The sequence below is a fragment of the Natrarchaeobius halalkaliphilus genome, from assembly GCF_003841485.1.
GTDB lineage: Archaea > Halobacteriota > Halobacteria > Halobacteriales > Natrialbaceae > Natrarchaeobius > Natrarchaeobius halalkaliphilus.
Genome location: NZ_REFY01000001.1, coordinates 229,308 through 285,051 on the forward strand (window position 1 = coordinate 229,308; position 55,744 = coordinate 285,051).

56 protein-coding genes, 2 tRNA genes and 1 pseudogene (1 of these 59 running past the window's edge) are annotated in these 55,744 nt (G+C 61.9%); 35 read left to right on the plus strand and 24 right to left on the minus strand.

All coding sequences use genetic code 11. From position 1 onward, the window contains the following. Positions 1-25: 25 nt before the first annotated feature. The 7 genes from hpt to EA462_RS01130 are packed head-to-tail and all read left to right on the plus strand — an operon-like array spanning position 26 to position 7,395. Positions 26-595 carry a hypoxanthine/guanine phosphoribosyltransferase gene (gene hpt / locus EA462_RS01100; protein WP_124176731.1) on the plus strand — a complete coding sequence of 190 codons (570 nt, stop codon included), beginning with the start codon at positions 26-28 and terminating at the stop codon, positions 593-595. 60 nt (positions 596-655) lie between these two features. Beyond that, on the plus strand, positions 656-2,308 hold the full coding sequence (locus EA462_RS01105) for an ABC transporter substrate-binding protein (protein ID WP_124176732.1): 1,653 nt from the start codon (positions 656-658) through the stop codon (positions 2,306-2,308). A gap of 27 nt (positions 2,309-2,335) precedes the next feature. Continuing rightward, on the plus strand, positions 2,336-3,289 hold the full coding sequence (locus tag EA462_RS01110) for an ABC transporter permease (protein ID WP_124176733.1): 954 nt from the start codon (positions 2,336-2,338) through the stop codon (positions 3,287-3,289). Continuing rightward, positions 3,286-4,404, plus strand: a complete 1,119-nt coding sequence (locus EA462_RS01115) for an ABC transporter permease (protein WP_124176734.1) — start codon at positions 3,286-3,288, stop codon at positions 4,402-4,404. The genes EA462_RS01110 and EA462_RS01115 overlap by 4 nt, the downstream gene beginning before the upstream one ends. Next, positions 4,404-5,489, plus strand: coding sequence for an ABC transporter ATP-binding protein (locus tag EA462_RS01120; RefSeq protein WP_124176735.1), 1,086 nt, complete (start codon positions 4,404-4,406; stop codon positions 5,487-5,489). The genes EA462_RS01115 and EA462_RS01120 overlap by 1 nt, the downstream gene beginning before the upstream one ends. Further along, on the plus strand, positions 5,486-6,862 hold the full coding sequence (locus EA462_RS01125; RefSeq protein ID WP_124176736.1) for an ABC transporter ATP-binding protein: 1,377 nt from the start codon (positions 5,486-5,488) through the stop codon (positions 6,860-6,862). Before EA462_RS01120 ends, EA462_RS01125 begins: the two co-directional genes overlap by 4 nt. After that, the gene (locus EA462_RS01130) at positions 6,859-7,395 is read left to right on the plus strand and encodes a hypothetical protein (RefSeq protein ID WP_124176737.1); all 537 of its coding nucleotides are present in this window, start codon (positions 6,859-6,861) and stop codon (positions 7,393-7,395) included. The genes EA462_RS01125 and EA462_RS01130 overlap by 4 nt, the downstream gene beginning before the upstream one ends. Before the next feature lie 47 nt (positions 7,396-7,442). Here EA462_RS01130 and EA462_RS01135 read toward each other — a convergent pair whose 3' ends face one another. The 3 genes from EA462_RS01135 to EA462_RS01145 form a co-directional block, all read right to left on the minus strand. Further along, on the minus strand, positions 7,443-7,721 hold the full coding sequence (locus EA462_RS01135) for a hypothetical protein (protein ID WP_124176738.1): 279 nt from the start codon (positions 7,719-7,721) through the stop codon (positions 7,443-7,445). Between the two features lie 169 nt (positions 7,722-7,890). Next, positions 7,891-7,965, minus strand: a tRNA-Met gene (locus EA462_RS01140). A 65-nt stretch (positions 7,966-8,030) separates the two neighbouring features. After that, positions 8,031-8,477, minus strand: coding sequence for a GtrA family protein (locus EA462_RS01145; protein ID WP_124176739.1), 447 nt, complete (start codon positions 8,475-8,477; stop codon positions 8,031-8,033). A gap of 151 nt (positions 8,478-8,628) precedes the next feature. Here EA462_RS01145 and EA462_RS01150 point away from each other — a divergent pair, with 151 nt between their 5' ends. From EA462_RS01150 to EA462_RS01170, 5 genes are all read left to right on the plus strand, one after another. Continuing rightward, positions 8,629-9,459: a DUF7847 domain-containing protein gene (locus EA462_RS01150; protein ID WP_124176740.1), complete on the plus strand. Its 831-nt coding sequence runs from the start codon at positions 8,629-8,631 to the stop codon at positions 9,457-9,459. A 70-nt stretch (positions 9,460-9,529) separates the two neighbouring features. Beyond that, positions 9,530-11,224 carry an anthranilate synthase component I family protein gene (locus tag EA462_RS01155; RefSeq protein WP_124176741.1) on the plus strand — a complete coding sequence of 565 codons (1,695 nt, stop codon included), beginning with the start codon at positions 9,530-9,532 and terminating at the stop codon, positions 11,222-11,224. Further along, on the plus strand, positions 11,211-11,915 hold the full coding sequence (locus tag EA462_RS01160) for an anthranilate synthase component II (protein ID WP_124176742.1): 705 nt from the start codon (positions 11,211-11,213) through the stop codon (positions 11,913-11,915). Before EA462_RS01155 ends, EA462_RS01160 begins: the two co-directional genes overlap by 14 nt. Next, positions 11,912-12,805 (plus strand): aminotransferase class IV, encoded by an 894-nt coding sequence (locus EA462_RS01165; protein ID WP_124176743.1) that lies wholly within the window; start codon positions 11,912-11,914, stop codon positions 12,803-12,805. The genes EA462_RS01160 and EA462_RS01165 overlap by 4 nt, the downstream gene beginning before the upstream one ends. Before the next feature lie 120 nt (positions 12,806-12,925). Beyond that, positions 12,926-14,239, plus strand: a complete 1,314-nt coding sequence (locus tag EA462_RS01170) for an MATE family efflux transporter (RefSeq protein WP_124177173.1) — start codon at positions 12,926-12,928, stop codon at positions 14,237-14,239. 142 nt (positions 14,240-14,381) lie between these two features. Here the strand turns inward: EA462_RS01170 and EA462_RS01175 are convergent, their stop codons facing one another. The 3 genes from EA462_RS01175 to EA462_RS01185 all read right to left on the minus strand — a co-directional run bounded on the left by EA462_RS01175 (position 14,382) and on the right by EA462_RS01185 (position 16,469). Beyond that, a complete protein-coding gene (locus tag EA462_RS01175; protein WP_124176744.1) occupies positions 14,382-15,533 on the minus strand; it encodes a saccharopine dehydrogenase family protein in 1,152 nt (383 codons plus the stop codon). Between the two features lie 100 nt (positions 15,534-15,633). Next, the gene (locus EA462_RS01180) at positions 15,634-15,996 is read right to left on the minus strand and encodes a DUF7344 domain-containing protein (RefSeq protein ID WP_124176745.1); all 363 of its coding nucleotides are present in this window, start codon (positions 15,994-15,996) and stop codon (positions 15,634-15,636) included. 182 nt (positions 15,997-16,178) lie between these two features. After that, positions 16,179-16,469 (minus strand): transcriptional regulator, encoded by a 291-nt coding sequence (locus EA462_RS01185; RefSeq protein WP_124176746.1) that lies wholly within the window; start codon positions 16,467-16,469, stop codon positions 16,179-16,181. A 175-nt stretch (positions 16,470-16,644) separates the two neighbouring features. Here EA462_RS01185 and EA462_RS01190 point away from each other — a divergent pair, with 175 nt between their 5' ends. The 4 genes from EA462_RS01190 (at position 16,645) to EA462_RS01205 (ending at position 20,436) form a co-directional block, all read left to right on the plus strand. Then, complete coding sequence (locus EA462_RS01190) at positions 16,645-17,616, plus strand: sugar phosphate nucleotidyltransferase (RefSeq protein ID WP_124176747.1); 972 nt, start codon at positions 16,645-16,647, stop codon at positions 17,614-17,616. 197 nt (positions 17,617-17,813) lie between these two features. Then, on the plus strand, positions 17,814-18,467 hold the full coding sequence (locus tag EA462_RS01195) for an NfeD family protein (RefSeq protein WP_124176748.1): 654 nt from the start codon (positions 17,814-17,816) through the stop codon (positions 18,465-18,467). Between the two features lie 62 nt (positions 18,468-18,529). Next, a complete protein-coding gene (locus tag EA462_RS01200) occupies positions 18,530-19,708 on the plus strand; it encodes an SPFH domain-containing protein (RefSeq protein WP_124176749.1) in 1,179 nt (392 codons plus the stop codon). Positions 19,709-19,818: 110 nt separating this feature from the next. Continuing rightward, the gene (locus EA462_RS01205; RefSeq protein ID WP_124176750.1) at positions 19,819-20,436 is read left to right on the plus strand and encodes a winged helix-turn-helix transcriptional regulator; all 618 of its coding nucleotides are present in this window, start codon (positions 19,819-19,821) and stop codon (positions 20,434-20,436) included. Here the strand turns inward: EA462_RS01205 and EA462_RS01210 are convergent, their stop codons facing one another. Further along, entirely contained in the window at positions 20,437-21,651 is a 1,215-nt protein-coding gene (locus EA462_RS01210; protein ID WP_124176751.1) for a DHH family phosphoesterase, read from the minus strand. A gap of 151 nt (positions 21,652-21,802) precedes the next feature. Then, positions 21,803-22,258, minus strand: coding sequence for a universal stress protein (locus EA462_RS01215; protein WP_124176752.1), 456 nt, complete (start codon positions 22,256-22,258; stop codon positions 21,803-21,805). Positions 22,259-22,357: 99 nt separating this feature from the next. On the opposite strand from EA462_RS01215, the gene EA462_RS01220 reads away from it, so the two are divergent. Then, positions 22,358-22,819 carry a universal stress protein gene (locus EA462_RS01220; RefSeq protein ID WP_124176753.1) on the plus strand — a complete coding sequence of 154 codons (462 nt, stop codon included), beginning with the start codon at positions 22,358-22,360 and terminating at the stop codon, positions 22,817-22,819. 20 nt (positions 22,820-22,839) lie between these two features. Here the strand turns inward: EA462_RS01220 and EA462_RS01225 are convergent, their stop codons facing one another. Continuing rightward, positions 22,840-23,427, minus strand: a complete 588-nt coding sequence (locus EA462_RS01225; protein WP_124176754.1) for a GNAT family N-acetyltransferase — start codon at positions 23,425-23,427, stop codon at positions 22,840-22,842. 2 nt (positions 23,428-23,429) lie between these two features. Continuing rightward, complete coding sequence (locus tag EA462_RS01230; protein WP_124176755.1) at positions 23,430-23,798, minus strand: universal stress protein; 369 nt, start codon at positions 23,796-23,798, stop codon at positions 23,430-23,432. A gap of 113 nt (positions 23,799-23,911) precedes the next feature. Here EA462_RS01230 and EA462_RS01235 point away from each other — a divergent pair, with 113 nt between their 5' ends. The 4 genes from EA462_RS01235 (at position 23,912) to kdgK1 (ending at position 28,728) form a co-directional block, all read left to right on the plus strand. Next, a complete protein-coding gene (locus EA462_RS01235) occupies positions 23,912-25,366 on the plus strand; it encodes an ATP-binding protein (protein WP_124176756.1) in 1,455 nt (484 codons plus the stop codon). Positions 25,367-25,660: 294 nt separating this feature from the next. Next, entirely contained in the window at positions 25,661-26,485 is an 825-nt protein-coding gene (locus tag EA462_RS01240) for an MBL fold metallo-hydrolase (RefSeq protein WP_124176757.1), read from the plus strand. 5 nt (positions 26,486-26,490) lie between these two features. Further along, the gene (gene rtcA, locus EA462_RS01245) at positions 26,491-27,633 is read left to right on the plus strand and encodes an RNA 3'-terminal phosphate cyclase (RefSeq protein WP_124176758.1); all 1,143 of its coding nucleotides are present in this window, start codon (positions 26,491-26,493) and stop codon (positions 27,631-27,633) included. A 141-nt stretch (positions 27,634-27,774) separates the two neighbouring features. Beyond that, positions 27,775-28,728 carry a bifunctional 2-dehydro-3-deoxygluconokinase/2-dehydro-3-deoxygalactonokinase gene (gene kdgK1 / locus EA462_RS01250; RefSeq protein WP_124176759.1) on the plus strand — a complete coding sequence of 318 codons (954 nt, stop codon included), beginning with the start codon at positions 27,775-27,777 and terminating at the stop codon, positions 28,726-28,728. Positions 28,729-28,780: 52 nt separating this feature from the next. On the opposite strand, the gene EA462_RS01255 is transcribed toward kdgK1, so the two are convergent. After that, entirely contained in the window at positions 28,781-30,055 is a 1,275-nt protein-coding gene (locus EA462_RS01255) for an alanine--tRNA ligase-related protein (RefSeq protein WP_124176760.1), read from the minus strand. Positions 30,056-30,113: 58 nt separating this feature from the next. Then, complete coding sequence (locus EA462_RS01260; RefSeq protein WP_124176761.1) at positions 30,114-30,626, minus strand: helix-turn-helix domain-containing protein; 513 nt, start codon at positions 30,624-30,626, stop codon at positions 30,114-30,116. Positions 30,627-30,760: 134 nt separating this feature from the next. Between EA462_RS01260 and EA462_RS01265 the strand changes: the two genes are divergently transcribed. Together EA462_RS01265 and EA462_RS01270 are read left to right on the plus strand one after the other, a co-directional pair. Next, positions 30,761-30,845 (plus strand) — tRNA-Leu (locus tag EA462_RS01265). A gap of 218 nt (positions 30,846-31,063) precedes the next feature. Then, the gene (locus EA462_RS01270) at positions 31,064-31,630 is read left to right on the plus strand and encodes a DUF420 domain-containing protein (RefSeq protein WP_124176762.1); all 567 of its coding nucleotides are present in this window, start codon (positions 31,064-31,066) and stop codon (positions 31,628-31,630) included. Here the strand turns inward: EA462_RS01270 and EA462_RS01275 are convergent. Both EA462_RS01275 and EA462_RS01280 read right to left on the minus strand, forming a co-directional pair. Further along, positions 31,621-31,866 (minus strand): glutaredoxin family protein, encoded by a 246-nt coding sequence (locus EA462_RS01275; protein WP_124176763.1) that lies wholly within the window; start codon positions 31,864-31,866, stop codon positions 31,621-31,623. The genes EA462_RS01270 and EA462_RS01275 overlap by 10 nt on opposite strands. 101 nt (positions 31,867-31,967) lie before the next feature. Beyond that, positions 31,968-33,425, minus strand: coding sequence for an NCS2 family permease (locus tag EA462_RS01280; RefSeq protein WP_124176764.1), 1,458 nt, complete (start codon positions 33,423-33,425; stop codon positions 31,968-31,970). Between the two features lie 163 nt (positions 33,426-33,588). Between EA462_RS01280 and EA462_RS01285 the strand changes: the two genes are divergently transcribed. Beyond that, positions 33,589-34,251, plus strand: a complete 663-nt coding sequence (locus EA462_RS01285; protein ID WP_124176765.1) for a potassium channel family protein — start codon at positions 33,589-33,591, stop codon at positions 34,249-34,251. A 245-nt stretch (positions 34,252-34,496) separates the two neighbouring features. Here EA462_RS01285 and EA462_RS01290 read toward each other — a convergent pair whose 3' ends face one another. After that, positions 34,497-35,561, minus strand: a complete 1,065-nt coding sequence (locus EA462_RS01290; protein ID WP_124176766.1) for a DNA methyltransferase — start codon at positions 35,559-35,561, stop codon at positions 34,497-34,499. 139 nt (positions 35,562-35,700) lie between these two features. Between EA462_RS01290 and EA462_RS01295 the strand changes: the two genes are divergently transcribed. Then, positions 35,701-36,717 (plus strand): glutathione S-transferase family protein, encoded by a 1,017-nt coding sequence (locus EA462_RS01295; protein WP_124176767.1) that lies wholly within the window; start codon positions 35,701-35,703, stop codon positions 36,715-36,717. A gap of 364 nt (positions 36,718-37,081) precedes the next feature. Here EA462_RS01295 and EA462_RS01300 read toward each other — a convergent pair whose 3' ends face one another. Continuing rightward, positions 37,082-37,336 carry a HalOD1 output domain-containing protein gene (locus tag EA462_RS01300; RefSeq protein ID WP_243641336.1) on the minus strand — a complete coding sequence of 85 codons (255 nt, stop codon included), beginning with the start codon at positions 37,334-37,336 and terminating at the stop codon, positions 37,082-37,084. 78 nt (positions 37,337-37,414) lie between these two features. Next, positions 37,415-37,903 carry an Lrp/AsnC family transcriptional regulator gene (locus EA462_RS01305; RefSeq protein ID WP_124176768.1) on the minus strand — a complete coding sequence of 163 codons (489 nt, stop codon included), beginning with the start codon at positions 37,901-37,903 and terminating at the stop codon, positions 37,415-37,417. Between the two features lie 614 nt (positions 37,904-38,517). Between EA462_RS01305 and EA462_RS17855 the strand changes: the two are divergent. From EA462_RS17855 to EA462_RS01335, 4 genes and pseudogenes are all read left to right on the plus strand, one after another. Further along, positions 38,518-39,623, plus strand: a pseudogene (locus EA462_RS17855) (IS110 family transposase). A gap of 806 nt (positions 39,624-40,429) precedes the next feature. After that, entirely contained in the window at positions 40,430-41,542 is a 1,113-nt protein-coding gene (locus tag EA462_RS01320; protein WP_124176769.1) for a glutamate-cysteine ligase family protein, read from the plus strand. Positions 41,543-42,275: 733 nt separating this feature from the next. After that, positions 42,276-43,067 carry a succinylglutamate desuccinylase/aspartoacylase domain-containing protein gene (locus EA462_RS01325; RefSeq protein ID WP_243641337.1) on the plus strand — a complete coding sequence of 264 codons (792 nt, stop codon included), beginning with the start codon at positions 42,276-42,278 and terminating at the stop codon, positions 43,065-43,067. A 686-nt stretch (positions 43,068-43,753) separates the two neighbouring features. Beyond that, on the plus strand, positions 43,754-44,626 hold the full coding sequence (locus EA462_RS01335) for an NAD(P)-binding domain-containing protein (RefSeq protein WP_165872001.1): 873 nt from the start codon (positions 43,754-43,756) through the stop codon (positions 44,624-44,626). Positions 44,627-44,875: 249 nt separating this feature from the next. On the opposite strand, the gene EA462_RS01340 is transcribed toward EA462_RS01335, so the two are convergent. After that, positions 44,876-45,097 (minus strand): DUF7535 family protein, encoded by a 222-nt coding sequence (locus tag EA462_RS01340; RefSeq protein ID WP_124176773.1) that lies wholly within the window; start codon positions 45,095-45,097, stop codon positions 44,876-44,878. 210 nt (positions 45,098-45,307) lie between these two features. Beyond that, the gene (locus EA462_RS01345; RefSeq protein WP_124176774.1) at positions 45,308-45,601 is read right to left on the minus strand and encodes a UPF0175 family protein; all 294 of its coding nucleotides are present in this window, start codon (positions 45,599-45,601) and stop codon (positions 45,308-45,310) included. A gap of 339 nt (positions 45,602-45,940) precedes the next feature. Here EA462_RS01345 and EA462_RS01350 point away from each other — a divergent pair, with 339 nt between their 5' ends. After that, positions 45,941-46,717, plus strand: a complete 777-nt coding sequence (locus EA462_RS01350; protein ID WP_124176775.1) for a 23S rRNA (uridine(2552)-2'-O)-methyltransferase — start codon at positions 45,941-45,943, stop codon at positions 46,715-46,717. A gap of 18 nt (positions 46,718-46,735) precedes the next feature. On the opposite strand, the gene EA462_RS01355 is transcribed toward EA462_RS01350, so the two are convergent. Beyond that, the gene (locus tag EA462_RS01355; protein ID WP_124176776.1) at positions 46,736-46,912 is read right to left on the minus strand and encodes a ribbon-helix-helix domain-containing protein; all 177 of its coding nucleotides are present in this window, start codon (positions 46,910-46,912) and stop codon (positions 46,736-46,738) included. Between the two features lie 325 nt (positions 46,913-47,237). Between EA462_RS01355 and EA462_RS01360 the strand changes: the two genes are divergently transcribed. Together EA462_RS01360 and EA462_RS01365 are read left to right on the plus strand one after the other, a co-directional pair. Beyond that, complete coding sequence (locus EA462_RS01360) at positions 47,238-48,188, plus strand: ABC transporter ATP-binding protein (protein ID WP_124176777.1); 951 nt, start codon at positions 47,238-47,240, stop codon at positions 48,186-48,188. Then, positions 48,185-49,096 (plus strand): ABC transporter permease subunit, encoded by a 912-nt coding sequence (locus EA462_RS01365; RefSeq protein WP_124176778.1) that lies wholly within the window; start codon positions 48,185-48,187, stop codon positions 49,094-49,096. The genes EA462_RS01360 and EA462_RS01365 overlap by 4 nt, the downstream gene beginning before the upstream one ends. A gap of 193 nt (positions 49,097-49,289) precedes the next feature. On the opposite strand, the gene EA462_RS01370 is transcribed toward EA462_RS01365, so the two are convergent. Continuing rightward, on the minus strand, positions 49,290-51,626 hold the full coding sequence (locus tag EA462_RS01370) for a twin-arginine translocase subunit TatC (protein ID WP_124176779.1): 2,337 nt from the start codon (positions 51,624-51,626) through the stop codon (positions 49,290-49,292). Between the two features lie 151 nt (positions 51,627-51,777). On the opposite strand from EA462_RS01370, the gene EA462_RS01375 reads away from it, so the two are divergent. Then, entirely contained in the window at positions 51,778-52,764 is a 987-nt protein-coding gene (locus EA462_RS01375) for a twin-arginine translocase subunit TatC (protein WP_124176780.1), read from the plus strand. Positions 52,765-52,799: 35 nt separating this feature from the next. On the opposite strand, the gene EA462_RS01380 is transcribed toward EA462_RS01375, so the two are convergent. Further along, positions 52,800-53,156 carry a hypothetical protein gene (locus EA462_RS01380; protein WP_124176781.1) on the minus strand — a complete coding sequence of 119 codons (357 nt, stop codon included), beginning with the start codon at positions 53,154-53,156 and terminating at the stop codon, positions 52,800-52,802. A 298-nt stretch (positions 53,157-53,454) separates the two neighbouring features. Here EA462_RS01380 and EA462_RS01385 point away from each other — a divergent pair, with 298 nt between their 5' ends. Both EA462_RS01385 and EA462_RS01390 read left to right on the plus strand, forming a co-directional pair. After that, positions 53,455-54,021, plus strand: a complete 567-nt coding sequence (locus tag EA462_RS01385) for a DUF6789 family protein (protein ID WP_124176782.1) — start codon at positions 53,455-53,457, stop codon at positions 54,019-54,021. Between the two features lie 144 nt (positions 54,022-54,165). Further along, the gene (locus EA462_RS01390) at positions 54,166-54,957 is read left to right on the plus strand and encodes an ABC transporter permease (RefSeq protein WP_124176783.1); all 792 of its coding nucleotides are present in this window, start codon (positions 54,166-54,168) and stop codon (positions 54,955-54,957) included. Between the two features lie 24 nt (positions 54,958-54,981). Here the strand turns inward: EA462_RS01390 and EA462_RS01395 are convergent, their stop codons facing one another. After that, a complete protein-coding gene (locus EA462_RS01395) occupies positions 54,982-55,545 on the minus strand; it encodes a sensor histidine kinase (protein ID WP_243641353.1) in 564 nt (187 codons plus the stop codon). Continuing rightward, positions 55,542-55,744: the end of a PAS domain-containing protein gene (locus tag EA462_RS17505; RefSeq protein WP_243641338.1), read on the minus strand. The gene runs 235 nt beyond the window's last position; only the last 203 of its 438 coding nucleotides appear in the window; its start codon lies beyond the right edge, outside the window; the stop codon is at positions 55,542-55,544. The genes EA462_RS01395 and EA462_RS17505 overlap by 4 nt, the downstream gene beginning before the upstream one ends.

Sequence of the window (55,744 nt, forward strand, 5' to 3'; positions counted from 1 at the left end):
ACTCGGATAGCGCCCGACCCACGACATGGATCAGCTACAGCGTTCGCTTCTCGAGGCACCGATCGTCGAGAAAAACGGCTACCACTACTTCGTCCATCCGATCAGCGACGGCGTCCCGAAGCTCGACCCGGGACTCCTCCGGGAGATCGTTATTCGAATCATTCGGAAGGCAAAACTCGACGACGTCGACCGGATCGTGACGCCCGCAGCGATGGGTATTCACATCTCGACTGCGGTCTCGTTGATGACAGATATTCCGCTAACGGTGATCCGCAAGCGACAGTACGGTCTCGAGGGAGAGGTCGCGATCTCCCAGGAGACCGGCTACTCGGAGAACGAAATGTACATCAACGACGTCTACGAGGGTGAACGCGTGCTCGTACTCGACGACGTTCTCTCGACCGGCGGCACGCTTGCGTCCGTTCTCGAGGCGCTCGATGCGATCGGGGCGGAAGTCGTGGATACGATCGCGGTAATCAAGAAGGTCGGCGGCGAGAACAAGGTCGACGACGCGGGATACGACGTGAAGACGCTGGTCAACGTCGACGTCGTCGACGGCGAGGTCGTGATCGTGGACGAAAACGGAGATTCCTGAGTCGGACCGCCGTCCCTCAGTGCACAATACCTATATCGGGTCCGTCGGAAGGACTGTGGTATGGGCGAGCGAGAGGGAACTGCCGGCGCTTCCGGGCGACGATCGGTTCTTCGTGCGATCGCATCGACGGGAGCGCTCGGGGTTGCAGGCTGTCTCAGCGTCGACGGGACGGACCCCGTTGAGATAGGCTCGGACGCCGAACGGCTAATCTACGACGGGTTTGAAGAAGAAGGCGTCGAGCCTCCCGTGGAGACGACTATTTACGCGAACGCTGAGAACGACGAGCGGTCGCGCTGGGCACAACTGGTTCAACACGAACTGAACGAGACGGAACTGTTCGAGATCGATTTCCAGCAACTCGAGTGGACGAGTTACGAACAGCTGTGTCTCAACATGGCCGACAACGAGGAGAACTGTCTCATCACGATGGATATCAGCGGCGGCTGGGATCCCCACTCCTACGTCAACTTCCTCTTTCACTCCCAGCATCAGGCACCGGACGGGTTCAACTTCAACCACTTCGCGGACGACCGGGTGGACGAACTGATCGACGACGGTCGAACCGAGAGCGACCAGACGCGTCGAATCGAGCTCTATCAGGATCTCCAGGAGCGACTCGTCCAGCAGTTGCCGATCTCGGTGATCAGGTTCGGTGAGGAGGTGACGGTGTACAGAACCGAGTCCGTCGAGCGCTGGCGACAGTACCCGCTTCCGGGAAGCGAGTACGAAGCGGTCTACGCACCGTACGCGGGCGAGTACCTCGAGCTCTCGAAAGAAGACGGCAGTACAGAGCTCGTCGGCGACGCCGTCGCCACCGTGTCGAACTCCGACCCGACTCGAATGCTCGATACGACGTCGAACATGGCGACGACCCTCATCTACGAGGGGTTACTCACCGCCGATTTCGACGGACGACCGCGACCTCAGCTTGCGGCCGACTGGGAGCAACTCGACGCGACGACCTACCGGTTCGATTTGCGAGAGGGAGTCACGTTTCACAACGGCGAACGCTTCGTCGCCGATCACGTCCGCGCGTCGTTCGAGCGATACGAGGGGACGCCACGGGCCAACGACGTCTACGACTGGTACGACGGCGTGGACGTTATCAGTGACACCGAACTCGAGATCCATCTCGTCGGGGAGTACGGTCCGTTCGAATCCGGCGTCGGCGTCCCGATCGTTCCGCTCGCCGCGTCCGAGGACGGCGACCTCGATCTCTCGGTCGAACCCGTCGGTACCGGTCCCTATCAGTTCGACGAGTACGCAGACGGCGAATTCTGGCGGATCGAACGGTACGACGGCCACTGGTTCGACGGCGACGAGAACGTTCCCGCGACCCCGCCGGTCGAAACCGTCACGATGCGGATCATCACCGAGGCGGCGTCGAGACAAGCCGCCCTCGAGGCCGGCGAGATCGACGTCGCGACCGGTCTGCCGGCGACCAGCGTTACCGGCCTCGACGCGGCCGAGGAGTACGGCGTCGAGCGATCAGTCGCCGGCGCGATCGACTTCCTGGTGTACCCGCTCTACCTCGAGCCGTTCGGAAACCCCTCGGTTCGTCGCGGAATCGACCGACTGCTCCCGAGAGAACGGATTCTCGAGGAGGTGTATGCGGACAGCGGGACCGTCGGATACACGCCGGTTCCCTCGCTGCTTTCGGAGTACACCACTCCCGAGTTCGAAGCGTACATCGTCGACGAGTATCTCGAGTAAGCCACGAACGGTATGTGAATCGACACCATGTCGATCGGAAGATACGCACTCAGGCGGACGCTGATTTCGATCCCGGTACTGCTGGGTGCAACCGCGATCACCTTTTCGTTCGTCCACATCGCACCGGGGGATCCGGTCGACGTTCTCGTCGGCTTCGACGCCGTCGACGACGCCACCAGGGACGCCCTCAGAGCGGAGTTCGGCCTCGACCGACCGCTCTGGCAGCAGTACCTGCTCTGGCTCGCTGACGTGCTGGTCCTCGAGTTCGGTGAGTCGCCAATCACCGGCCGCGAGGTCGGTGCGACGATCGGTGACCGTCTTCCGGCGACGCTCCTGCTCGGACTCTCGGCCTGGGTTCTGTCGCTTTCGATCGGGATTCCTGCGGGGATCTTCGCGGCCACGAACCAGGGCGAAATCGAGGACGAGGTCGGCCGAATCGCCGCGCTCGCCGGCATCGCGACGCCGAACTTCTGGCTGGGTCTCGTCCTCCTGTTCGTCTTCGGCGTCCAACTGGGCTGGTTCCGGGTCACGCCGCCCGACGCGTCGTTACTGAGCCTCGAGATGCTGTGGTTCATGGTGCTCCCGGCGATCACGCTCGGGACGGCCGCTGCTGCGCTGGTGATGCGGTTGATGCGCGCGTCGATGCGTCAGGAGCTTCGCAAGGAGTACGTCATGGCCGCACGCGCGAGGGGGCTCTCCGAGCGGACGGTGGTTCTGAAACACGCGCTTCGAAACTCGTTGACAGCCGTCGTAACCGTCGCCGGCCTCCAGATCGCGTTTCTCGTCGACGGCGCGATCGTCGTCGAGCAGGTGTTCTCCTGGCCCGGAATGGGCCTCCTTCTGGTCGAATCGGTCGGCAGGCGGGACCTTCCGGTCGTCCAGGCCATCGTGTTGCTCATCGCCGTCTCGGTGGTCGTCGCCAACCTGCTCGTCGACATCGCCTACGCCGTTCTCGATCCCCGAATCCGATACGACCGATGACACGACCAGAACCCACGCGACGCGGCCGAATACGAATCGAGGGCTTCGATGAGCGCCGCACATCCGATCAGCTCGAGACGGACGAGCGAACCGCGACCGGTTCCTCCGACTCGGTCGAGCGGCTCCGTTCCGCTGGCTGGAACTCGACGGAGACCGACCGGAACCCACGCGTCGATTCGGCACGGAGTCGGTTACTGAATTTTCGTCGCGGACGGCGACTCGAGGACGTCTGGCGTCGGTTTCGCTCGAGCCGGACGGCGCTCCTGGGATTCGTGATCGTCGCGGGGTTGTCGCTGGTGACGATCTTCGCTCGGCCGATCGAACTCTCCGCCGTCGGCTACACGCTTACCGTCCAGCCGTTCTCGCTCGCCCCCTACGATCCGAGCGCCCAGTACGTCGGCCCGTCGAACGCGGGACCGTCGCTTGCCCACCCCTTCGGCACCGACTGGGCGGGCCGTGACGTGCTCTCGCGCGTTCTCGCCGGCGGCCGATTCAGCCTCAGCATCGGCGCGCTCGCCGTTGCCCTGGCGCTGTGCGTCGGCGTTCCCCTCGGCGCGATCGCGGGCTACTTCGGCGGCTGGGTCGACGAGACGATCATGCGGCTGGTCGATACGCTGTATGCGTTTCCGTTTCTCGTGCTCGCGATCGCGGTCGTCGCGATCTTCGGTCAGGGCTACTGGAACGTCGTCGCAGCACTCGCCGTCACCGGCTGGCTCTCTTACGCCCGCCTGCTGCGAGGCGAGGTCCTCTCGATCGTCGATCGCGAGTACGTCGACGCCTCGAAAGCCCTCGGCACGCCCCACCGAACGATTCTCGTCCGACACGTGATCCCGAACGCGATCGCGCCCGTGATCGTCCAGGCGACGCTGAACGTCGGGACGGTCGTCCTCGCGGCGGCGGCGCTGGGTTTTCTCGGACTCGGGCTCGAGGCCGGCACCGCCGAGTGGGGGACGATGCTCGCGGGCGGCCGGTCGTCGCTCCTTCAGGGCCACTGGCACATCACCGTCTTCCCCGGGCTCGCGATCTTCCTGTTCGTTCTCGGAACCAACCTCGTCGGTGACGGACTCTCCGACGCGCTCGATCCACAAAGCGAGTTCGAACGGAGGATTCGCTGATGGCGCTGCTCGAGGTCGAGAATCTCACGGTCCAGTTCTACACCGACGACGGCGTCGTTCGAGCCGTCGACGGACTCAGCTACGAGATCGAACGCGGCGAGACGTTCGGCCTCGTCGGGGAAAGCGGTGCGGGAAAAAGCGTCGCTTCACGTGCCCTGCTCCGGCTGATCGATTCGCCGGGAGAGATCGTCGACGGAACGATCCGAGTTGGCGGTCGAGACCTCCTCGAACACTCGGACGAGGAACTCCGGGCGCGTCGTGGGAACGACGTCGCGATGGTGTTTCAGGACCCGAACGCGACGCTCAACCCGGTCTATACCATCGGTGAGCAGATCACCGAGACGATCCGCGCCCACGGCGTTGCGACCGGTTCGGATGCGCGAACGCGGGCGCTCTCGCTGCTCGATCGCGTCGGGATCCCCGACCCGGCCGGCCGGTACAGCGCCTATCCACACGAGCTTTCCGGCGGCCTGGCACAGCGGGCCGTGATCGCGATGGCGCTGTCGTGCGACCCCGACCTGTTGATTCTCGACGAACCGACTACCGGCCTCGACGTCACGATTCAGGCCCAGATACTGGCGTTGCTCGACGAGCTTACCGAGACGTTCGGAACGGCGGTTCAACTCGTCACGCACGACCTCGGGGTCGTCGCGGAGTGCTGCGACGAGGTCCTGGTGTTGTACGCCGGCCAGGCGGTCGAACGGGCCTCCGTCGAGGAGCTGTTCTACGACCCGGCACACCCGTACACGGCCGGGCTGATGGCGTCGATCCCACGCATCGGGCAGGAAGTCGACCGCCTCTCGACCGTCCCCGGCGCGATGGCCGACCCCGTCCATCCGCCGACCGGCTGTCGCTTTCACCCGCGTTGTCCCTACGCCGAACCGATCTGTGAGACGCGCGGGACGGAGCTCGTCGGCACCGAAACGGGCGATCCGGTGTCGAGAACTCCCGAGAACGAACACGTCGCCGCCTGTCACGAATACACCGGCGAACTGGACGGTGGCCTCGAGTACGAGGTTCGGATCGACGACGGTCGACGGAACGAATCCGCCGGAGCCGAAAACGTAGAGTCGAAGGAGCCATGAGCGAACGCGACGACGCCCTGATCCGCGCTGAAGGGGTCGAAAAGCGGTATTCGACAGCGTCCGGCTTCCTCGAGCGACTGTTCCGCACCGGCGAGACGGTCCCCGCCGTCGACGGCGTCGATCTCGCGGTACGGTCCGGCGAGACGCTCGGGGTGGTCGGAGAGAGCGGCTGCGGAAAGACCACCCTCGGACAGGTGCTCGTGGGTCTCGTCGAACCGACCGCCGGAACGGTGACGTACCGCGATATCGACGTCACGGCACCCTCGAGGGTCGAGCGACGGACGCTTCGACAGGACGTCCAGTACGTCTTTCAGAACCCGACCGCGAGCCTCGATCCTCGCCTCCCCGTCGACGACCTCGTCCGCGAACCGCTGGCGGTCCACGACGTCGTTCCCGGCCGTCGGCGGGGCGATCGAGTGGGCGAACTCCTCGAGATCGTCGGACTGGATCGGAGCCACGCCGGTCGATATCCGGATGAGCTCTCCGGCGGCCAGCGCCAGCGGGTCGCGATCGCCCGCGCGCTCGCCGTCGAGCCCGAACTTCTCGTCCTCGACGAACCCGTCTCGGCGCTCGACGCCGCAGAGCAGGCGAGGGTGCTCAACCTCCTGGCCGATCTTCAGGCCGCGTTCGAACTCTCGTATCTGTTCATCAGCCACGACCTCGCGGTCGTCGAACACGTTTCCGATCGGATCGCCGTGATGTACCTCGGACGGATCGTCGAACGGGGACCGACCGGGACGCTCTTCGACGGCGACGTCCACCCCTACACCGAGGCGCTGTTGTCTGCGATTCCCGAACCCGATCCGCGCTGGCAGGGCGAGCGGATTATCCTCGAGGGCGACGTTCCCTCGCCGACCGACCCGCCGTCGGGCTGTCGGTTCCACACCCGCTGTCCGAAAGTGATTCCGCCCACCGCACTCGACCTCGAACCCGAGACGTTTCGTGGAGTGATGCGTCTTCGGTCCCGCCTCGAACGCATCGAGGACGCCGATGACTTCCGCGAGTCCGTTCACACCAGTTCGACCGACGCCGGGGAGAAGGCGATCAGTACAGCGATCCGTGAGAGAGACGCCATTCCCTCGACGCTTCGGGACTCGAGCGCCGAGGAGGCGCTCTCGGCGGCGCTCGAGTCGATCGCAGCCGGTGACCTCGAGGCGGCCCGCGGCCGTCTCGCATCGACGTTCGAAACGCCCTGCGAAAGCGAGGAGCCGGCGTTGCGCCCGAGTACCGGTTCGACGTCGAGAGGCGTCCCGGATCGGAACGATTGCCGTCGCGACGAAACTGGAGAGACGCATCTGGTCGCCTGCCACCGGTTCGACGACGAATTCGACGATCGATCCGGAAAACGTCCGAATTCGGAGGCCTCGAAATGACCCGCCCCGGTGACGGCGAACGGGCGCACAGAGGGAACGGCAGCGACTCGTTTACGCCCGCGACGAGCGAGGACGAGAACGCTCGGCGTTCGATCGACTGGGACGCGTTCAGCCACGCGTTCGTTCCGATGGGGCTCCGCTCGCGAGCGATCGCAGTCGACGTTTCGACCGACAGGGACGTCTACGACGCCGGCGAACCGGTCCGGATCACGGTCGAGTTTCGTAACCGGCTCCCGTTTCCGATCCGTCTCCGGACGGACTCGCCCAACCGCTGGACCTGGGCCGTCGACGACGTGACCGCCGCCTCGACCGTCCCTCGAACCGTTCCCGACCGTCCATCGGCGTTTTCGTTCGCTCGAGGGGAACGCAAGCGTTTCCACCGGACCTGGTCACAGCGGATCCGAGTCGACGAACGCGAGTGGGTCCCCGTCGAGTCGGGAACCCACGCGCTCTCGGCTCGCGTCAATCGCGATGACGCCGTCGATCGAGGACTGATCGACCGAACGACGATCGAAATCGAGGACGGTCGGTGACCGGCCTGAGCACTCGAGACCGAAACAGAGCGCGGAACGGTCCCGTGCTATTGCTCCTCGAGCGCGGCGGCGATCGCCTCGAGTTCGGCTTTCCGGAACGGGCGGTCGGCCTGGGTCGGATCGACGTCCTCGAGGGCGCCGATCGTCCGGAGCACGCCGGCTCGCATCTCTGATTTCGGTGGAAACGGATTCGTCTCGATATCGTATCCCACGGCGTCACAGAGCGCACCGAGTGCCTCTTTGGTGAAGGCGGTCGACTCGATCCGCTCGTATCTCCCCAGCGCCTCTCGGATCTCGTTTCGGAGATCGTCGACAGTTGGTGACATACGGTACTCGACGGAACGACTCGAGGTGTAGATTTCGGTCGTCGTCCAAACGACACCGCCGCTCGCGGTGTTGCTCGCGGTAAAAGTAGCGGGAGGTAGATTTGAACCACGCAAAGACGTGCTCGCTGGCGCTGTGCGCGTCTTTTCTCGTTCAAATTCGCGGTAAAAGTAGCGGGAGGTAGATTTGAACTACCGATCTGCGGGTTATGAGCCCGCCGGAATCTCCTGGCTATCCCATCCCGCTGTCTCATCGTAACCGAGTACGGTAGTTAAGGGTTGTGTTTCGGGGACGGTGTGGGGTTTTCCCCCTCACTCACGGTGTACCTTCCACGTGAGGAGACTCTCGAACGTGTAGTTGACGACGAACCCGACCGCGAGGCCGACGACGTTGGCGGCCAGATACCAGACTCCGAACCCGTACACCAGCGCCGTCAACACGGAAAGCGTCACCAGAAACCCGGCGAACCGAACGCCGTTCGATCGGAGAAACCGTCGACCGACGGCTCGAGGGCCCGTCGAGCCGAATCCCGAGAACGTCCATCGCTCGTTGATGACGAAGATGACCACGATCGAAAGCTCCCAGGAGATCGCCTTCGCGATGACTGGTCCGAGGCCGGCCAGTTCGACCAGCACCGCGAGTGCGACGATGTCGACCGTTGCCCCCGCCAGACCCACCCCCGCAAACTGCGTAAACCGGCCTGGCGACAGCAACGCACGAGTGCGCATCTGTACGGCCTCGAGAACGGACTCGGTCATCGATCCGTTCGGGGAGAGCGCTCCCCGGTGTAAAAGGATGAGGAATGCAGCGGAAACCGCTGATTCACACCGGAGATCGGCCGGATCGATACGCTCTAGACGGCGAGCGATTAGTGGCAAGACATTTATGCAACTCCGTCAAGTATTCTATATGGTTGTTATCAGGTCCCTCAAACGAACGCCCGGCCTCCTCCGCTCGGAGCCGATTATCTTCGTCCCCATTCTGGTAATCGGGCTCCTCCAGGCCCCACAGTTGTTCGCACAGTCGCTCGATCCCGTCGTATCGACGGTCGTCTCGCTCGTCATGACCGGTCTGTTCGTGTTCGTCATGCCGTTTTTCTTCGGCGGCCTCATCGGAATGGTCAACGATGTCGCGACGAGCGGCCGCACCTCTCTCGGACGGTTCATAGGGCACGGAAAGACGTTTTACCTCTCGATACTGGGTGCGTATCTGATCGTGTTCGCCCTCACGATGACCCTCGGATTCGCCCTCGGAATCGGCGTCGTCGTCGGAGTGATCGGCCTCTTCGCATCGGGCGGCAGCGCGCTGGCGATCGCGGTCGTCGTGCTCCTCTTGCTCGTCTTCCTCGTCATCTACCTCGCGATAATCGCCGTCTTCCAGTTCTACGGCCACGCGGTCGTCCTCGACGGCGCTCGAGCGGTCGACAGTCTCAAACGGAGTTTCGACGTCGTCAGGACCAACCTCCGACAGGTCGTCGGCTACTACCTCGTCTTGATCGTCGGTGGAGTCGTCATCGGAGGGATATACGGCGCGATGATGTTGCTGTTGTTCCCGCCGGCGACGCCGGGCGAACCCGCGCCGATGCCCGATCTCGGTCCCGCGCTCGTCGGCGTCGGTGGATCGGCGCTCCTGACGACCCTCTTCGGTGCCGTCTTCCTGGTGTACTCGGTGGTCTTCTACCGCGCGATCACCGGACTCGACGAACCGACGACGGAGTCGTCCGAACCCAGCGCGCTCTAGGACAACGCCTCGCTTCGATCCGATCGTCGAAATCGCAAGACGATTAGGCGTCGATCACCATTCGGGAGACATGAGCGATCCGCGGGTCGTGACGACGCTCGAGTCCTTTCGAGCGGCTGCTCGGAGGGATTCCGCGGGGGCGGAGATGAGCGGGCCGTCCGCGACTCGCAGCGTTCGCGTTCCGGTCGAAGTACGGGTCACCGTCGAGGACCCGTTCGTCGCGTACAGGCGAGTACGCGACGACCGAACCGACGGTGCCTACCTCGAGACGACCGGCGGCCAGCCCGGTTGGGGCTACTTCGGCGTCGATCCGATCGACCGACTCACGGTCGGTTCCGACGCGGTCACGGCTGTGCGGTCCGGCGACGGATCACCGACGCTCGCCGCACTCGAGGGGATGCTCGAGCGCGACCGACTCGTCCGCGGCGACTGCGACGTTCCCTACCCCTGCGGAGCGATCGGCTGGCTCTCCTACGACGTCGCCCGCGAACTCGAGGAGCTCCCGGATTCGGCCGTCGACGATCGAAGCCTGCCCCGGCTCGAGGTCGCCGTCTACGACCGGCTCGCGGCGTGGACGGAGCCGGTCGACGAGGAGGCGACGCTCCGCGTGACGGCCTGCCCCCGCGTCGAAGTGGCTGACCTCCCACGGGGCGAATCCAGGGACGACACTCTCGAGACGCAGAGCGAACCCGCCGAACACGACGGCCCCGATATCGCCGTCGATCTCGAGAACGCGTACGACCGCGGCCGCGAGCGCGCTCTCGAACTCGCACGGCGGGCGCTCGAGGGCGATCCCGACACCGCCGACCCACCGATTTCGACGCCGGCTGCGACGTTCGAAAGCGACTGCGGTCGCGAGGCGTTCGCCGGCCGGGTGCGACGGGTCAAAGAGTACGTCAGGGACGGCGACACCTTCCAGACGAACGTCTCCCAGCGTCTGGCCGCCCCCGCCGCGGTCCATCCGGTCGCCGCCTACGACGCCCTGCGACGGGTCAATCCAGCACCGTACTCGTGTCTGCTCGAATTCCGCGCGCTCGATCTGGTGAGTGCGAGCCCGGAGCTGTTGCTCGAACGGGACGGGCGGTTCGTCCGAACCGAACCGATCGCCGGAACCAGACCGCGCGGCGAGACGCCGGTCGAGGACGAGGCGCTCGAGGAGGACCTCGTCGGTGACGAAAAAGAACGCGCCGAACACGCGATGCTGGTCGACCTGGAGCGAAACGACCTCGGCAAGGTCTGTGCGTTCGGCTCGGTCGACGTCGAGGAGTACCGCCGTATCGACCGCTACGCCGAAGTGATGCACCTCGTCTCGAACGTGACCGGACGACTGGGCTCGACGGCGTCGCTCGCGGATGCGATCGCGGCGGTCTTTCCCGGCGGGACGATCACGGGCGCGCCAAAGCCCCGAACCATGGAGATCATCGACGAACTCGAGGCGACCAGACGCGGCCCCTACACCGGAAGCGCCGGGATCTTCGGCTTCGACGGACGTGCGACGCTGAACATCGTCATCCGAACGCTCGTGCGCCACGACGACGAGTACCACCTCCGCGTGGGTGCGGGAATCGTCCACGACTCCGATCCGAACCGAGAGTACGACGAAACGCTCGATAAGGCGCGAGCGCTGCTCACCGCGGTCGACGACGCACTCGGTGACCGGGCGGGACTCGGTCTCGAGACGGACGATGAGCGATCGACGTCGGACGACTCCGACTCGAGGGTGCCTGATACCGGAGGTGAATCAGACGACAATGACAAGCACTGAGGCCAGAATCCTCGTCGTCGACAACTACGACTCGTTCGCGTACAACCTCGTCCAGTACGTCGGTGAGGTAGCGGACGAGGTAGTCGTCCGGCGAAACGATCGGATCGATCTCGAGGACGTCCACGACCTCGATCCGACCGGAATCGTCGTCTCTCCGGGTCCGGGAACGCCACAGGAGGCGGGAATCTCGATCCCGCTGTTCACCACGAGTCGGTATCCGATTCTCGGCGTCTGTCTCGGCCACCAGGCGCTGTGTGCCGCAAACGGCGCGCCGATCGTCCACGCCTCTGAGATCGTCCACGGCAAGCCCTCGACGGTCTCTCACGACGGCGACGGAATCTTTTCGGGACTGCCGGAGACGGTTCAGGTCGGGCGCTATCACTCGCTGGCCGTCGGTCGGCGGGATCTCCCCGACGCGCTCGAGGAAACCGCTCGGACGACCGACGACCGCGGCGTGTTGATGGCGGTCCGCCACCGCGATCGACCCCACATCGGTGTCCAGTTTCACCCCGAAAGCATCTTGACGCGTCGCCAGGACGAAACGCGCGAGGGGGAGTCCGCCGGCGAGCGCGGGCAGGGCATCTCGCTCGAGGTCGGCAAACGGATGATCGCGAACTTCTGTCGGTTCGCCGCCGCGGTGACCGACGAAGCGCGATCGACCGAGGAAACGTCCGACGAGGGACGATCGTGACCGACGAACTCCGCTATCACGTCGACGGCGAACTCGTTCCCGCATCCGAGGCAGCCGTCAGCGTCGACGACCGCGGCTTTCGCTACGGCGACGCCGCCTTCGAAACGCTCCGAGCCTACGGCGACACGGTGTTCGCCTGGGACGCCCACGTCGAGCGCCTCGAGGAGACCTGCGCGGCGCTCTCGCTCGACCACGGCCTCTCGAGTGCGGATCTTCGAGGACGAATCGACGAGACGCTTTCGGGGAACGGCCTCTCGGACGCTTACGTCCGGCTGTCGATCACGCGCGGCGTCCAGCCCGGAAAGCTAACCCCCCATCCGGACGTGGGTCCGACGGTCGTGGTTTACATCAAAGCGCTTCCTCGGGGCGGTCTCGAGGGAGATCCGGTCTGGGACGGACCCGCAGCCGTCCGGACGGTCGAAACTCGACGGCTGCCGGACGAGGCGATCCCGGCGAGCGCCAAGACGCACAACTACCTCAACGGAATTCTCGCCCGCGCCGAACTCGCCGGTTCCACGGGGTCGGTCGACGCGCCGGACGAAGCGCTCATGCTCGATCTCGACGACAGCGTGGCCGAGGGCGCGACGAGTAACCTGTTTTTCGTCCGAGACGGGACGCTCCACACCCCCTCGACCGACGGACCGGTTCTTCCGGGGATCACCCGCGACATCGTTCTCGAGTTGGCTCGAGAGTGCGATCTTCCGCTCGAAGAGGGTCGATACGGGATCGACGACGTTCGCGAGGCCGACGAAGCCTTCCTGACCAACCGAACGTGGGAGCTGCGTCCGGTCGGAACCGTGGACGGCGTCGAGATCGGCGGCGGTCCCGTCACCGCTCGTCTCTCGAGGCTGTACGACGAGCGCGTCGAATCGGCCTGTTATCGCACCTGACCGGGTTCCGGCTTCAGTAGCTTCAAGCGTCGGCGTAGACGAGGGTTTTGTGTGCTATTTCGAGGGCGGAAACGGCTCGTGAGCGTCTGGCGGCGCGTATTCGACCTCTCCTGGCCGGTGATGGTCGAACAGTTCCTCCGGACGCTCATGCGGACGACGGACGTGGCCGTGACCGGACTGTTCTCTCCCGCCGCGATCACCGCCGTCGGGCTTGCCGATCTCTACGCTCGGCTGCCGCTTCGAATCGGACTCGGCCTCGGTAGCGGCGTCATCGCGCTCTCGAGTCAGGACACCGGAAGCGGAGAGAGCGGGAACCGGGACGAAGCGATCTCGCAGGCGGTGATACTCGGGGCACTGGCTGGAGTTCCGTTCGCCGTGTTCGGGGTGCTGTTCGGTCAGTGGGCGATCAGCATTCTCGGTGCCGAGTCCGAGGTCGTTCGCATGGGTGGGATCTATCTGGCGATCATCTTCGTGACCAGTCCCGCACGTCACGTCGCAATCGTGGCCTCGCGGTCGATTCAGGGTGCGGGTGATACGCGGACGCCGATGTACGTCAACGTCGTCTCGAACGGACTCAACATCGTCGGTACCGTCGTCCTCGGTCTGGGGCTCGGACCGGTCCCGCAACTACAGATCGTCGGCGTCGGGATCGCGACGGCGGTTGCCAACGTCCTCTCCGCTCTCGCGCTCGTCTTCGCGCTCTGGACGTCGTGGGCGCCCGCCGGCTTCGCCCGGCCGCGCCAGTGGACCATCACGAAACAGCTACTCCAGATCAGCGCGCCGCGGATTCTCGAGGGGATGTCGACGTTCGTCATGGAGTTCCCGTTCAACGCGATCTTGCTCGTCTTCGGCACGGAGGTCAACGCAGCCTACCAGATCGGCCGCCGCGTCTATCAACAGATCACCGCTCCGCTGTCGCGCGGTTATCGAACGGGAACCAGCATCGTCGTCGGTCAGAACCTGGGCGACGGGAACGTCGACGGCGCCCGATACGACGGCTGGGCTGCGGCGCTGCTGGGGCTCGTGACGGTCGGCTCGCTGGGCGGGCTCCTCTTTCTCGGAGCCGAGCCGCTCGTCGCGTTCTTCACGGACGATCCAGAGACGCGACGCGTTGCAGCCGAATTCGCTCGAGCCTACGCGGTCGCAGCGCCGTTTACCGTGCTGTACGCCGTCCTCTCCGGCGCACTCACGAGCGGGAGCGACACCCGGACGCCGTTCGTCGGGCGGGTCTCGGGCATGTTCTTCGGCATGCTCGGCGTTTCTTACGCGTTCGGGATCGTCCTCGGCTACGGCATACCGGCGCTGTATGCGTCGATCGTCGTCTACTACGTCTGGGCCACGGCGTACGTCGCCCGTGGCTTCTATCGCGGCGGCTGGATCGAACGGACACAGACCATGATGGCGGAGCGGGGAAGTTCACCCGGCAAAGATTGACGGCCCCGACGCTCAGACAACGATCGACGGTCCCGACGTTCGAGCAACGGTCGACGGCCCCGTCGTCCGAAGAACAGCGGATGGTGCCACGCGTTCGCTTCCGAACCGCGCTTCCGTCGGGCGATCGGGTGTCCATCGGCGATCAGTGGCACCCACCGTCCGCCTCGGAACCGGGAACGGTTCGGTCCGGATCGTCCGAGTCACGTGGCGTCTCGAGAAGCTCTCGGTCCGTCCCCGCGAACTCGAGGATGAACTCCGAGCCAAAGGCGGTTGCGGGCGTCTGGAATCCGGGCGGAACGCGATCGGCTGACTCCTCCCCATCCGACCGACCAGCCAGCAGCCGCTCGGCCGCGCCGACGGCAGTGTGGGCGGTCAGCGCGTAAACGTTCGGCGTCCGGAGTCTCGCTCGCACGCGTCGGCTCGGTTCGTCCCGTTCGCGTATTTCGCCCCAGATCGTCATCGTGCCCTCGGCCAGTTCACGATCACCGGGACCGTCGAGGATCGCCTCGAGCAACCACGACAGCGAGCGTTCGACCGGTCGGATCTCGAGTAATCCGGCGAGAGAATCGGCCGTTGCCATCGCTCGTGCCATCCACGGCGGCATCGCGGCGTACACCTCGACCGATTCGACGCCGGCGCTCCGTGGCGCAGTCACGACGTCGCCAAGCGGGATCGTCACGGCGTGTTCGGGGCCGTCCCCGAAGTCGATCCGTCTGGATCGAAACGCCGCCGGAACGTTGACGAGACGACCGTTCCGACGAACGACGCCGCCGTCACCGGCGAGCCCGGCCAGCGTGCGAGCGGTCCCGCTCGAGGGCGTCCCCCTCCCTTTGATTCCGAGGGTGAGTTTGTCGCCCGACGGGAGCCGTTCGGAAAGATATCGGGCGAGACAGTCGGTCGGAACGACGTCGAATCCGACGCCCGGGAGCAGCGTTACGCCGGCGTCTCGGGCCGACTCGTCGCGCTGTCGGAGCCGCTCGAACACCGGAAACTCGCCGGTGATATCGAGGTAGTCCGTTCCCGTCTCTATACAGGCATCGACCAGCGTATCGGCCGTCTCGACGAACGGACCCGCACAGTTCAAGAGGACGTCGAACTCCCGGACGTGAGCCGCGACGTCGTCCGTCTCGAGGTCGAACACTCGTCCGTCGACGCCGAGAGCGGCCGCTTGCGTGGAGAGGCGCTCGCCGTCGCGGCCGGCGACGGTCAGTGAGTTCACTCCCCGCGAGACGGCTTCGTTCGCGATCAACCGGCCGGTGTAGCCGTAGGTGCCGTAGACGAGAAGTGACGGCATACCTGGCGTTGATCGCTCGAGGTGTTAAAGCTCCGTCAGACGGTCGTCCGATCCTCCCCGTCCGTTCGGATCGACTCGCCCACGGCGACGTCGATCGATGCTAGCGAACGACGACCGGCGTAACCAGATCCCGTTCCTGGTCGTACTCGAGTAATCCCGCGTCGATCAGCCGAGGCATGTGATCGTGATAGAGCGAAATGTAGACGTTCGCGACGTGCTCCGGCGACAGCTCCGCGACGCTGGTACCGGTCTCACGGACGGCGACCTCCTCGGCTGCGTCGGGGAGCGTGAGCGCTTCGCCATAGGTTCGCATCACCTGAAGAAACAGCCGGCGACGCTCGTTCGCGAGTAACTCGAGCGACGCGTCGACGGCGTCGGCCCTCGTTTCGCGGCCGTCGAGCCACTCGAGTACTGCACGAACGAACTCGACGCGATCGGACTCGGGGTGGGGCGAGGCAGTCATTCGTATCTCGGAGCTCCCTCGAGCGCTCTGGGACTGATGGTCGGAGACTGGGACGAGAATCGCTGGCCGTCACGAGCCGCTGTGACGCTTACCTGTCGATCGAGGGAGACTCTACCGGTTCCTCTCCCCGACGATAAATATTAGTATCGAATATCCTCGACGGATGTCCGAAATGTTGACCGTCAGTCGATCGCGAACGTCGGCTCCGCGATCGACTCGCTCTTACAGGAGGGGCATCTCGAGGGACGGTTCAACAGGTCGTCGAAATCGTCGAATCCACAGTCACGACAGGTCGGGGGTGCGACGAGGAACCGGTCGTCGCCGGCGTCGATCGACCGGGCGACGTGGTGGACGTGGTCGATCACCGCGCCCGACGTCAACTCGAAGTCAGCCGCGAGTTCGCTCGGCGTTGCCGGCTCCGATCGTAACGCATCAGCGAGTCGCTGACGGGTCGTTTCGTCTGCCTCTCGCATACCGAAACTGAGTGCTTGGTCGTCTTATACTGTTGGACGAAACTGACAGTAGTGATAGTGGTACCGGATACTACCGGTACAGGGCCTGAAACCCCGTCAGACGGGGATTCGGGCACATAAATGAGCGGTGAATGAAAGGGGAAGTAACTTACCTCGTGGCGGCGAACGGGGGTGCATGAAGGCAGTCGTCCTCGCAGGCGGATACGCGACTCGGATGTGGCCGATCACGAAACATCGTCCGAAGATGTTCCTTCCGATCGGTGAGTCGACGGTCATCGATCGTATCTTTGCAGAACTCGAGGCGGATACGCGAGTCGATTCGGTCTACGTCAGTACGAACGAACGCTTTGCCCCGGACTTCGAGGCGCACCTGGCCGAAAGCGAGTTCGAAAAACCTCAGCTCTCGGTCGAGGAGACGACCGAAGAAGACGACAAATTCGGCGTCGTCGGCGCGCTCGCGCAGTTGATCGATCGGGAGGACGTCGACGACGACCTGCTGGTGATCGCGGGCGACAACCTGATCAGTTTCGACGTCTCCGACTTTCTCGATTACTTCGAACGTCAGGGTACACCGACGCTCGCCGCCTACGACGTCGGCTCCCGCGAGAAGGCCAAATCCTACGGGCTCGTCGAACTCGAGGACGATCGTGTCGTCGACTTTCAGGAGAAGCCGGCCGATCCAAAGAGTACGCTCGTCTCGATCGCCTGTTATGCGTTCCCACGCGATTCGGTCTCCCTGCTCTCGACGTATCTCGAGGAGGGGAACAACCCGGACGAGCCCGGCTGGTTCGTCCAGTGGCTCCAGAACCGCGAGCCGACGTACGCCTACACCTTCGAGGATGCGTGGTTCGATATCGGAACCCCAGAGAGCTATCTCGACGCCGTCTCCTGGCATCTCGATGGTGACTCGCTCGTCGCGGAGTCGGCCACCCTCGAGAACGCGACGATCGGTGAGAACGTCCACGTCATGAACGACGTTCGCCTCGAAGAGACGAACCTCGATCACGCCGTCATTTTTTCGGATGCGACGGTCCAAAACGGCGATATCAGGCGCTCGATCATCGACGAGGGAACTCACCTCGAGGACCTGGATCTCGCCGGTGCTCTCATCGGCGCACACACGACCATTACGAACGGACCGCCGTGACGAGCTGATCGCTACGACGGACGGACCGCCGTGGCGAACGACTGCCGGAACCGTCTCGAGGTCACGTTCCGAGCCGTCCAGTAGAACGGTTTCGTCAGCAACCCCTTCGAATTCTCTGTTCGATCCGTCACCGATTGGAACAAACCGTCTCGACGGCCGAGTAAACATTTAATCGGGCCGAGCCCTAAGCACCGACTATGCTCGATGTCCTCTTCGGGAACATGCCGCTGGTGCTTCTGTCGGCGGGACTCATCCTGATGGCGCTCGAGGCGCTCTCGCCCGGTGCACACCTCATCGTCATCGGCGTTGCACTGGTCGGCGCGGGACTGGTCGGCGTCCTCTTTCCGACTGCCGCCAGTCCGTTCATCCTCGCGGCGCTTACGCTGTTCATCGGACTGATCGCGACGTACGTCTACCGCGAGTTCGACTTCTACGGCGGTAAAGGAACCCCACAGACCAGCGATTCCGGCTCGCTCGCGGGATCGACGGGATACGTCACCGAGCCGATTACGACTCGAGAGGGAGAGGTTAAACTCGACGAGGGCGGGTTCGCGCCGTTCTACAGCGCACGGACGACGAGCGGCTCGATCGAGGAGGGCGAAGAGATCATCGTCCTCGACCCCGGCGGCGGAAACGTCCTCACCGTCGAAGCGCTCAGTTCGATCGCCGACGACGAGATCGATCGTGCGCTCGCGGAAGAGACTCCGGCCGACGGTGACTCGGCATCCGAACCGTCGTCTGACGTCCACGAAGACTCCGAACTCCCCTCGAGCAGGGACGAATCGACCGTCACCGACAACGATACCGACGAGTCCACAGCCACCGAGCGAGAAACGGAGAAGTCGAGCTAGTACCTCGCACATGTCTCTGAAACAAGGGAACGTTTTTCCCGTCACCACAACAAGGACGAGCTATGGTCCTAGAACTGCTGCCCATGCAAACGACGGGCGGTGCACTGTTGTTCATCGGTGCACTCGTCCTCGTCGTCGTCATCGCTGCGCTACTCAGCGCGATCGAAATCGTAGACGCTTACGAAAAGCGCGCACTGACGGTCTTCGGTGAGTACCGGAAGCTCCTCGAGCCCGGTATCAACTTCGTTCCGCCGTTCGTCTCGAACACCTATCGCTTCGACATGCGAACCCAGACGTTGGACGTTCCCCGTCAGGAAGCGATCACGCGGGACAACTCCCCGGTCACGGCCGATGCCGTCGTCTACATCAAAGTGATGGACGCAAAGAAGGCGTTTCTCGAGGTCGACGACTACAAGAAGGCGACCTCGAACCTCGCTCAGACCACCCTCCGTGCCGTCCTGGGCGACATGGAACTCGACGACACGCTGAACAAGCGCCAGGAGATCAACGCGAAGATCCGACACGAACTCGACGAACCCACCGACGAGTGGGGAATTCGCGTCGAGAGCGTCGAAGTGCGCGAGGTCAACCCATCCAAGGACGTCCAGCGCGCGATGGAACAACAGACCTCCGCCGAGCGGAAACGCCGCGCGATGATCCTCGAGGCACAGGGAGAACGCCGTAGCGCCGTCGAGAAGGCGGAGGGTGACAAACAGAGTGAGATCATCCGCGCACAGGGTGAAAAACAGAGCCAGATTCTCGAGGCACAGGGTGACTCCATTTCGACCGTCCTGCGCGCTCGCTCGGCCGAATCGATGGGCGAACGCGCGGTCATCGACAAGGGGATGGACGCGCTGACCGAGATCGGCCAGAGCGAGTCGACGACGTTCGTACTCCCACAGGAGCTGTCCTCGATGATCGGCCGCTACGGTAAGCACCTCTCGGGAAGCGACGTCAAAGACGGCGACGACAAACTCGACAGTCTGGACTTCAACGAGGAGACTCGCGAACTGATCGGACTCGACGACATTTCCGAGATCATCGGTGAGATCGATCAGGAAGCGGATATGGACGTCGAAGCGATGGAACAGGAAGCCCAGGCGATCAAAGAGGGGAAAGATCCGTCGACGATCTCTGATCCCGAAGACGTTATCGAGGAGATGGATCAGGACTTCCAGGAACAGACCGACGGCGGTATCGACGACCGCGGTGACGCCGAGGACACGACGACGAACAACTGACGCGGCGTCTCCCCGGTTCCGGCGTTCAATTATTGAGACAGTCCAGTTGCAATGAAGGAGGCAGAGCGAAACCTGTTTTACCGGTCGGCTCGTCTTGCCAGTAGGTAGTTATGACATCGCCGGACGGGGTCGACGACGACAAACGAGCGACCCTGCGTCGATTCGCTGCGGTCGGGGCTGCGGCTCCAATCGCGGGTTTCTCCGAATCGGCATCCGCGGAAACGGGCGAAAGCGACGCCCGAGACGCGATCGCCGGCTATCTCTCGACCACACCTGGCGCGCACTTTTCGAAGATCCGTGACGACCTCCAGCTCGGAACCGGTGAAACCCAGCATCACCTTCGACGACTCGAGGAGCTCGACGCCATCGAACACTACAGCGACGGAGATTACAAACGGTTCGTCCCGACCGGTCGGTTCGACGAGTTCGAACGGCAGGCACTCGGCTATCTGCGACGCGATACGCCGCGTGGAATGCTGGTGACGCTGCTGTCGAATCCGGATGCGACGGCAGGGGACCTCGCCGGGGCCCTCGACGTCTCGGCTCCGACCGTCAGTAAGTACGCAAGCGAACTCGAGGACGCCGGCTTGCTCTCTCGGGAGGACGGATACGCGGTCGAACAGCCCGAAACCGTCCTGTTACTCGTTGTCCGCCACGCCGATTCCTTCGGCGATCGCGCGGTCGAACTCGCCCAGAACGCGGACGAGTTTCTCGAGTACGACGGCTGATCAGTCGGAGCCGTCTTCGACGACCTCACGGAACGCATCGAGGATGACCCGTTTCGTCACGGCACCGCGGGAGGTCCAGTGAGTCGCGTAGTCGAGCATGTCGTCGTAGATATCGGGTTTGCAGCCCGCCGCCTTCGGATGGCCGCCGCCGTTTACCCTGTCGGCAACCTCGTGACAGCGGTCGAATTCGTCGGTCCCGCGGATCGAGGCCGATCCCGCGGGTTTGACGACGACCGACGCGTCAGCTCCGTTCTCGCGCATCGCCTCCGCGACCTCGTTCTGTGAGCACCGGCCGTAGGTGATACCGACGGTGTACTCTCCGATTTCTCGGAGTTCGCTCCGGGCGACCGCACGGTCGATCAGCGCCTCTTTTTCCACTCGGCGCTCCGTGATGTACGACTGGACCCATTCTGGCAGGTCGGCGCCGTGCTCGCGGACGACTTCCACGTACTCTCCGGGATCCGTCCAGTAGGCGTAATCCGCCAGGTCGTCGCTTCGTGGGTCCTCGCGCAGCCAGAGGTCGTGATCGCGCGTCACCGCAGCCAGCTCCTCGTAGATCGGATCGAACTCATACTCGAGCGACCGGTAGACGACGTCTGCGCTGCACTCTTCGTCCGAGTCACCGACGACGAGGTCGACGCCGGCCTCGCGAACGGCGTCGGCAACGTCGTCATCCCACTGGTGGTGGTCGTACCAGGCGACGCCGGAAGCCGTCTCGAGCGCTGCTTGGAGCTCGTCTTCGACGTACTCGTACCGATCCGGACAGAGATCGCAGACGTAGATGTCGATTCCCCGGTCGCCGTATTCGCCGACGCGAGCCAGCGCGTCCTCGACGTCGTGGGGGCTTGCGGGAACGAGCGCAACGCCGTGTGGCGTCGGCTCGAGTTCCGCAAGCGGTGCCTCGGACTCTCCGGTCTGGGCCGTAGCGGTTTCGTCTTCGTCACTCTCTACCTCCCGATCGCTATCGGACTCGTCGACGTCGGGCTGTGGAACCCGCTGGACGTCGTCGTAGTACTCTCGAAGCAACGCGACGCAGGCCAATCCGTCGGCGTCCGGATCCGCGATCACGGCGACGTCGGTCCCCTCGAGCGCCGCTTCAGTTCGTTCCTCCTCGAGGTCGTCCTCGAGCGTGTCGGGAAGGAAGAACCCGGTCCCCGGAAGAACGGACTTGCGAGCGATCGGCAACTCGCCGCTGTCGATGAGATCGTCGTACATACCTCTTCTGTGGGATGGCGAGGGAAGTAATCGCCGGTCTCGGGCGTCGAACTGGTCGTCGTGACCGGTGAGGGCTCTCCGGTCAGCCGTCGGTGATCGATCCGGAACCGGAAAGAATCGGGTCGAAAGGGACGCGAATGCCGCCGAGAGATCAGGCGTCTGCCGTCGATTCGGTCCTCTGTGACGGCTCGAGCTGTCGAACCGTCAGTACCGGGACGGGTGAGGTTCTGACGATCCGTTCGGCAACGCTTCCGAGCAGGAGTCGGTTTTCGCCGTGGCGACCGCGGGTACCGGTGGCGACGAGGTCGGCGTCGATCCCCCGAGCGTACTCGCATATTTCGGCGGCGGGTCTGCCCTCGCGGACCGCGGTCGTCACGTCGCCGCCGGATCGGCTCTCGACGGTCGCAAGCGCGGCGTCGGCGTGGGTCTCGAGGGCCGCACGGAGTTCGTCTCGGAGCTGTTCGGGCGAGGCGTCGACTTCGCCGGCGTCGACGACCGAGAGCGCGTGAACGTCGGCGTCGAACCGACGCGCTAGATCGAGCGAGACGTCGACGGCTCGCTTGACGCTCTCGGAGCCGTCCGTCGCGACTACGACCGTATCGAACATGGTGAGCAGTTACGGGTGGAACGGCTTAAACACCTCCGGTGACTCCGCGGGGCCTCACGGCGGGGGAGGATTTTTTGTGTCGGCCGACGCAGTGGACCCATGGATGACCGCGAGCCGTTCTCCGTTGATACCGTCCTCGCGCCGGTCGACGGGAGCGAGGAGTCCGCAACCGCCGTCGAGTACGCGATCTCCGTCGCCGAGCGTTACGACGCGTCCGTCCACGCGCTCTACGTGCTCGGTCGCGGTGTGGTCCGAGGAATGGATGCTGGCACGGTCGAAGAGGACATGATCGCAGAAAACACGCAGGGATTCTTCGAGAACGTCAGTACCGTCGCGGATGCCGCCGGCGTCACGCTCTCGACGTCCGTCGACGACGGCTTCTCCCAGAGCCGCAAAACGCGCCATCCCGGCAACGTCGTCCTCGACACTGCCGATGAGATCGATGCCGATTTCGTCGTCCTCCCTCGAGAGCCCGTCACGGATACCGCCGCGGCCGAAGTCCTCGAAAAGGCGGCCGAATACGTTCTCTCGTACGCGAGCCAGCCCGTCCTCTCGGTGTGAAGTCGTCGCCGCCGATATCGTTATCGGTTCCGTTCGCCGCCCGCTTCGAGCAGGATCGCCATTTCCTGTTCGAAGCTTTCGGTCCCGGTCGAATCGAATCCGACGCGTTCGTAAAGGGCGATCGCCGGCTGGTTCCACCGCTCGACGGTCAGCCACACCCGTTCGATTCCAACGTCGGCCGCGTGTCCGAGCAGATGTTCGAGTAGCTCCGTACCGATCCCGGCCCGCTGGTACTCCTGAAGGACGAAAATGGCGAGTTCCCACTCGGCGTCGCCGGCGTCGTCGAGCGACGGCGGATCGTCGACGTCGGGGACGAGCATCGCGTGACCGATGACGTCGTCTCCGTGGGTGGCGACGACGTTGACGCTGCGGTCGGTGATTCCCTCGAGCCAGCTCCTGATCCGCGTTTCGCCCGTCGGCGGGATTCCCTGCGCTCGATCGGTCGGATCGAACCGGACGTACATGTCGACGATGTCGTCGAGGGCTCCGTTCGTCATCGACTCCGGTGCCCGTATCTCGATCGATCGGCCGTCACGATCCTCGAACGCCGTGTCTGGCGACGGGAACGGACCGGCTGGTTCGTCCGGATACGTTCGCTCGTTCGACATCGTTATCGCACCAGTTTGACCGTTGTCGGCGCGTTCAACAGGACGAACTCGGTGATCGAGCCGAGCTGAATCTTGCCCATCGGACTCAGCGTGCCGCCGCCGATCACGAGCTGACCGTACTCGCCTTGCTCTGCGTAGTCGACGAGAGAGCTTCCCGGATCACCCTCGAGTCTGACGATCTCCGCGTCGACGTCTGCATCTCCGAGGAGCGCCTCGGCCAGCTCGTACGTCTCCTCCTGAGATCGTTTCGTATCCGGTTTCTCGAGGACGGCGACGGTCAGGTCGTCACCGACCGCTTCCGTTCGTTCGATCGTTCGACGGAGGGTCTTGTCCGATTCGTCGCTGCCGCCGAGACCCACTAGAACGTTCATACCCCCACTGTGTGCCGACGGACGAAAATCGTTGTGCCGGGTGGACTCGACCTCACGGTCCCGTCGGAGCGATGACGACGCTGTTAAGAGCGTGTGGCGACTACGGTTGCGGAATGAGTGATGCGGCGCTCGATGTCGTCGAGTTTCTGCTCACGACGAGCGTGTATTCGGACGACAGGACGTTAGACGAGAACGATCTGCCACCGGCGTTTCGCCGGGTGTTCTGGACCGGGGGCGACGGTGAGGACGGAACCGGCGACGAGACCGGCGGAACGGGCACGTATTCCGGGATCAGTCGACCGCTGTCCGCGACGAACAGTACGGCCCGCCAGGCGACGGGCGTCGATCAGCCCTGGGAGGCCGTCTCAGAGTTGATGTTCACCGAACGCGACGAGTTCTCGGGAACGATCACGCTCGCCCAGGAGGAGATGGCAGAGCAGTGGTTCGTCGAGCGGGTCGACGAGGACCGATTGCTCGAGAACCCGACGCTCGCAAAGCACTTCGAGTCGGATCCGGACGCCGAGTTCGACGTCGAGGTCAGCCACGAGGAGGCACGCTCGCGGAACCGCCCAATCCAGGCCGACCGCGTCTGGATCGACGGGCTGCTCGAGGAGTACTTCGACGAGGACGACGACGAGGACATGCTCGATCTCGTGGACGTTCGAGCTCCCGAAGAGGTCGATATCACGCTCGACGATCTCGTCCTCACCGAGGGCCAGGAGTCGGAGATCGACAAGATCTCGAAAGCGATCGAACACCGCGATTACCTCGCACGGATCGGGCTGCGCGAGATCGGAAAGCTGCTGTTCGTCGGTCCGCCGGGGACCGGCAAAACCTCGACGGCACAGGCCCTGGCCAGGGACATGGATCTCCCGTTCGTCGAGGTCAAACTCTCGATGATTACCTCCCAGTACCTCGGAGAGACCGCAAAGAACGTCGACAAGACGTTCGAGGTCGCAAAACGACTCTCGCCGTGTATCCTCTTTATCGACGAGTTCGACTTCGTCGCAAAGACCCGCCGCAGCGACGAACACGCCGCGCTCAAGCGCGCAGTCAACACGCTGCTCAAGAGCATCGACAACATCTCGTTGATCGAAGACGACGTGCTCTTGATCGGTGCGACCAACCATCCCGACCAGCTCGACGACGCGGCCTGGCGGCGCTTCGACGAGATTATCAACTTCCCCAAACCCGACTACGGCATGCGGGCGGACATCCTCCGCGTCATCACCCGAACGATGGATATCCAGGAGTTCGACCCACAGCTTATCGCAGAAATAACCGAGGGACTGACCGGCAGCGACCTCCGGATGGTCCTCCGGGAGGCCGTCCTCGAGGCCCTGACCGAAGACCGGACGACGCTGACTCAGGAAGATCTTCTGAACGCCGTCGAGGAGTTCGAAGAGCGTGATAGCTTGAAGAACATGGACATGATCGAGGGCGATCACGACGCGCTCGTCGCGGGCGGCGATCTCGGGAAGGCCAGCGACGGCGGTCACGACCACGACCACAGCCACGGCGGTCACGACCACGACCACAGCCACGACGGTCACGACCACGACCACTGAGAACGCCGTCTTTCAGCGCTCGTCCGAGACCGTTCGTACTCGGTTCTCGAGGGCGGCGTTCGCGAGGGATCTGGGGGAGACACTGATCACTCCGAGGACGGACGAAACCGATTGAGGTGGGAACGGCCGACACCGGCCCGCGTGAGGAAACATCCTTTATACACCGGTCACCAACGTGGGGACAATGATCGACGGATCCCGACGAACGACTCGCCCAGTTCGGGTTGGTGAACGGATGCGAGAAGACGATAACGAGAGCCGTCCCGTCGACTCGCCCTCGAGCGCACCGTACCGATGCGCGTAACGCTCCTCGGCACCGGTGACACGACCGGGACGCCGACCGTGGGCTGTGACTGTGAGACCTGCGAGCAAGCGCGCGAGCGCGGTCTCGAGCGCACCCGTTTTTCGGTCCACGTCGAGAACGAACGGACCGACGAGTCGCTGTTGATCGATTTCAGCCCCGACTTTCGGTACCAGTTCCTCCGGGACGAGGTTTCGCTCCCGGACGCGGCCGTCGTTACCCACATTCACTTCGATCACCTCGATGGGCTCGGCAACGTCTTTCGACTCCTCGACTCGCTCGAGGTCTACGCGGCCAACGAGACGGATTCGGTCACCGGAGAGAGCGTCGCAGAGACGATCGAATCCAAGTACGACTATCTCGACGCGGTCACGGTTCGACCGACGACTCCACACGAATCCGTCCGCGTGTGCGGGTTCGACCTCACGCTGGTTCCCGTCGAACACCCGCCGTTCGTCTGCTACGGCGTCGCAATCGAGGACCCGATGACCGGAACAAAGCTCTCGTTGACCGGCGACACGAGCTTTGGCATCTCCGACCGATCGCGGGCGGTTCTTGCCGACCCCGACCTGTTGCTCGCTGATGCGATCGTTCCGGCCTCGCTCTGTGAGTATCACCCCCTCGGTGGACGACACGTCGACGATGACGACGTTCCTCGAACGTTCGGAACGAAACACATGACGCGGGAGGGCGCGCTTGGACTCGCCGACGAACTGAACGCTTCTGAGACCCGACTGGTTCACCTGGCACACTTCTATCCGGCAGACGAAGCGTTCGACGAGCCACTGGCGATCGACGGCGAAACCTACGTTCTCTGATCCCCATGACACCCGTCCACCGACTCGATGGATCGAACGCAGGCGGGCAGTTCCTTCGAACGGCACTCGGCCTCTCGGTCGTCCGAAACGAGTCCATCCGCATCGAAAACGTCCGTGGCGATCGTTCGACGCCCGGTCTTCGTCACCAGCACCTGGCCGTCCTCGAGACGATCGCGGAGATCTGTGACGCCGACGTGTCGGGTGATGGGGTCGGCTCGGAGACGATCGAGTTCGATCCCGACCTTCCGACCAACGGGCGTCGTGGCGGCCGAAGCGATCGTTCCAGTCCCCGACGTACCGACCGACGAGGGAGCCTCGACGGCGGCGACTACGCCGTCGATATCGGAACCGCTGGCAGCATCACGCTGCTGTTCGACGCGCTCGTTCCGCTCGCGAGCGTCCTCGAGTCGCCGCTCTCGGTGACGGTATCGGGCGGAACGGACGTAAAGTGGTCGCCCCCGATCGACTACACACGGTACGTGAAACTGCCGCTCCTCCGAACGTTCGGTCTTTCCGTGGCCTGTGAGGTCGACCGTCGGGGGTTCTATCCCGACGGCGGCGGACGCGCAACGCTTCACCTCGGGCCGTCTCGATTCGATCGAATCGAACTGCTCGAGCGCGGTCCGCTCGAAGGAATTCGCCTCTATTCGACCGAAGCGGCGACGCTTTCCGACCGCGACGTGGCACATCGACAGGCGGAGGGTGCGCTCGAACGACTCGAGTCGAATCTCGGAGCGGCGGTCGACGCCGATCGCGACGGCGACGGATCGGTCCTCGAGCCGATCGAACGCCGTGAGACGACCGCGGGGAGTGACTGTCCGGGAACCGCGATCGTGCTCCGACTCGACTACGCGACCGGGGCCGTCGGATTCGGCGCCCTCGGAGAGAGAGGAACGCCGGCCGAACGCGTCGGAGAACTCGCCGCGGATGCGGCCCTCCGACACCTCACGGGGGCCGCACCGGTCGACCGACACCTGGCCGATCAGCTACTGGTCGTGCTCGCGATCGCCGGCGGACGGATTCGCATCCCTTCGGGTACCGACCACGTCAAAGCCAGTTGCGATCTGCTCGAGGCCGTTGGTGGGGCCGTCGAGCGCGAACAGGACGGGCGCGGGACGGTCGTCTCGGTCACACCACTCGACGGCTGAGTTCCGTTTTCACGCCTATTGATTGCATTGCGAACCGGAGTAATCCAATGCCCGATAAATGACATAACTTATATCACTTCCACCCGACGGTTCACCCATGGGTACGTCGAATTCGATCGATGAGGAACGGAGGGGCGGCGTGTGAGCGACCTCGTCACCTTCGGTGAAACGATGCTCCGACTCTCTCCGCCCGGGAGCGAGCGCCTCGAGACGACGAGCGAGTTCGAGGTCTGTGCCGGCGGCGCAGAGAGCAACGTCGCGATCGCGGCGAACAGGCTCGGGACGCCGTCGACCTGGCTCTCGAAGGTTCCCGAGACGCCACTCGGCCAGCACGTGGTCGGCTCGCTTCGACGACACGGTATCGAGACGGACGTCGTCTGGAGCCACCGCGGACGCCAGGGAACCTACTACATGGAACGGGCCGGCGACCCCCGCGGATCGCAGGTCATCTACGATCGCGAGAACACCGCCTTTGCGACCGCGGAGGCTCGAGAGTTTGACATCGACCGAATCCAGAACGCTCGCGTGTTCTTTACGACCGGGATCACGCCCGCGCTCTCCTCGACGCTTCGAGAGACCACCGCGAGCATGCTCAAAGCCGCTCGGAACGGGGGAACGACGACGGCGTTCGACTTCAACTACCGGGGCAAGCTCTGGGAACCGGAGCAAGCGGAGGAGACGCTAACGAAGCTCTTTCCGGGAATCGACGTGCTGGTGATCGCCGCTCGAGACGCGAGAACCGTCCTCGGCTTCGAGGGCGATCCGCGACAGCTCGCACACAAACTGGGCTCGCAGTACGAGTTCCAGACCGTCGTCGTCACGCGGGGCTCCGACGGTGCAGTCGGCTGGCACGATAGCGTGGTTCACGAACAGGACGCCTACGACACCGACACCGTCTCCGAGATCGGAACCGGCGATGCGTTCACCGGCGCGTTCATCGCGAGTCGGCTCGATGGCGACGACGTTCCCACTGCGCTCGAGAACGCCGCGGCCGCGGCAGCACTCAAACGAACGATTCCCGGCGACGTCGCGCTCATCACCGACGAAGAAGTCGAGGCGGTCGTTTCCGAGGGCGGCGACGACCTCTCTCGGTGACCATCGACGGTACTCGGGTAGCCCATCGACGGCGTTCGAGAACTGTGCCGATCTACTCGAGGGCGGCGCGAACCTCATCGACGGTCGCGTCGAATCCTCCGCCCTGTGCGAGCCGGTCCGAACCGCCACCGCCGCCGCCGACGGCCGCCGTCAGTTCCGAGAGGACGTCCGTCGCGGCCCGCCCGCCGTTCGAACCGACGACGGCGAACGGTTCCTCCGCGTTGCCGACGGCGACGACGACTCGAGCGCTCGTCGCTGTCCGATCAGTCTCGTCGTCAATCCAGTCCCGAACGGCGTCGCTCACGAGGTCGACGGAGACGTCACCGACCGTGGCGACGAGCCATCGTTCCCCGTCGCAGTCGATCGATTCGCCTCGCAGAAGGCGTTCGGTAACGAGCTCCCGTTCTCTCGTTCGAAGTCGGTCCGCAAGCGCGTCGCGCTCGTCACTGATGCGTTCGAGTTCGGCGGAGACGTCACCGATCGAGGTTCCGAGCGTTCGCTTTGCACCGAAAACGGCCCGCTTTTCGGTCGTACGGCGGTCGATCGCACGCGGACCGACGGCGAGTTCGATCCGCGTCAGTCCGTCGCCGGGGTTCGACCGTCCGAGGACCGTCACCGGGCCGATCTCTCGAGTGTTGCGAACGTGTGTTCCGCCGCAGGCGGCGACATCCCAGGGCTCACTCGAGCGTCCACCGCCGAGAGATGGCTGTAATCGCGTGCCGGTGGCGTTTCGTTCGTCGTCGCCGCCGATCGTGACGAGACGGACCTGCCCGTTTTCGAAGGCGCTCGTTTCGGTCGCCTCGTTGAACGCGACGTCCTCGCGTTCTCGAGCCTGAGAGGCGGAAACGGTATCCCAGGAGACGGAGCGTGACTCCCAGACCGTCCGGTTTGCCGATTCGTTCAGTTCGATCAGCATCTCGTCGTCGATCGGCGTACTCGTCTCCAGATCGACCCGAACGCGCTCCTCGTCGATATCGAAGCCGCCGTATCCGAGATCCTCGAGCAGTCGCCTCCCGGCACCGTAGAGTACGTGGCTGGCCGTGTGAGCGCGCATGCAGTACATCCGAAACGTCCAGTCGACCGAACAGAGGACGCGATGACCGGTCTTGAACGAGGGGTCCTCAGCCAGGACGTGAACCGGTTCGCCGTCGACGATCCGAACGTCCGCGACCTCGATATCGCCGATCGTTCCGCGATCGGCCGGCTGACCGCCGCTTTCGCCGTAGAAGTAACTGCGCTCGAGCCAGACGTGGCGTCCGTCGATTCCCGACACCGCCGTTTCGAATCGTGTGGCGTACGGTTCCGCCGCCGCCAGTTGCCCACTCATCGGTTGCACTCCGTCGTCCGATACTAAAAGTCTGCTCGCCGGTTGGTTGGCGCTCGCGTCACTCGGAAAGCGAGACGTCGAGTCGATCCTCGAGGGCCTCGATCACGCCGCCACCGATGCCTGCCTGGGTCGCCCGACCCTGTTCGACTGCCAGCAGTTCCTGCTCCCGGAGTCCGAGTTCGTCGGCCAGCTCTTCGCGCTGGAGGCCGGCTTCCTGTCGGGCGTCGACGACGCGCTCGCCGTACTCGGAGACGAGATACGGAAGCGGATCGTCGTCGTAATTCGTCCCGTCTTGTTCCCAGTGTTCGGAGTCGCCGTCCCAGACCGGGTTCGCCTTCGCGACGTTTCGTGCCGCTTTCTGTTTTCGACTCGGGCCGTCGGTCGACGATCCCGACGAGTCGCGGTCACTCCGTTCCCGATCTGCCGTATCGTCGTGAGGTGCACAGCCGGGACAGACCTCGAGTTCGGCACCGGCGACCGACGCAAGCCGGAGCGAATCGCTTTCGGCACCGCAGAGCTCACAGTTCGTTCCACCGCCACCGGAGGACGAACCCGTCGAGTACTTTGCCATGGTAGTACTTCGCAACTTGCGCATTTCAAATCACCGTTTGGCGAATTGCGTGCGACCTCGACGCAGAGACCGGCTCAAAGGAAAGGGCTTTTATAATCACGCTGGATACGGTTGAGTGCAGAAAGAGACCGCGAGCGTGGGTAGCCAAGCCAGGCCAACGGCGCAGCGTTGAGGGCGCTGTCCCGTAGGGGTCCGCCGGTTCAAATCCGGTCCCACGCATCGCACAGGTGGTTTCGTCCACCGTAAGCGAGGCGGTGTATCCGCCGAGCACGACGATGCAGGTGATCTCCCTTCGCGGACATCACCCACGCATAATCCTACTGAAACTATCTCCCGGAGCCACGCTGCTGTCCCGCCGGAGTCCGCCGGTGGACGAGCGACACTCCCGAACGCCACCCGACAGTAACCGCTTTCCCGCTCGACTCGAATCACGACGTATGGAGTACGTTTCTCGAGAACGCGTTCGGCCGCTTACACTGGTCCTGAGCGTCGTTTCACTGGCGGTCGTTTTCGCCGCCGCGGGTGGACGGGTCCCCGCGTCAGCGGTCCCCGGCGCTCCGCAGTGGGTTCTCGATCTGATTCCACACGTCAACGTCGCCATCAGCGCCGCGGCGATCGGAACGATCATCTACGGCTGGCGCGCGATCCGGCGCGGGGCCGTCGACAGACACCGCGTCTCGATGCTCGTCTCGTTCGGGCTGTTCGGGACATTCCTCACGCTGTATCTCTACCGGCTGATCGCGACCGGCGGTCCACAGCCCTTTCCCGGCCCGGACCTGCTCTACCAGTTCGTCTACGTGCCGGTGCTGGCGGTTCACATTCTCCTCGCAGTTGCGTGTATTCCGGTCCTCTACTACGCGCTCTTGCTCGCGGCCGCGTATCCGATAGCGGAACTCCCCCGGACCAGTCACGCCAGGTTCGGACGGATCGCCGCGAGCCTGTGGCTGATCTCGTTTTCGCTCGGAATCGTCGTTTATCTCCTGTTACACGTCAGTTACGCGTAGGTTTCCTCGAGGTAGTCGACGATGTCGTCGCTTTCGTTCATGCCGACGATATCGTTGGCCTCGTCCGTGATGACGGGGACGCCGGTCTGGCCACTCACTGCTTCGACTTCGGTGCGCTCGTCGTGCGATCTCGGAACCTCGATGACGTCGTACTCGAGGCCGAGGTCGTCGAGTTTCGATCGAACTTTCGCGCAGTACGGACAGCCGGGCAGGTTGTACATGGTGATGTCTGCCATACCAGGTGTAGAGGCTTGTACCGTAAGAGAACAACGGTTGCCAACGGGCGTGCCGGAATCGTGGTCGTGACCGAACCCGGGATCGAAAACGCAGCCGCCTTCTAGAACGCGATGATCCCCGCTTCGGCCGCGAAGTAGACGATAAAGTAGACGACGAACGTGATCGCGAGCGTCCACTGACCGAGCGAAACGTCGCGTCCGTCACCGATGGCCGTTTTGATCAGCGGGTAGCTGATGATGCCGGCCGCGATCCCGTTCGCGATCGAGGCGGTCAACGGCATGATCGTGATGGTCAGGCCACTCGAGATGAGCCAGACTGGGTCGTCCCAGTCGATGTCGGCGACGCCCTGGAGCATGATGATTCCGACGACGACGAGCGCCAGGTAGGTCGCGTAGTGTGGGATCGTTTGGACGAGCGGAACGGTAAACAGTGCGAGGAAGAAAAAGGCGGCCACGACGAGCGCGGTGAAACCGGTTCGGCCGCCTTCTTCGATTCCCGTGGAGGACTCGATGTACGTCGTCACCGTCGAGGTTCCGATCATGGATCCGACCGTCGTCCCGACTGCGTCCGCCATGAGCGGCCTGTCGATGTCAGGCAGGTCCCCGTCCTCGTCGAGAAAGCCCCCGAACTGAGAGACGCCGATGAGCGTCCCGGCCGTGTCGAAGAAGTCGACGAAGAAGAACGTAAAGACGACCAGGGCGAAGACGAGTGGTTCGTCGGCGATCATTCCGAGTCCCTCGACGAAGCCCCAGAACAGCGGTGTGATGTCGTACTGGACGGACATGAGCAACGAGACGATTCCCTCGTTTGTCACGTCGTCGTACGCGCCGTCGGGCGTGAGAACGCCGGGCTGGACGAGGCCAGCGAGCGTCAGGAGCCAGCCCGCAGCGGCGGTCGTCAGGATGCCGATGACGATCGATCCGTTGATGCCGCGCGCATAGAGGAAGAACGTAAACGCCAGTCCGATCACCGAGAGCGTGGCGATCGGGCTCTGAAGGGCGTTGCCCATCTCGATGAGCGTCCCCGAGGGGAACCCGTCGGCGTCGACGTACGGGACCACCAGTTCCATCTCCTGCAGCCCGAGAAAGAGCAGGAAGATACCGATACCGGCCCCGACGGAGAACTTCACCGGCTCCGGGAAGAGTTCGATGATGTACTTCCGTGCGCCGACGGCGGTGAGAGCGATGAAGATGATACCCTCGACGAACACCGCAGCGAGTGCGAGTTCCCACGGAACTCCGAGGACGATGACGACCGTGAACGCAAAGAACGCGTTCAGTCCCATCCCCGGCGCGAGGCCGAACGGACGGTTCGCGTGGAAGGCCATCACCGCCGTTCCGACGATCGACGCCAGAATAGTGACGATCGCGAGCATCTGGAACACCTCGCCCTGATCGTAGCCCTCGATGACGATCGCCTCGCTCAGAATCGCCGGGTTGACGACGATGATGTACGCCATCGCCAGAAACGTCGTTACTCCTGCGAGCGTTTCGGTTCGGTAGTCGGTTTCGTGTTCGTCGAAACCGAAAAACTCCGCGATTGTATCTGTTGCCCCCATGTTGGACGTTCAAGCATAGATATAGGTACTGTTTAAATGTTCCCGTCTCTCCATCCGACAGTATGTCCACGGGTGTGCATAGATAGTGCTCGCGACGGGACCGAAATAGTGCCACCGACCCTCGGACGAACGTATTTTACTCCGGAGTGCGTATCCATTCCCCATGAAGTTTGTTATCGTGGGGTACGGTCGGGTCGGGTCGCGAACGGCACGCATTCTGGTCGAAGAGGGACACGAGCCCGTCGTCGTCGACGCCGACACCGACCGTCTCAAGCGCGCCGAGGAGGCGGGGTTCGTCGTCGTTCAGGGAAACGGCGCAGACGAAGACGTACTGGTCGATGCCGGTATCGACACGGCCGATGCGGTCGGGGCGTTCACGCCCGATCTCAACGTCAACTTCGCGGCCTGTATGGTGGGCAAGCACCACGGCTGTCGGACGGTCATGCGGATCGACGAAGACTACCGCGAGGATATCTACGCGAAGTACGCAGAGGACGTCGACGAGATTATCTATCCCGAACGACTGGGTGCTGCCGGGGCGAAAACGGCGATGCTCGGCGGCGACTTCAACGTCGTCACCGATATCGCGGCGAACCTCCAGTTGACCGTTATCGAGATTCGCGAGGACTCACCGGCCGTGGGAAAACGAGTGAGCGAACTCGAGCTTCCGGACTCGAGTCGAATCTACGCCCACGGTCGCGAACGCGAATCGCTGACGATTCCGATCCCCGGAACCGAACTCGAGGCCGGCGACGAGGTCGCGATCATCACCGAGTCGGATCGAATCAACGAGATCCGCGCGACGCTGCTTCCAGCGAGCGCCTGAGACGGACCGATCTCGGTGAGATCTGGCTGTTGACACTCGATCAGCAGGATCGGATATCGGAACGAACCACCCAGCTGCCGAGCGACTCGGCGGGGTGGTCGGTCGTTCCTGCGGTTTGTGTTCGCTGACGCGGCGGCAAACGGCGCGCAGGGGGATGGGGGTAAAGTAAGTGCGCGCCGATTTTTCCGAGACACTACGTTCCTATAAAACCGCGTCAGACGAGCGAATGACGTCGCCAGAGACGGCTACTCGTTCCCGTCGGGACGGAAAACGAGGACGTTCTGGTGGACCATCGACGGGACGAACGAGAACGGGTAGCCGTAGACGTGGAGGTCCTTGGTCGGATCGTACCAGACGAGAGTCGCCGCGAGTGTGACCGGTGCCGCCGACTCGATCGCTCGTGCCAGATCGGCAGAGAGGAACTCGTAGGACTGCTCGCGGTACATGTCTCCGATAAAGACGACGAGGTGGCCACCCGGCGCGACCGCATCGGTGAACCGCTCGAACTTCTCGGCCATGTCCGCGAGCCACTCGGCTTTCGTCTGTCTCTCCCCTGTCGAATCGATAGCCGAGTCCCTACCGTCCTCGTCCGCCGAGTCCGCATCGTCCTCGTCGAACGATCCGAGCTTGCTCGCCCGCGTCGCCCGTTCGTTTCGCGTCTGCTCGAGTTCGTCCATGTGCCAGTAGGGGACGTCGGTCAACAGAAGGTCGATCGAGTCGTCGGGAACGTCCTCGATCAGGTCGGCGCAGTCGCCGTGGCGCATCTCCTGGCCGGCAAGCGGCGGATCTCCGCGCTCGGCGCGCGCTTCGTTTTCGCGCTCCAGGACCGTCTCGTAGATGTCGATCCAGCGTTCGGTTCGCTCGAAGCCGATCGCCTCGCGACGGCCGGTCCCCTCGTGTTCACAGAAGCTCGCGCCGAGGAGCGTTCCACCGACGCCCGCGAACGGATCGAGGACGGCGTCTCCCGCCTTGCTGAACCTGCCGATCAGCGTCGCACAAAGTCGCGGGGGTTTCTGGCCGCCGTGTTCGCTTCGGAGGTCGTGTTGGACGGCGGGCGGGTAGCCCTCCGCGATCACCGACTTGGTCGCGTACTTCCACTCCTTTCCGGTGAGGTCGTTGATCCGGTTTCGTTCGTCGTAGATTCCGCGTCCCTCGACGTAGCGCTGGTGGTCTGCGAGCTCGTCGGTGTCGATCAGTTCGCCGTCTTCGACGGGCAAGGACTCGTCTCGCGCCCGTTCGGCATCGAACCCGCCGTCGTCGTCCGTGAACAGTCGACCCTGGCGATGGCGCTCCCCGTCGTCGCTCGTCATCGTTTCCGAGTGGACGTCGGACCTGCATAAATGCGCGTGTCTCGAGGCCACCGACCGAGATCGGAGCCACCGGCCGCGTTCGTCGCGGTGACACGACCGTTAGCGCGGTCATTTGTACCCGGCGGTACATAGGACACGCATGAACATGCTCGTCGACGGCGAGTGGCAGACCGACGCGTACGAATCGACAGACGGCGACGGCTCGTTCGAGCGAGGCGAAACGACGTTTCGCGATCGGATCCGCGACGATCCCGACGCCGAGTTCCAGCCCGAGGCCGGTCGGTACCACCTCTACGTCTCCTATGCCTGTCCGTGGGCACACCGAACGCTTCTGGTACGAGCACTTACGGGACTCGAGGACGCCATCTCCGTCTCGGTCGTCGATCCGTACCGCGGCGAGGACGGCTGGCAGTTCACGCCGGACAAAGCGGGCTGCACTCGCGATCACGTTCACGGTGCCGACTATCTGCGGGAACTGTACGTGCGGGCGGATCCGGACGTGACCTGTCGGGTGACGGTTCCCGTCCTCTGGGACAAACGCGAGGGGACGATCGTCAACAACGAATCGAAAGAGATCATGCGAATGCTCGATACCGAGTTCGAGGGCGTTCCCGCGGGCGAAGACTCGTCGGCCGACCTCTATCCCGACGGCTATCGCGAGGAGGTCGACCGGATCATCGAGGAGATCTACGATCCGATCAACAACGGCGTCTACCGGGCTGGGTTCGCAACCGAACAGGAGCCGTACGACGAGGCGGTCGACACCCTCTTCGACGCCCTCGATCACTGGAACGACGTCCTGGCGGAGCAGCGCTATCTCGCCGGCGACAGACTGACCGAAGCCGACATCGCGATGTTCACGACGCTCGTGCGGTTCGACACGGTCTATCACACCCACTTCATGTGTAACGTCCAATACATCCGCGAGTACGACAACCTCTGGCCGTATCTCCGGGATCTGTACCAGACCCCTGGCGTTGCCGGGACGGTGAATCTGTCCCACATCAAAGAGCACTACTACACGACTCACCCGGACGTCAACCCGAGCCGGATCGTCGCCCGCGGACCGGATCTCGCGTTCGACGCGCCTCACGATCGAGACGAACTCCCCGGTAGCCCGCCGGCGGCACTAGCTCGTTCGGGTGCCAACGAGTAGTCGAAACGTCTCCGAAGGGAGTTCGATACGACCGTGAACGGAGTTCTGGAGACGACCACTCTCGAGAGCGGGCGGCTCGATGGACGAACGGCCCCGGAAGCGGTCGCGATCGGGAGATAAGGTACAAAACCGAGCGTAAACGAGCGAAAACGTGCACGCCGATTCATAGGGAGTAGCAACGCAACTCGTAGTTTTGTTTCATTCCCCTAGTAGTTGAGAGATAGGATCTGATGAATACAAAGAGCGAATGCAGCACGAGATCCAGCTCGATTTGGTAGGCGATAACCGCCCAGTACAGAGAACAAATCCAGCAGACGATTGGTCTGTAACTAGCCAGATAGACTAAACGAACCAGTCAGTGGATTCACTCACCTACCGTTGTTTCGACCGAAATAGAGTCATCAGAAAAAACACAGACTTCGAAATTATTATAGTTGAAAATGATCTTTCCAACTGTCTTGCCGTCGGTGAAGAGATTCTCTAGTGCGTCGGGATCTATGACTTCATACAAAGGAGGAGTGAGTTCAAGGGGATCCGTTCCTTCCGCTTCGGCGATTGCCTCAACCACTGTCTGACTGACACAGTTCTCATCAGCTACGTCGGTCTGAATCAAGCTCACAGATCCAATAGGCTATTGTCCTGTTTAAACATGTCGGCAATTAGATGTTAACCAGCAGTACTTAAACCGGTCTGGGAATCAGACACCGTCATCCTCATCTGTGAATTCTTGACCAAAGTGATTGTACGGTTGAGCTTGCTCTTGTTTCATTATCTCGACGCTTTCTATATCGACACCTCGCGAATCCAGTTCTATAAGGCTCTCCTCTATGTCATCTTGGCTGTGCCCGATCAGTTCTAACGACAGGTTCGCATTGTTTGATAATAATTCTCGTACGCTCACGACACCGGATATTTCCATGATTTCATCTACTCGTTCTTCTCTCTCTGGTATAGGAACTGTCGCAGTTACAAGCAAATGATGGCCGAGTCCGGCTTTCGTATAGTCAACAATTGTATGATACCCCTTGATAACGCCCTGTTCTTCAAGCCTGTCGATCCGATTGGTGACTGTGCTAGAGGAGACACCGACCTGTTCGCCGATATCGGCAACTGTTCGTTTCCGGGCGTCCTGCTGAAGCAGGTAGATGATTCCTTTGTCTACATTATCGATTTCATCGGGAGCCATAGTTACCGTTAGAAGGCGAGCCAAAAGACGCTTTTCCGCGTGATCAACAGACGTTGATTCCGCCTGATATTGTTATTTGAATTCTGTCTGTCTCACCAAATGCATCTGAGACAGGATATAAACAGCTAGTTCGAAGTGTAGTGAGTGCTGGTTCCGTACGGAGCGCATGGAATCAAGGTCGATGGCGTGCTGACTACATCTCTGTATCTCGCACGAGTTTCTGGAAGGAAACAAATAGATCAACATCTACCCCGTTACGTCCTTCGCCTGTACTTACCGGCGAATCAATAGTCCGCTAATAGGGAGATTCGGGACAGTGAACGTACACTCCACGTGCGAACTGACCGCGTGGTTCCTCCCAGCTACAGATAATGTCCGATGAGTCGTGCTGACTCGATGGAAATTCTGCTATATCCCATGAGAGCGTGAAACAAGTATGGGACGCAAGAGACCGAGCTGTATTCCGTGCCCGAGAGCACGTGGTGCTGACTGGTCCGAGTGCGTAGGAAGCCGAGTCCTGGGCAGTACAGCCCGACTGCCGCTCCTGGCGGCAGTCGGGAAAGCCCGTATAGGTGAATCTCTGTTTCACGCACCGGCGTTCCAAGGTGAGTCCAATGTTCATTGGAATCGACGTACACAAGCGGTACTCACAAATCGCAGTATTGGACAGAAACGGTGAGATCGTCGAAGAGGTTCGCGTCGAAAACGCGAACCTCGACGACTTCGCCCAGCAGTACGCTGGGTCCAAAGCCGCGCTTGAAGCGACCAGCAATTACTACCACATCCATGATACTCTTTCAGAGTATCTGGATGTGACCGTCGCCAATCCAGGCGAATTAAAGCTGATCTCCGACTCGGATAAGAAAACCGACCGCGTCGACGCAAAACAACTCGCTCGGATGGTTCGGTTAGGATCGATTCCTGAAAGCTACGTTCCGACCGACGAGGTTCGACAAGCCCGCGCACTTAATGGATTAGCTAAGTCCTGGGAATAGTTCTACTCCACCTGCCGACAGCTGGTTCCTGTAGTGGTACTATCTCGGACAGCTGTTCCCAATACTTCTCTCGATCATTAGTGCGCGGGCGACAGAAGCTCGTCGAGAACAGGACCGAGTACGCGAACAAGATCCATGGCTTGTTGAGTGATCACGGGATCACTCAGGAGGTGAAACCACTGAGTGTGGAGGGACGAGAGTTCCTGGCGGAACTCTCGCTCCCGGCACCATGGGATGCGTTGCTGGAGTCGTATCTAGGGCTCATTCAGACGCTCACTGAACAGATTGAGTCGTTGGAAGCAGAGATTGAGGAGCGGGCTGGGTCTCTGAAGGAGACCCAGCTCCTGATGACGATTCCTGGTGTGAGTTACTTTACGGCGTTGACGATTTACGCGGAGTTGGGAGAGATCAACCGGTTTGACCGGGACAAGGAGGTCGTAAGTTACGTTGGATTGAACCCGATAATCCGCGAGTCTGGCGACTCGCGGTTTGAGGGGAGCATCTCGAAGCGAGGGTCAGGACGAGTCCGGTGGCTGCTTGTTCAAGCGTCGTACTCAGCGGTACATACGTGCGAAGACGAGTACCTTAGCCGGTTCTACAACCGGTTAGCTCAAAAGAAGAGCTCGAAAACAGCGATTGTCGCAACCGCCCGGAAGTTGCTGGTTTCAATGTATCACATGCTGGACCGTGAGGAGGTGTACGATCCACCAGGGGTGAGTGCCTGAGCGCCGCCGGGGCGGCGCTCATTGGCCGGCTGGTGGTAATGTTAGCAACTACTATCGCTAACAAGAAGTCTCCCGCCTGATGGCTGTTTCAGTAGCCATCAGTTCGCCGGTTGTCGATTCTACGCTCGAAAACTACAGCAATTCCTCGTCGCCCGAAGAATTATCTTGGCAAGCGTGGTTTGGTCAGTCAGCAGAATTTCCATAGGTGAATACATAGCGCGAGTTTTGCACGAGATTGGGTCCGGTTAGTGAAGGTAGTAGCCGCTTAGGACAGGCGGACATTACCGTTACATCCGCGAGCGAACGGAGCGAGCGGGTCAAGAAATTCCTCGAAACCGCGCTGAAGCCAATAATACGTGTCGGTGGTGGGGCGGCCGCCGAGCGAGAGGGTGGTGCATACGATCTCCCCGATAGATGCAGGCACCGTCGTTTTCCGAATAAGACGGGTAGCGGCCGTGAGGAAAATCATGAGTGAAACACCAACCGACACCGGAACGGACCCCGACGCGGGGTCGGCCCGAAAAAGCGAGACGCTGAACACGGATGTGGATTGGTGTCGATCGTAACCTCCCCTCGAAGACGGCGTACTCGTCGATGAGCGCTACCGATAGCGATCTGCCGGTCGAAGCGAGACTGCGGTGAACCGACCGTTTTCTCGGCATACCAGAGTTTATCCCACACAGTTTGGCGGTCACGTCATTACGTTCAGGCGGCTAGAGCGGGACACGTTGGCCACCGAAAGCCGGATCGGATCCGCGTCGGTGCGCTCTGAAGCGAACTCGATCTGCGATACCCCCCCATCCACCATGCAACTTAGCCTTGAACTCGAATACTGGACCGTCGATGAGACGGGCACGCTCACGTCCGCATCGCCGGTGCTCGACCGAATCGACGATCTCCACGCCGAGAGTGCTGATCCCATGCTCGAAGTCGTCACCGATCCCTGTGACGACGTGCCCGAACTCCGAGCGGAGGTCACCCACAGATTACAGGAGGCGATCGAGGTCGGGCGGGAAGAGGGATGCCGACTTGTACCGCTTAGTACACCACTTCATTCAGGCTCGATCAGCACGAGCGACGGTCCCCGAACGCGGATTCAGCGTCAGGTCCTCGGTGAGAAATTCAACGATGCAATCCACTGTGCCGGCACGCACATGCACATCGATCGGATCGATGGGGCTGAAACTGACCAGTTGAACCTGATGACTGCACTGGATCCGGCGTTTGCACTCGTTGCGAGCTCCACATTCCACCAGGGCCATCGCGTGGCTACTTGTGCACGATCCCACGTCTACCGCCGGACGTGTTACGGCGATCACCCTTGGCTCGGCCGGTTATGGCCCTACGTTGAGGACATCGACGAGTGGTACAATCGAATCGATGTCACGTTCGATCGCTTCCGTCAACGGGCGTTGGCTCAGGGGGTCGAACCCTCGGCATTCGACGAACACTTCACGCCGGAAGACTCGATCTGGGCACCGATTCGATTACGCGAGAAGTACGACACGATCGAATGGCGATCGCTCGACGTGGCGTTGCCGAGTCAGGTTCTGCAACTCACCAAAGACGTCCGAGACATCTTGGCCCTTGTCGAGAATCGTCACGTCGAGATTGGATCGCGCCCCGGTGTCACGGCCTCAACCGTGACGGTGCCAGCGTTCGATCGGCTACAAGAGCACGTGAGTTCAGCCATAGACCAGGGACTCGAAGCGTCCACGATCGAACGATACCTGGAAACGATGGGATTCGATACAACCACCTATCGCCCCATCTCGGCGGAACTCGTCGACAAACCACCCATGGATCGACAGCGAGCACAGTGGCTTCGACTCCGGTACGCCGACCGTCTCGAACGGGACGTCAAAACCCTCATCGATGAACGCTCTCCGATGCGGACGCCAGTGACACAATCGGTGTGACTGTCAGAATCTCGTATAGACTACAGAGACGTTCCATATTTCTTGACATCGAACACGGTGGGTGTGGCGACTGATACGGTCTACTGTAAGTCGTTACCGGAGCGACCGCGAGCAGTCCTGCGGTCGCTCCGGTAAAAAATCACAGCAAACCGTATGAAACGTCGGTGTTTCCAGACGCCGACATCATCACTTCGGTGCTCGGACGAGGAGTCGGTGATTACCTCCGTGTCCCAGTTGTCACTCTTTTCCGTTTCTCTGCTCTCTTCGGATTCGCTGTCGGTATCGAGCGTCGATTCGACGATATCTTCGCTCGTCTCACCCATCCAGTGGAACGTTCGCTGAGCCCGGAAGCCGATCTCCTCAAACGCCGACTCGGCCGCGTCGCGTTCGTCGTCGGACAGTTCAACTAAATGGATCAGCGGTCGGCCGGGCAGAACTCGAGGATTCGCCGAAATACCGACCAGCAGTCCCGTGAATGGTGTCTCAATGACGTGGTTTTCCGCCCCGAAGTGATCCGAAATTACGCATATTCGTTCTCCCTCGTCGACGACTGGGTGGGGACCCTACGTCATCTCCACCAGTAGAATTCTGGTTATGCCAGCGTACGCTCGCAGAGCCAGAATACGCCGGCGAACCTCTCATCAAAATCCATCGCTTCAGTCACAGCAATACCATGGAGACTAACTTCGGCCCACTCGACGTAACTCTTCGGGGGCCAGGAGAGCCAGAGGTCGTGGTTGTCGCCGGGGTCCACGGAGACGAGCTGAGTGGCATTCGCGCGGTGCGCCGACTGCGCGAGATCGACCTCGACCTCCAGCGAGGTGTTGCGTTCGTCCTCGCCAATCCAGCCGCGATCGAAGCCGGCGAACGCTACCTCGACTCGGACCTCAATCGCGTATTCCCAGGCGACCCGGACGGCGACCGAGAAGAACGGATCGCCGCCCGACTCTGCGAGTTCGTCGAGGGTCGGACGTCACTCTCACTGCACGGTACTGAGGCCGATCCCACGCCGTTTGCGCTTATACACAGTGCACAGGAAAGAGAGTTCGAACTTGCCTCGGAGCTGCCCGTCCCACACATCGTCGATCACTGGGGAGTCAACGAGCGCACGATCACGACCTGTGGCTTCACCGTCGAGATTGAACTTACCTCGACGGATTCCGAGGAAGCGACGGAAGCTGCCCAACACCAGACCCGCGCATTCCTCCAGCGGGTTGACGCACTCCCTGGTGAGCCACCCGATGCCGATCCGGACTATTTTCACATGGACAAGCCGATTCCGAAGCCCGATGGGGACTCGTACGAGTTGCACGTTGAGAACTTCGAACACGTTCCGGAGGGAACCGTCTACGCGACAGTTGACGGGGACGATCTGACTGCCGATGAGTCGTTTTGGCCGATAATAATGTCCGCTGAGGGTTCCGAGGATATTTTCGGCTATCAGGGACGCAAAATCGGCGAGTCGATCGAAGAAGTGAAAGAGACGTGGATCAATTCGGACAGAGAACCGCGGAACGCAGAGTAGCGGTGGCGAATCAACGAAGAGCGCGACGAAATAGCATTCTGGGTCAGTGATCTAAATGGAGCACCCACAACACCCGATGCACTCATAGCGTTTTCAGAATTCGCTGCACAGAAGTTCGCGAATGTGGCACAGACTGAGGGCGATCTGCGAGGATCAGTGATCGCTAAGTACAGGCGAGCGGATAAACGATTTGAGGAAGTTCATCCATAGGGCCAAACAATATTATGATAGAAGAAGGAGGAGTTCCCTCTATGTCTGATGGAGAGCGACAAAGGACAATTGCTAAATGTCGTTCTTGCAGTTCCGCCTATGCTGTTGACGTATGGGATGACGGGACGATTCGGCCCATTGGAAGAACAAACTGTGATTGTGGATTAAATGATTTCGAGATTATAGGCGATTCTTCTGATACTATTGCCCTATATGGGGGAAATTGATTGAGTACTCAGTACGCACGTCGTGAGCGGATGGTTCACCGATCCCAGTATGAAACAAACGATGCCTCTATGCTGCATCCATCCTCTACGTCGGTCACACCGATTCTGTCAGAACTTCGTCATTTCCCATGAGTGTTGTTGCATAGAGCGCGCATTTTCCAGCTTCGTTATCTTACGAACAAAACAACTCGCGGTCGTACTGCTCAGACCATCCTGTTATCTTTTGCCATGGTGGATCGTAGGGATACCATGAACGACGTATCCGTGATCGGTTGTGGCGGGATTGGCACCGCATTCGTCGAGACACTTGCGGGCGAGGGTGTGAACGTGATCGCCTGGAACCGGACGAGAGAAAAGGCGGAGGCACTGGCGGGTAAGCAGGTGGAGGTGGCCGACAGTCCGGGGGATGCACTCGAAGCAAGTCGTACCACGCTGTGTTGTGTGAGTGACCATCCAACGATGATGGATATCCTGGAAGATGCATCGGATCGGATCGATGGTACAACCATCATCGGCGTCTCGTTCGCCACACCCGAGCAGGCGACGGAGGCGAATGCCTTCATGCAAGACTTCGATGGACACTACCTCGACATGGCCGTTCTCGCCTACCCGCGACTCGTCGGGACGGATACTGGCCACTTCTTTATCGCTGGCGATTCCCGAGCATACGAGGCCGCCCGGTCGATCCTCGATCATCTCGGAACCGTCACCTATATCGATGGCCCACCCGGATCCGCCTTCCTGCGTGAATCCGTCGTCTTTCTCCCGTTTCTCCCGATGGCCGTCTCGATGGTACAGAGCGCTCACATAGCAGAGGCCATGGACATCCCGTTAGCGTGGGTTGGTGAGCGGTTCCGCGCACTGTATCCCGCGTTCATCGACATTACCTTCGAGACGATCCAATCGGGAATGGACCCCGCAGATCCGGCCAATGTCGATGCATCCGTCCAAGTCTGGTCGGCAGGCGCCGAGGAGTACGCTTGCTTTCTCGACGAGATGGGGCTCGATACCGGTATGTACGAGGCGTTACACCGCCTCTTCGAGGCTGGTGTGGCAGACGGACGCGGTGATCACGACTGGGTGTCTGTAACCGAACTCCGCGCAGATCAGCCAAGCAGTTAATGTTGGAAAATAGTTATGATCACGTGCGGATGGGCCACCAGTGATTCAGTCAGCTACTCCTGGTACTCTCTGAATGGTCTGAATTCAACCTCTGAGTGTTGTACTCCGAGTTCAACATATCCGTGATCTGCCACACCGTAAAGTATGAGAACCGACGCTAATCCCTATCAAAAGCGGGCAACGTCGAGGTCGTCTTCGCGCAGAAAGGGCCGATTTCGTCTCTGTACAGGCTGTACGAAGCCGATTCGCTCAGGATCCGTTCGGTTGTCGCTCGCTCGCCGTCCGCCAGGTTTCGAACTGCGATTCGATCACCTCGTCCTCCCCGAAAATCTTCCAGAGTATCAACGCGAGAACGACGACCGGGAGCACCGGAAGCAACATCAGTGCGAGAACGATCGCCATAACCCACCCGAACGCCGACATCTGGAGGTTCGGACCGTATCCCGTCGACTGGGAGACACCCGTAGACATACGAGACCAAACGACCGTCCGGATATTCGGTCTTTCGGTCTCGAGTTCGCCGTGAGAGCCACGTCTCCGAAGCGGCCAGCATTACATCCGACGAGCCGTTCCGGGTCGATCGCGTCATACGGTCTGCTGTAACGGTTTACCGGAGCAACCGCAGGACGAGTCGCCCGACCCACGCGAGTGGAATCAGCACAGAGGAATCGACGACGACCATTAGATGCGATCGAAATCGCGTTCGAGGTCGTCCGTCGTGTACCCGACGTCGATCCCTTCTTCGGTGGCGAGGGTCAACATCTCGACGTACGAGACGTCTGCCAGCTCCGCTGCCTTCCGCAGCGTGATGCGGTGATCACGGAGCTGGTCGAGTGCCCGCTCCGTGCGCCAGTCGGAGAGTCCCTGTCGGATCAATCGACGAAGCACCTCCGGCAGATCAGCACTCAACTCCGCCTCGAGTTCGGCGAGGGCCTCCTCGTCGTCCTCCGGAATGCGCGTAGTGACCGTTTTCATCGTTACGATTCGTTACGTTACGCAATAGATGTAACGGGAAATCGTCTCCACTTCGAGTGATAAATCGATGCACCGGGCGGACACTTCGGGCAAAAACCTACGAGCGGACTCGACCGAGTGCCCCGGGATCGTTCGAAATCGTCGATTTCGTGATTTGGTGGGTGTGTCGCTCTCGCAGAGTCTCCGCTCCCGCGTAGTGGTGAGGCGCTTGTACAGAGCGCGATGGCTGACCGATACTATCCGATGTGCCTTTCCGGGTCGACGCCGTTCGTTCCGTATGAACGAAGAGTCGCCCGAGATTCTCGTGTGGCAACCGTCCCCAAATTCAGTGAGATACCCATGACAGGACGCGACCACTACTACAACAAGGCGAAACAGGAAGGCTACCGGAGTCGAGCCGCCTACAAGCTCAAACAGCTCGACGATCTCGAGAACGTTCTCTCTCGCGGTGATACCGTCGTCGACCTCGGTGCCGCACCGGGCGGCTGGCTCGAGGTCGCGGCCGAAGCGGTCGGTACCGAAGGGACCGTCATCGGCGTCGACCTCCAGCGGATCAAGGACTTCGACGATCACGACACCATCGAGACGATCCGCGGGGATATGACCGAATCCCGGACGCGAGAGCGCGTCATCGACGCCGCCGGCGGTTCCGTCGACGTCGTGATCTCCGACATGGCACCCAACATGTCCGGCGAGTACTCCCTCGATCAGGCGCGATCGCTGTACCTCGCTCGCCAGGCGTTCGAGACGGCACTCGAGTTGCTCGACAGCGACGGGGACTTCGTCGTGAAGGTGTTCGAGGGAGCGGACGTCGACGAGTTCCGCGCGGACGTCGGTGACGCGTTCCAGTACGTCCGGGCGACGAGTCCGAAAGCCTCGCGGGACGAATCCTCCGAGATCTACTTCATCGGCAAGGGCCGACTCACCGCACCCGTGCGCTCGGGTGACGAACTCGAGGTCGAGATCGTCGACGTCGGGGACGAAGGCGACGGGATCGCCTCCGTCGAGGGCTATCGACTGTTCGTTCCCGGAACCGAAACGGGCGACGTCGTCGACGTTCGCATCGAAGACGTCAAGCCGAACTTCGGCTTCGCGAACCGACTGAACCGGGAGTAAGTCTACGGTTGGTCGGTGCTATTCCTCCGTCTCGAGGCGGTCGTGACGCGCGTCGATCTCGTCGAGGATATCGAGGTTCTTTCGGATCGAAGATCGGATCGCGTCGCTCCGGTTGACGAACTTGCCGTCGTCACCGACGTGTTCATCCAGGTCCTCGAGCAGTTCCTGTGGGATCTCCACGCTGATTTTGGGCATAATTAGGTCACTCTTTGTAGACTATTTTATCTGGGTTGCTCTGTGTCATCCGTACGGATCAACGTATACCAGCGCACTCCCATAGTATTCTCGGAAGAATATTCGAGAAGGCCGGAGACGTGGTTTCTACTCACGGTGTCGCCTCTCTGGAGGTTGGCAGCGGCGGGTTCATAAGATATTCTGCCTGGACGAAACGGGACCAAGCGTTTGGGAGGGTACCAATTTGCGTTTCTCCGCCAGTGATATTCGATTTACCTACGAAAACACCAAAAGTATTATTACTTTTCAATGGCAGTAACTGTCTAACGGTGTGCGTCTAGTTACCATGTCCGTAGTAGTCACAAACGGATTGACGAAAGCATACGGGGACGTAACGGCAATTAACGATCTGAACCTCGATATTGACGAAGGTGAGGTGTTCGGGTTTCTCGGACCGAACGGCGCCGGGAAATCCACGACCATCAATGTCCTGCTCGACTTCGTGACCCCGACAGCCGGGTCTGCAACCATCTTGGGTCACGATACACAGGAGAACACGAGAGAAATCCACCGACGGATCGGTGTCCTCCCGGAGGGATACGACCTATACGATCGGTTAACCGGTCGTCGCCATATCCGATTTGCGACAGCGACAAAACAAGCCGACGATGACCCTGCCGAGATCCTCGAACGAGTCGGACTCGATCCTGAAGATGCTGATAGAGCCGTCGGTGAGTACTCCAAAGGTATGAAACAGCGACTCGCACTTGGAATGGCATTGACCGGATCGCCCGACCTGCTTATTCTTGACGAGCCATCTGCTGGGCTCGACCCGAGCGGTATTCAACGGATGCAGGAGATCGTTCGTACCGAAGCCGATCGTGGCACGACGGTCTTCTTCTCGTCCCACATACTCGGCCAGGTCGAAGCGGTCTGTGACCGTGTGGGCGTTCTCAACCACGGCGAACTCGTCGCCATCGACACCATCGAGGGCCTTCGGGAGACTTTCGGAAGCGGTGCAACCGTGTCGCTCGAACTGGATTCGGTCCCCGAGAGCGCGGTATCGTCGCTGTCGGACATCGATGGGGTCACGGGGTACGACATCAATGCACAACGTTTGGCGGTCCAATGTGGCGATCCTCGGGCGAAGGCGCGGGCGATCAACCACGTCGAAGGTGCTGGGGCCACAGTACTTGACATCCACGTCGAAGAGGCCGGGCTCCACGCTCTCTTCGACGAACTAACCGGGACTGATAGTGCGATTGGTGAACCCGAAGAGGAGGGTGTTATCGCATGAGAACAATGGCGACCGTCGTTCGGAAGGACTTCAGCGATTCCGTTCGATCTCTGAGTCTCTGGGTGGCTACGCTCCTGCTCGTCGCTGCCGCCTGTGCGGTCTATCTCTTCGTCTGGGGTGCACAGGACATTGCCGGACCTCGCCTCGAAACGGGAATCTTGTCGATGACGTTCCCCCTTCAGTTCCTGATCGGATTGATCGCGCTTCTGGTGGGCTTTGGCGCGATCGTCGGCGAACGCACCACCGGCTCGATCAAAATTCTGCTCGGTCTTCCGCCGACACGTCGCGACGTATTCCTCGGAAAGTTCGTCGGTCGGTTTCTGGTGATCGCCGTCCCGATAGCCGTCACCTTTCTCGCGGTTTCGGTGCTCAGCCTCGTCACCTACGGGGAGGTGCCGATCGCGGATTTCGCGCCGCTGCTACTGGGTGCACTCCTGTTGGGTGCCGTCTGGACCAGTATTGCAGTGTCGTTTTCGGCAGTCACCGAGTCCCGAACGCGCGTCATCGCAGCCTGTCTCTCGGTCTGGCTCGTCCTCGTCGTGCTGTGGGAGATACTGCTCACGATTCTGTACTACATCGTCGAGGGGACGTTTCCCGAAGCCGCAGGTCCTGACTTTGTAGCCGAACCAACCTGGGTCTTGGTTCTCCAGCGGCTCAATCCGATCGAAGCCTTTGCGTTTCTCAGCTCCGAGTACGTCGAGCCGATGATCCTCCCCGCACTATTCCCGTTCTTCGTCGGGGAGCAACGGTGGGGGGAGTATACGACTGCAGAACGGTACCACGGCCAGGAAGGTGCAACGGAGATTCCGTTCTATCTCGAAGGGGAATTCGGAGCCGTCATCCTCCTCGCGTGGATCGTCATTCCGTTAGCAATCGGATACCTCCGGTTTCGCTCAGTGGATCTCTAACACTTCATACGGATTGCTGTAACGATTTACCGGCACACCCGCGACCCGGGCAGCGGGTGCGCCGGTAACGACTTACAGTAAACCGTATCAGAGAGTGAAGACGCCGTGTCATTTCTATTCCACGCGATTCACCGCCGCGCTTTCGAAACGACCCGTCGCAGTGTCTTTGCAACGACTGAGAGCTGTGCGTTCGTCACCGACCGAGGAGTCCGTCCTCGAGGGAGGGACCGCCGCCGCTGCCGCCGAACAGCCGTCCGCCGCCGGTGAGAACGTAGAGGACGGCGAGACCGAGAACGTACGTCAGCGCGATCGGGAAGGCGAACATCAACATCGTCAAGATTCCCTTCGGGCTGGCGATCGCCGCGATGGCGAAAATGGCGACGACGACGGGTCGCCAGCCCCTGAGCATGGTTCGGTAGCTGACGATGCCACCGACGTGGAACAGCGCCATCGTGACGACGATGTTAAATAGGAAGCCGATACCGACGGTCGTGAAGATGACGAGCCAGAAGAAGCTGCTGATGCGATAGGAGACGACCATCCCGTTGGTGATCGCATCGGAGACGAGGTACGAGATCACTCCCGGCGCGATCCAGAAGAATCCGAGGTACGTCCCGAACGCGAAGCCGCCGAGCAGCGAGCCACCCCAGACGATGAAGACCCGTCGATCGCCGTAGACCAGTCCGCGCTCTTTCAGCGCCGGCCAGGCGTAGTACAACACCAGCGGCAAGACGGCGACGATCGCCGCGAGCACGCTCACCTTCACCTCGAAGATCAGCACTTCGACCGGGTGGAGCGCGATGACGATGTCCATCTGCATGATGAGTTCCTGGAAGGTCAATCCCTCGGGGTCGACGCCGTTTCGGAGTGCGACCTCCGTCAAAATCTCGTCCGGAACTCGAGCGAGGAACGTCTCGAGCACTCGGCCGAGTCCGCCGCTGTAGAGCCAGAAGAAGGTTCCGCCCATGACGACCATGAACAGCCCGACGAGACGGAACATTTTCGAGGTGAGACTGTTGAGCACGAAGGCGATATCGTAGGCGTAACCGCCGATGTCGTCTTCGGTGGTCTCCTCGTCGGTGAAGGGATCGAGCATGTCAGCGGCGGTGTTCGTGAGGAGGCCACCCTCGGCGTCGTCCGCCGCCGGTGTCGCTCCTCCGGACGCAGCCTTGCCGCCACTCCCACCGCCGTCACCCGCATCGTCGTCGGTCTCCGCGGCCGCTTCCTGTAGCGAATCGAACCGGTCGAGGATCGCCTGCGCCTTGTCCCGATCGTCGTCGTACATCGCCGTGCGGGAGTGATCGAGAGCCGTCTCCTCGTCCATCGCCAGGAACACCGCCGACGGGATATCCTCGACGTCGTCGGCGGTGAGCGTCTCGAAGTCGACGTCGTCGGGGTCGTCCGCGTGCCGAATGTCGTCCTCTCGCGGATACACCGGGGCCTGGAGGACCGAAATCGTATAGCCGAACAGAACCACGAGGGCGACGCCGATGGCGATCACGAGACCGACCGCGACGTCACCGACCAGTCCGTACTCGAGCGCGACGGCCTCGAGCGTACCGCCGTCTTCGGGACGGACGACCGCCGGAACGAGCGGGTAAACCGACTCCTCGAGGAACGCGAACGCGCCCCGGTTGACGGCGACCGTTCCGGCGATGGCGGCGACGGCCAGTGCCGCGACGAACCGACCGACGAGCCGCTTGATGTGTTCGGCGCCCGAGTTGTCGGTTTCGGCTGCTCCGCGCCGGCGGACGTTGGTGACGACCTTGGCCAACCCGAGGCTGAAGACGTAGAGAGCGACCATCGGCATCGCCCACATGATGAGCGTGAACGGGTCCGGCGGGGAAAACAACGCGCCGAAGACGGTGACGCCGACGACGGCGTGGCGCCACTTGTCCCGGAACGTCTCGTAGGGAACGATCTCGGTGTACGAGAGAACGCCCATGAACAGCGGGAGCTGGGCGGCGAGGCCGAACGACAGCGTCAACAGCGCGATGAACTCGGTGAACTCGGTGATACCGAAACTCGGTTTGACGCCGGCGTTGACGGCGTTCGATGCGAGGAAATCGAACGCGTAGGGGAAGAAAACCGCGTAGGCGTAGATGATGCCGACCCAGAACAGGACGAACGAACTCAGGGCGAATCCGGCCAGGTACGTCCGCGAAACCGGAACGACGCTCTTGTATCCGCGGCGTCGAAGCGCATCCCGGGAGAGATACAACAGGGCCGGAATCGCCACGAGGACGCCCACGAACATCCCGATTTTCGCCTGTAACAGGATGACTTCGAAGGGAGTCCGCGTGATCAGATCCGTCGAATCAGCAACGTACGGTGCCATCTCGGCTTTCGCCGTCGCCTCGAGGAAGTCCCAGATCCAGATCCGCAGGGCGTAAAAGGAGCCGATGAAGCCGATCACGAAGACGATAAATACCTTCTGGAGGTGCTCCTGGGCGTTCGAGAGCACCGTTCCGATGGTCTCACGCCCGGCCGCGATGGTCTGGACGGTATCCTCACCGACGGCAGAACTCATTTGGTGTCTGTGGCTAACTGACATCCAGTTATCAACCTTTCGAGTACGCACCGATCGGTTCGCGGGCTGGCGGTCGGAGACCCCTTGTCACTTTCGAGCGGTGCTCGTAAGAAAAAGGCCTATAACCAGTGGCCTATCTATATCTCGATAGATGTCGGAGGAGCCGGCCGACGAGGGGGACGCCGAGAACCCTGACGCGTCACGCGAGGCCCCCGAAGAGCGCCCGCCATCCGACGAGGAATCGTCATCGGCTTCGACGGACGATCCGCCGGGATCAGACGACGACGATCCGCCGCTCGAAACGGACGGTGAGGGTGTCGTCGGCAGCGGCCACGATCACGATTCGGGGGAGTCCTCCTATCCCGAACCGGAGTACCCCGATCCGGACGAGGACGTCGGCGGGATATCGACGCCGCCGGACGACGAGGAGATGCCGCTCGCGGACCACATCGAAGAGATGATCCTTCGCCTCGCGGTCGTCTTGCTCGTCGGCTCGGCGGGAACGGCGATCGGCTTGCTGTGGGCCTCACAGGCCATCGAGCACGTCTGGCTCAACGTCTTTCCCTACGAGATCGATCAGGTCCCGCCGCCACACGTCTATCACCCGCTCGAGTTGTGGTTGACCCGAATCAAGTTCTCGGCGCTTCTCGGGATCATGCTCGCCCTGCCGGTGTTCGTCTACCAGTGTTATCTGTTCATGAAGCCGGGGCTCTACCCGAACGAACGGAAATACTACCTCGCAGCGGTACCCACGAGCGTCGTTCTCGCTTCCGTCGGAATGTTGTTCTCGTACGTTCTCGTGTTACCGGTCCTCTTCGAGTACTTCACGTTTTACGCCGAAGGAAGCGCCGATATCGCCTACGCCCTCGGAGACACCTTCGATCTGATCATCACGTTGACCGGCTTCCTCGCGATCGTCTTTCAGATTCCGCTGTTCATCATGCTCGCGATCATGATGGGCGTCACGACGCGCCGGTGGCTCGCTGAGAAGCGACTCTACTTCTGGGCGGCGTTCGCCGGGCTATCGTTCATGTTCACGATGGATCCGACGATGATGGCTCCCGTCCTCGTCGCGATCACCATGATCCTGTTGTTCGAGGGAACGCTCCTGATCCTGAAGTGGGTGGGTCGGGAATGAAGAGTTTGCATCAGTAAGCCGAGAAAGATGAGTTTTCATCGATGATCACGAGTCCGCGTAGCGGCGTACTCGAGCGCGTCTTCGAGCGATCCGGGACCGTCGTAGCTGGCCGCAAAGAGGGTCATGAACCGACGGGCTATCTGATCGCACCGGTCCGCCGTCAGAACCGTTCTGATGCGATTCGTCTCGGAAAGCTCGAGTCCGGGGTAGCTCGTGACCGTCAACGAGTACCCCGGTCGATCGTCACCGTCGAGCGCCGCTGGTGCGACTTTCACTCGAAGATCCCCCGATTCGTGGATATACGTCCGGTACTGTAGTTCTCGGTCGACGTCGGCCGGCGTGTAGCTCCGACACTCGTCGACGGTCCACTCGGGCGGCGCATCGGCGTCCATTAGACTTACCTCTCTGCGCAGCGGGTACCACCATGTCGTCTCGAGCAATATTCCCGGATACCGTCCAGGTACCGGAAAATCGGGTAATTCCCGACCGCTATCGGGACAGTAGAGAGACGAATGCTAGAATGTGTTCGGAAAAGTTGGACAGTGAGGTGTTTTCGAAGTTCGTCAGTGGAGTACTGGGACGTCCGAGGTCGCAGGCGGATCGCTCGAACGAGACCGGTCATCAAGCCCAGGTCGTTACCTGCAGCGAGATTAAGTCCCGCTCTGTAGTAGCTGGAAACTCGAGAGAACCATGTCCGTATCCGACCGAGTGCGACGGTTGACGCCGAGCGAGAGGAGCGACGAACGAACCGACGCCGTCGACGAGTCGCGTCTCGAACACGCCAGTAGAGCGGCGGTCCGCGGACTCCAGGCCGGATTCGTCGCGACGGTGATCATGACGGCGTTCAGATTGCCGATTTTGCGCTCGTTACCCCCCTCAGCGAACTTCTGGGCGCAGTACGTAAGCGGTGGCGATCCCGAAGACCACCCCGTCGCGGGCCTGCTGCTACACGTCGTCTACGGAGTACAGGCCGGTGCGATCTTCGGTGCGCTGTTTGCGCTTCAGGACGCCGAACGCTCGATCGAGCCCGAACAGCGGGGTCTGGTCTGGGGTGGCGTTTACGGGATGGCGCTCTCGGCGTTCGGCTCCCAGATCATGCTCAAAGAAGCACTCGATATCCGCCTCGAAAACGACGAGCTCGCGCTCTTTCACGCCGGCCACCTCGTCTACGGGCTCGCACTCGGTGCCTGGGTCGGTTCGCGAACGGAGGGCGTCGACGATCCCGAGACGGAGTACGAGTACGACGACGGCAACTAGTTCGATTAGCCGCTCAAACGCGGCCGGTTTTCTGCCAGGATTACTAACGCCGGCCGGTGAGCTACCAATCATCACTAGCGGTATTACGAAGGCAGGGTTTCGGTCATAACAAGCCGTAATACCAGCCGGTGACGGCTTTCTGGTATGGATCTGGGACTCGTCGTCGGCGTCGTCGTTATCGGCCTCGTCCACGGGGTCTTGCCGGATCACGGGTGGCCAATCGCGGCGACGTACGCGCTCAACCGAAACCGACGGTTGCTGTACGGTCTCCTCGCAGCGGTGATTCTCGGAGCCGGACATCTCATCAGCAGCGTCGCGCTCGTGCTCGCGTACTTCTGGTTCAGCTCCTTCGCTGCGTTCGCTGAGGGTCCCTGGCTCGGGTACATCGCCGGAACGATTCTGATCGCACTCGGACTCTCCGAGTACCGTCACGGTGGCCACGCACACGGCCATCACGACGGCGAGAAGGGTCACGATCACACCCACCACGACGAACACCACGAAGGCACCACCCACGACGGCCACGACCACCACCACGAGGACGGAGGCCATTCCCACGTCCATCACAGCGCCGAACCGGGCCTCGGCACGCGTGTTCGACGGGCGCTTCCGGGGGGCGGCGGTCACCATCATCTCAGCGAAGAACACGCCGAACGGGGCCTGATGGCCCTCGGTACGACGGCGCTCCTGCTCGGGTTCGCTCACGAGGAGCCGATTCAGATCCTGGCGATCTGCGTCGGAACGGAGGCCTGTCTCGAGTTGATGGTCGTCTACTCGCTCGCCGTCATCGTCGCCATCGTCACGCCGACGTTGCTGTTGATCGCCGGCTACGAACACCACCGGGATCGGATCGAACGGTTCACACCCTATCTCCCGACGATCACCGCAGTCGTCCTGGTCGGGATGGGGCTCGCATTCATTACCGGACTGATCTGAGCGCGAGCGAGTGCGCCAGTTCCGTCACCGAACGTTGACGTCAGAAATAACGAATTTCGAACCGCGCGGGTTCCGTTCGGATATCTCGATGGACCATCCGTGTTCCTCGACGACGTCTCGGACGATCGTCAGCCCGAGTCCGGTTCCGTTCGCCGTCGTCGAGTACCCGCTTTCGAACACCTTCTCGCTCTCGTCGGTTGAGATTCCCGGGCCGTCGTCCGCGACGTAAAAGCCGGATTCGTCCTCGAGTTCACCCACGGTGACCGTCACGCCTTCGCCGCCGTGTTCGATCGCGTTTCGGATCAGGTTCTCGAGCAGTTGTCGCAGCCGGCGCGGATTCGCATCGATCGACTGCTCGGTCTCGAGAACGAGTCCGGCGTCGGTCGTCGCCACCACGGACCAGCATGCCTCGGTGAGCGTGGCGAGATCGACCGGTTCCGTCGTTCCGACCTCCTCACCATCCCGTGCGAGAGCCAGAAGAGTGTCGATCAACGACTCCATTCGTTCGTGAGCGTTCGCCACCTCCTCGAAGTGTTCGGTCGCACCCGTCTCGCGGGCAAGTTCCAGACGGCCCGTCGCGACGTTCAACGGATTGCGCAGATCGTGGCTGACGACGCTCGCGAACTGCTCGAGGCGTTGATTCTTGCACTGTAGCGCCTGTTCCCGTTCGGCGTCGGATTCGCTGACCCGGTCGACTCGACCCACGTGTACGTGTCATCCGCTTTCCTGTGTCGAAACTCGACCGTTTCGACGGTGTCTCCATCACGATCGACGATGGTGTGAAACG

Coding starts and splice junctions, on each gene's coding strand:
- EA462_RS01230 (WP_124176755.1), bottom strand. CDS start 23,798: ATGAACGTTCTAGTGGGTCTCGGCGGCAGCGACGAATCGGACAAGACC.
- rtcA (WP_124176758.1), top strand. CDS start 26,491: ATGACACCCGTCCACCGACTCGATGGATCGAACGCAGGCGGGCAGTTC.
- EA462_RS01170 (WP_124177173.1), top strand. CDS start 12,926: ATGGTCGAACAGTTCCTCCGGACGCTCATGCGGACGACGGACGTGGCC.
- EA462_RS01200 (WP_124176749.1), top strand. CDS start 18,530: ATGGTCCTAGAACTGCTGCCCATGCAAACGACGGGCGGTGCACTGTTG.
- EA462_RS01210 (WP_124176751.1), bottom strand. CDS start 21,651: ATGTACGACGATCTCATCGACAGCGGCGAGTTGCCGATCGCTCGCAAG.
- EA462_RS01390 (WP_124176783.1), top strand. CDS start 54,166: ATGGATCTGGGACTCGTCGTCGGCGTCGTCGTTATCGGCCTCGTCCAC.
- EA462_RS01385 (WP_124176782.1), top strand. CDS start 53,455: ATGTCCGTATCCGACCGAGTGCGACGGTTGACGCCGAGCGAGAGGAGC.
- EA462_RS01105 (WP_124176732.1), top strand. CDS start 656: ATGGGCGAGCGAGAGGGAACTGCCGGCGCTTCCGGGCGACGATCGGTT.
- EA462_RS01155 (WP_124176741.1), top strand. CDS start 9,530: ATGAGCGATCCGCGGGTCGTGACGACGCTCGAGTCCTTTCGAGCGGCT.
- EA462_RS01225 (WP_124176754.1), bottom strand. CDS start 23,427: ATGTCGAACGAGCGAACGTATCCGGACGAACCAGCCGGTCCGTTCCCG.
- EA462_RS01235 (WP_124176756.1), top strand. CDS start 23,912: ATGAGTGATGCGGCGCTCGATGTCGTCGAGTTTCTGCTCACGACGAGC.
- EA462_RS01255 (WP_124176760.1), bottom strand. CDS start 30,055: ATGAGTGGGCAACTGGCGGCGGCGGAACCGTACGCCACACGATTCGAA.
- EA462_RS01120 (WP_124176735.1), top strand. CDS start 4,404: ATGGCGCTGCTCGAGGTCGAGAATCTCACGGTCCAGTTCTACACCGAC.
- EA462_RS01295 (WP_124176767.1), top strand. CDS start 35,701: ATGAACATGCTCGTCGACGGCGAGTGGCAGACCGACGCGTACGAATCG.
- EA462_RS01190 (WP_124176747.1), top strand. CDS start 16,645: ATGAAGGCAGTCGTCCTCGCAGGCGGATACGCGACTCGGATGTGGCCG.
- EA462_RS01130 (WP_124176737.1), top strand. CDS start 6,859: ATGACCCGCCCCGGTGACGGCGAACGGGCGCACAGAGGGAACGGCAGC.
- EA462_RS01375 (WP_124176780.1), top strand. CDS start 51,778: ATGTCGGAGGAGCCGGCCGACGAGGGGGACGCCGAGAACCCTGACGCG.
- EA462_RS01285 (WP_124176765.1), top strand. CDS start 33,589: ATGAAGTTTGTTATCGTGGGGTACGGTCGGGTCGGGTCGCGAACGGCA.
- EA462_RS01145 (WP_124176739.1), bottom strand. CDS start 8,477: ATGACCGAGTCCGTTCTCGAGGCCGTACAGATGCGCACTCGTGCGTTG.
- EA462_RS01260 (WP_124176761.1), bottom strand. CDS start 30,626: ATGGCAAAGTACTCGACGGGTTCGTCCTCCGGTGGCGGTGGAACGAAC.
- EA462_RS01220 (WP_124176753.1), top strand. CDS start 22,358: ATGGATGACCGCGAGCCGTTCTCCGTTGATACCGTCCTCGCGCCGGTC.
- EA462_RS01175 (WP_124176744.1), bottom strand. CDS start 15,533: ATGCCGTCACTTCTCGTCTACGGCACCTACGGCTACACCGGCCGGTTG.
- EA462_RS01160 (WP_124176742.1), top strand. CDS start 11,211: ATGACAAGCACTGAGGCCAGAATCCTCGTCGTCGACAACTACGACTCG.
- EA462_RS01195 (WP_124176748.1), top strand. CDS start 17,814: ATGCTCGATGTCCTCTTCGGGAACATGCCGCTGGTGCTTCTGTCGGCG.
- EA462_RS01240 (WP_124176757.1), top strand. CDS start 25,661: ATGCGCGTAACGCTCCTCGGCACCGGTGACACGACCGGGACGCCGACC.
- EA462_RS01360 (WP_124176777.1), top strand. CDS start 47,238: ATGTCCGTAGTAGTCACAAACGGATTGACGAAAGCATACGGGGACGTA.
- EA462_RS01185 (WP_124176746.1), bottom strand. CDS start 16,469: ATGCGAGAGGCAGACGAAACGACCCGTCAGCGACTCGCTGATGCGTTA.
- EA462_RS01215 (WP_124176752.1), bottom strand. CDS start 22,258: ATGTTCGATACGGTCGTAGTCGCGACGGACGGCTCCGAGAGCGTCAAG.
- EA462_RS01345 (WP_124176774.1), bottom strand. CDS start 45,601: ATGAAAACGGTCACTACGCGCATTCCGGAGGACGACGAGGAGGCCCTC.
- hpt (WP_124176731.1), top strand. CDS start 26: ATGGATCAGCTACAGCGTTCGCTTCTCGAGGCACCGATCGTCGAGAAA.
- EA462_RS01365 (WP_124176778.1), top strand. CDS start 48,185: ATGAGAACAATGGCGACCGTCGTTCGGAAGGACTTCAGCGATTCCGTT.
- EA462_RS01135 (WP_124176738.1), bottom strand. CDS start 7,721: ATGTCACCAACTGTCGACGATCTCCGAAACGAGATCCGAGAGGCGCTG.
- EA462_RS01335 (WP_165872001.1), top strand. CDS start 43,754: ATGAACGACGTATCCGTGATCGGTTGTGGCGGGATTGGCACCGCATTC.
- EA462_RS01110 (WP_124176733.1), top strand. CDS start 2,336: ATGTCGATCGGAAGATACGCACTCAGGCGGACGCTGATTTCGATCCCG.
- EA462_RS01290 (WP_124176766.1), bottom strand. CDS start 35,561: ATGACGAGCGACGACGGGGAGCGCCATCGCCAGGGTCGACTGTTCACG.
- EA462_RS01125 (WP_124176736.1), top strand. CDS start 5,486: ATGAGCGAACGCGACGACGCCCTGATCCGCGCTGAAGGGGTCGAAAAG.
- EA462_RS01280 (WP_124176764.1), bottom strand. CDS start 33,425: ATGGGGGCAACAGATACAATCGCGGAGTTTTTCGGTTTCGACGAACAC.
- EA462_RS01340 (WP_124176773.1), bottom strand. CDS start 45,097: ATGTCTACGGGTGTCTCCCAGTCGACGGGATACGGTCCGAACCTCCAG.
- EA462_RS01205 (WP_124176750.1), top strand. CDS start 19,819: ATGACATCGCCGGACGGGGTCGACGACGACAAACGAGCGACCCTGCGT.
- EA462_RS01355 (WP_124176776.1), bottom strand. CDS start 46,912: ATGCCCAAAATCAGCGTGGAGATCCCACAGGAACTGCTCGAGGACCTG.
- EA462_RS01305 (WP_124176768.1), bottom strand. CDS start 37,903: ATGGCTCCCGATGAAATCGATAATGTAGACAAAGGAATCATCTACCTG.
- EA462_RS01180 (WP_124176745.1), bottom strand. CDS start 15,996: ATGACTGCCTCGCCCCACCCCGAGTCCGATCGCGTCGAGTTCGTTCGT.
- EA462_RS01150 (WP_124176740.1), top strand. CDS start 8,629: ATGGTTGTTATCAGGTCCCTCAAACGAACGCCCGGCCTCCTCCGCTCG.
- EA462_RS01270 (WP_124176762.1), top strand. CDS start 31,064: ATGGAGTACGTTTCTCGAGAACGCGTTCGGCCGCTTACACTGGTCCTG.
- EA462_RS01380 (WP_124176781.1), bottom strand. CDS start 53,156: ATGGACGCCGATGCGCCGCCCGAGTGGACCGTCGACGAGTGTCGGAGC.
- EA462_RS01320 (WP_124176769.1), top strand. CDS start 40,430: ATGCAACTTAGCCTTGAACTCGAATACTGGACCGTCGATGAGACGGGC.
- EA462_RS01115 (WP_124176734.1), top strand. CDS start 3,286: ATGACACGACCAGAACCCACGCGACGCGGCCGAATACGAATCGAGGGC.
- EA462_RS01350 (WP_124176775.1), top strand. CDS start 45,941: ATGACAGGACGCGACCACTACTACAACAAGGCGAAACAGGAAGGCTAC.
- EA462_RS01275 (WP_124176763.1), bottom strand. CDS start 31,866: ATGGCAGACATCACCATGTACAACCTGCCCGGCTGTCCGTACTGCGCG.
- EA462_RS01370 (WP_124176779.1), bottom strand. CDS start 51,626: ATGAGTTCTGCCGTCGGTGAGGATACCGTCCAGACCATCGCGGCCGGG.